Annotated in this window: 55 protein-coding genes and 5 tRNA genes (2 of these 60 only partly in view); 23 read left to right on the top strand and 37 right to left on the bottom strand. The window is 35.8% G+C overall.

The genetic code is table 11. The features are described from left to right. Nucleotides 1-205 carry the 5' end (the start) of a UPF0149 family protein gene (locus CUN60_RS05580; protein WP_102951082.1) on the bottom strand. Its footprint begins 551 nt before the window's first position, so only the first 205 of its 756 coding nucleotides appear in the window; it begins with the start codon at nt 203-205; its stop codon lies beyond the left edge, outside the window. A 285-nt stretch (nt 206-490) separates the two neighbouring features. Between CUN60_RS05580 and CUN60_RS05575 the strand changes: the two genes are divergently transcribed. From CUN60_RS05575 to CUN60_RS13435, 4 genes are all read left to right on the top strand, one after another. Continuing rightward, entirely contained in the window at nt 491-1,174 is a 684-nt protein-coding gene (locus CUN60_RS05575) for a hypothetical protein (protein ID WP_102951081.1), read from the top strand. Nucleotides 1,175-1,250: 76 nt separating this feature from the next. After that, a complete protein-coding gene (locus tag CUN60_RS05570) occupies nt 1,251-1,994 on the top strand; it encodes a hypothetical protein (protein ID WP_102951080.1) in 744 nt (247 codons plus the stop codon). A 298-nt stretch (nt 1,995-2,292) separates the two neighbouring features. Then, nucleotides 2,293-3,975 (top strand): DUF5018 domain-containing protein, encoded by a 1,683-nt coding sequence (locus CUN60_RS05565; protein WP_102951079.1) that lies wholly within the window; start codon nt 2,293-2,295, stop codon nt 3,973-3,975. A gap of 486 nt (nt 3,976-4,461) precedes the next feature. Further along, complete coding sequence (locus tag CUN60_RS13435; RefSeq protein WP_102951078.1) at nt 4,462-4,587, top strand: transposase; 126 nt, start codon at nt 4,462-4,464, stop codon at nt 4,585-4,587. A 130-nt stretch (nt 4,588-4,717) separates the two neighbouring features. On the opposite strand, the gene CUN60_RS05555 is transcribed toward CUN60_RS13435, so the two are convergent. Beyond that, nucleotides 4,718-5,950: a hypothetical protein gene (locus tag CUN60_RS05555; protein ID WP_102951077.1), complete on the bottom strand. Its 1,233-nt coding sequence runs from the start codon at nt 5,948-5,950 to the stop codon at nt 4,718-4,720. Between the two features lie 224 nt (nt 5,951-6,174). Between CUN60_RS05555 and CUN60_RS05550 the strand changes: the two genes are divergently transcribed. Beyond that, nucleotides 6,175-6,516, top strand: coding sequence for a helix-turn-helix domain-containing protein (locus CUN60_RS05550; RefSeq protein ID WP_102950727.1), 342 nt, complete (start codon nt 6,175-6,177; stop codon nt 6,514-6,516). A 47-nt stretch (nt 6,517-6,563) separates the two neighbouring features. After that, nucleotides 6,564-7,391: an IS3 family transposase gene (locus CUN60_RS05545; RefSeq protein ID WP_245866341.1), complete on the top strand. Its 828-nt coding sequence runs from the start codon at nt 6,564-6,566 to the stop codon at nt 7,389-7,391. 204 nt (nt 7,392-7,595) lie between these two features. Here CUN60_RS05545 and CUN60_RS05540 read toward each other — a convergent pair. After that, a tRNA-Leu gene (locus CUN60_RS05540) sits at nt 7,596-7,680 on the bottom strand. Between the two features lie 150 nt (nt 7,681-7,830). After that, the gene (locus CUN60_RS05535; RefSeq protein ID WP_102951076.1) at nt 7,831-8,691 is read right to left on the bottom strand and encodes a sulfite exporter TauE/SafE family protein; all 861 of its coding nucleotides are present in this window, start codon (nt 8,689-8,691) and stop codon (nt 7,831-7,833) included. Nucleotides 8,692-8,983: 292 nt separating this feature from the next. On the opposite strand from CUN60_RS05535, the gene CUN60_RS05530 reads away from it, so the two are divergent. Both CUN60_RS05530 and CUN60_RS05525 read left to right on the top strand, forming a co-directional pair. Next, a complete protein-coding gene (locus CUN60_RS05530; RefSeq protein WP_102951075.1) occupies nt 8,984-9,415 on the top strand; it encodes a hypothetical protein in 432 nt (143 codons plus the stop codon). Nucleotides 9,416-9,423: 8 nt separating this feature from the next. After that, nucleotides 9,424-9,831, top strand: coding sequence for an MAPEG family protein (locus CUN60_RS05525; RefSeq protein ID WP_102951074.1), 408 nt, complete (start codon nt 9,424-9,426; stop codon nt 9,829-9,831). Here CUN60_RS05525 and CUN60_RS05520 read toward each other — a convergent pair whose 3' ends face one another. Both CUN60_RS05520 and CUN60_RS05515 read right to left on the bottom strand, forming a co-directional pair. Then, nucleotides 9,832-11,046, bottom strand: a complete 1,215-nt coding sequence (locus tag CUN60_RS05520) for an MFS transporter (protein WP_102951073.1) — start codon at nt 11,044-11,046, stop codon at nt 9,832-9,834. A 37-nt stretch (nt 11,047-11,083) separates the two neighbouring features. Then, the gene (locus CUN60_RS05515; RefSeq protein WP_102951072.1) at nt 11,084-12,340 is read right to left on the bottom strand and encodes an MFS transporter; all 1,257 of its coding nucleotides are present in this window, start codon (nt 12,338-12,340) and stop codon (nt 11,084-11,086) included. A 158-nt stretch (nt 12,341-12,498) separates the two neighbouring features. Between CUN60_RS05515 and grpE the strand changes: the two genes are divergently transcribed. The 9 genes from grpE (at nt 12,499) to lnt (CUN60_RS05470) (ending at nt 23,152) form a co-directional block, all read left to right on the top strand. After that, the gene (gene grpE, locus CUN60_RS05510) at nt 12,499-13,065 is read left to right on the top strand and encodes a nucleotide exchange factor GrpE (RefSeq protein WP_102951071.1); all 567 of its coding nucleotides are present in this window, start codon (nt 12,499-12,501) and stop codon (nt 13,063-13,065) included. Between the two features lie 108 nt (nt 13,066-13,173). After that, complete coding sequence (gene dnaK / locus CUN60_RS05505) at nt 13,174-15,102, top strand: molecular chaperone DnaK (RefSeq protein WP_102951070.1); 1,929 nt, start codon at nt 13,174-13,176, stop codon at nt 15,100-15,102. A 270-nt stretch (nt 15,103-15,372) separates the two neighbouring features. Continuing rightward, nucleotides 15,373-16,557: a galactokinase gene (locus tag CUN60_RS05500; protein ID WP_102951069.1), complete on the top strand. Its 1,185-nt coding sequence runs from the start codon at nt 15,373-15,375 to the stop codon at nt 16,555-16,557. Between the two features lie 3 nt (nt 16,558-16,560). After that, nucleotides 16,561-17,538, top strand: a complete 978-nt coding sequence (locus CUN60_RS05495; protein WP_102951068.1) for an aldose epimerase family protein — start codon at nt 16,561-16,563, stop codon at nt 17,536-17,538. Nucleotides 17,539-17,551: 13 nt separating this feature from the next. Next, entirely contained in the window at nt 17,552-19,084 is a 1,533-nt protein-coding gene (locus CUN60_RS05490) for a UDP-glucose--hexose-1-phosphate uridylyltransferase (protein WP_158649303.1), read from the top strand. Between the two features lie 80 nt (nt 19,085-19,164). Next, on the top strand, nt 19,165-19,419 hold the full coding sequence (locus CUN60_RS05485; RefSeq protein WP_102951066.1) for an HP1242/YdcH family protein: 255 nt from the start codon (nt 19,165-19,167) through the stop codon (nt 19,417-19,419). Nucleotides 19,420-19,488: 69 nt separating this feature from the next. Beyond that, nucleotides 19,489-20,115: a TetR/AcrR family transcriptional regulator C-terminal domain-containing protein gene (locus tag CUN60_RS05480; protein ID WP_102951065.1), complete on the top strand. Its 627-nt coding sequence runs from the start codon at nt 19,489-19,491 to the stop codon at nt 20,113-20,115. A gap of 50 nt (nt 20,116-20,165) precedes the next feature. Continuing rightward, entirely contained in the window at nt 20,166-21,620 is a 1,455-nt protein-coding gene (locus CUN60_RS05475; protein WP_102951064.1) for a carotenoid oxygenase family protein, read from the top strand. A 68-nt stretch (nt 21,621-21,688) separates the two neighbouring features. Continuing rightward, nucleotides 21,689-23,152, top strand: a complete 1,464-nt coding sequence (lnt, locus tag CUN60_RS05470) for an apolipoprotein N-acyltransferase (protein ID WP_158649302.1) — start codon at nt 21,689-21,691, stop codon at nt 23,150-23,152. A gap of 5 nt (nt 23,153-23,157) precedes the next feature. On the opposite strand, the gene CUN60_RS05465 is transcribed toward lnt (CUN60_RS05470), so the two are convergent. From CUN60_RS05465 to tsaE, 20 genes are all read right to left on the bottom strand, one after another. Continuing rightward, entirely contained in the window at nt 23,158-23,352 is a 195-nt protein-coding gene (locus CUN60_RS05465; RefSeq protein WP_102951062.1) for a hypothetical protein, read from the bottom strand. Continuing rightward, a complete protein-coding gene (gene lnt / locus CUN60_RS05460) occupies nt 23,330-24,922 on the bottom strand; it encodes an apolipoprotein N-acyltransferase (protein WP_102951061.1) in 1,593 nt (530 codons plus the stop codon). The genes CUN60_RS05465 and lnt (CUN60_RS05460) overlap by 23 nt, the downstream gene beginning before the upstream one ends. Nucleotides 24,923-24,925: 3 nt before the next feature. Continuing rightward, the gene (locus CUN60_RS05455; protein WP_102951060.1) at nt 24,926-25,735 is read right to left on the bottom strand and encodes a CBS domain-containing protein; all 810 of its coding nucleotides are present in this window, start codon (nt 25,733-25,735) and stop codon (nt 24,926-24,928) included. 2 nt (nt 25,736-25,737) lie between these two features. Continuing rightward, a complete protein-coding gene (gene ybeY / locus CUN60_RS05450; protein WP_102951059.1) occupies nt 25,738-26,190 on the bottom strand; it encodes an rRNA maturation RNase YbeY in 453 nt (150 codons plus the stop codon). Between the two features lie 101 nt (nt 26,191-26,291). Then, nucleotides 26,292-26,382, bottom strand: a tRNA-Leu gene (locus tag CUN60_RS05445). A 21-nt stretch (nt 26,383-26,403) separates the two neighbouring features. Beyond that, nucleotides 26,404-26,477 (bottom strand) — tRNA-Cys (locus CUN60_RS05440). A 24-nt stretch (nt 26,478-26,501) separates the two neighbouring features. Then, nucleotides 26,502-26,577: transfer RNA gene (locus CUN60_RS05435), tRNA-Gly, on the bottom strand. Between the two features lie 27 nt (nt 26,578-26,604). Beyond that, nucleotides 26,605-26,680 (bottom strand) — tRNA-Gly (locus tag CUN60_RS05430). A 138-nt stretch (nt 26,681-26,818) separates the two neighbouring features. Next, nucleotides 26,819-29,602: a magnesium-translocating P-type ATPase gene (mgtA, locus tag CUN60_RS05425; protein WP_102951058.1), complete on the bottom strand. Its 2,784-nt coding sequence runs from the start codon at nt 29,600-29,602 to the stop codon at nt 26,819-26,821. Between the two features lie 70 nt (nt 29,603-29,672). Continuing rightward, nucleotides 29,673-29,975: a (2Fe-2S) ferredoxin domain-containing protein gene (locus CUN60_RS05420; RefSeq protein WP_102951057.1), complete on the bottom strand. Its 303-nt coding sequence runs from the start codon at nt 29,973-29,975 to the stop codon at nt 29,673-29,675. Between the two features lie 51 nt (nt 29,976-30,026). Continuing rightward, nucleotides 30,027-30,824: a tRNA pseudouridine(38-40) synthase TruA gene (gene truA, locus CUN60_RS05415; RefSeq protein ID WP_102951056.1), complete on the bottom strand. Its 798-nt coding sequence runs from the start codon at nt 30,822-30,824 to the stop codon at nt 30,027-30,029. Further along, nucleotides 30,817-33,030: a type IV pilus assembly protein FimV gene (locus CUN60_RS05410; RefSeq protein ID WP_102951055.1), complete on the bottom strand. Its 2,214-nt coding sequence runs from the start codon at nt 33,028-33,030 to the stop codon at nt 30,817-30,819. Before CUN60_RS05410 ends, truA begins: the two co-directional genes overlap by 8 nt. After that, on the bottom strand, nt 33,023-34,141 hold the full coding sequence (gene asd, locus CUN60_RS05405) for an aspartate-semialdehyde dehydrogenase (RefSeq protein ID WP_222593318.1): 1,119 nt from the start codon (nt 34,139-34,141) through the stop codon (nt 33,023-33,025). Before asd ends, CUN60_RS05410 begins: the two co-directional genes overlap by 8 nt. Before the next feature lie 2 nt (nt 34,142-34,143). Continuing rightward, nucleotides 34,144-34,845 carry a 5'-methylthioadenosine/adenosylhomocysteine nucleosidase gene (locus CUN60_RS05400; RefSeq protein ID WP_102951053.1) on the bottom strand — a complete coding sequence of 234 codons (702 nt, stop codon included), beginning with the start codon at nt 34,843-34,845 and terminating at the stop codon, nt 34,144-34,146. Next, nucleotides 34,846-35,709: an acetyl-CoA carboxylase, carboxyltransferase subunit beta gene (gene accD / locus CUN60_RS05395; RefSeq protein ID WP_102951052.1), complete on the bottom strand. Its 864-nt coding sequence runs from the start codon at nt 35,707-35,709 to the stop codon at nt 34,846-34,848. Between the two features lie 36 nt (nt 35,710-35,745). Further along, complete coding sequence (locus CUN60_RS05390; protein ID WP_102951051.1) at nt 35,746-37,254, bottom strand: fumarate hydratase; 1,509 nt, start codon at nt 37,252-37,254, stop codon at nt 35,746-35,748. 177 nt (nt 37,255-37,431) lie between these two features. Then, nucleotides 37,432-38,346, bottom strand: coding sequence for an SRPBCC family protein (locus CUN60_RS05385; protein ID WP_102951050.1), 915 nt, complete (start codon nt 38,344-38,346; stop codon nt 37,432-37,434). A 66-nt stretch (nt 38,347-38,412) separates the two neighbouring features. Continuing rightward, nucleotides 38,413-38,982, bottom strand: a complete 570-nt coding sequence (locus tag CUN60_RS05380) for a pseudouridine synthase (RefSeq protein WP_102951049.1) — start codon at nt 38,980-38,982, stop codon at nt 38,413-38,415. A gap of 2 nt (nt 38,983-38,984) precedes the next feature. Then, nucleotides 38,985-40,346 carry an N-acetylmuramoyl-L-alanine amidase gene (locus CUN60_RS05375; RefSeq protein WP_102951048.1) on the bottom strand — a complete coding sequence of 454 codons (1,362 nt, stop codon included), beginning with the start codon at nt 40,344-40,346 and terminating at the stop codon, nt 38,985-38,987. Then, the gene (gene tsaE, locus CUN60_RS05370) at nt 40,310-40,783 is read right to left on the bottom strand and encodes a tRNA (adenosine(37)-N6)-threonylcarbamoyltransferase complex ATPase subunit type 1 TsaE (RefSeq protein ID WP_102951047.1); all 474 of its coding nucleotides are present in this window, start codon (nt 40,781-40,783) and stop codon (nt 40,310-40,312) included. The genes CUN60_RS05375 and tsaE overlap by 37 nt, the downstream gene beginning before the upstream one ends. 153 nt (nt 40,784-40,936) lie before the next feature. Between tsaE and CUN60_RS05365 the strand changes: the two genes are divergently transcribed. From CUN60_RS05365 to queG, 3 genes are read left to right on the top strand one after another with little or no spacing between them, the layout of a single operon-like run. Next, nucleotides 40,937-42,115, top strand: a complete 1,179-nt coding sequence (locus CUN60_RS05365) for an acyl-CoA dehydrogenase family protein (protein WP_102951046.1) — start codon at nt 40,937-40,939, stop codon at nt 42,113-42,115. Between the two features lie 9 nt (nt 42,116-42,124). Beyond that, nucleotides 42,125-43,207, top strand: coding sequence for a CaiB/BaiF CoA transferase family protein (locus CUN60_RS05360; RefSeq protein WP_102951045.1), 1,083 nt, complete (start codon nt 42,125-42,127; stop codon nt 43,205-43,207). Continuing rightward, on the top strand, nt 43,207-44,292 hold the full coding sequence (queG, locus tag CUN60_RS05355) for a tRNA epoxyqueuosine(34) reductase QueG (RefSeq protein WP_245866373.1): 1,086 nt from the start codon (nt 43,207-43,209) through the stop codon (nt 44,290-44,292). Before CUN60_RS05360 ends, queG begins: the two co-directional genes overlap by 1 nt. Here the strand turns inward: queG and CUN60_RS05350 are convergent. Next, on the bottom strand, nt 44,266-44,916 hold the full coding sequence (locus CUN60_RS05350; protein WP_102951043.1) for an IS1595 family transposase ISPlba4: 651 nt from the start codon (nt 44,914-44,916) through the stop codon (nt 44,266-44,268). The genes queG and CUN60_RS05350 overlap by 27 nt on opposite strands. 160 nt (nt 44,917-45,076) lie before the next feature. Here CUN60_RS05350 and CUN60_RS05345 point away from each other — a divergent pair, with 160 nt between their 5' ends. From CUN60_RS05345 to fba, 3 genes are read left to right on the top strand one after another with little or no spacing between them, the layout of a single operon-like run. Further along, a complete protein-coding gene (locus CUN60_RS05345; protein WP_102951042.1) occupies nt 45,077-46,333 on the top strand; it encodes a nitronate monooxygenase in 1,257 nt (418 codons plus the stop codon). A 54-nt stretch (nt 46,334-46,387) separates the two neighbouring features. Next, a complete protein-coding gene (locus CUN60_RS05340) occupies nt 46,388-47,632 on the top strand; it encodes an MFS transporter (RefSeq protein ID WP_102951041.1) in 1,245 nt (414 codons plus the stop codon). 24 nt (nt 47,633-47,656) lie between these two features. Beyond that, nucleotides 47,657-48,694, top strand: coding sequence for a class II fructose-bisphosphate aldolase (gene fba / locus CUN60_RS05335; RefSeq protein ID WP_102951040.1), 1,038 nt, complete (start codon nt 47,657-47,659; stop codon nt 48,692-48,694). A gap of 62 nt (nt 48,695-48,756) precedes the next feature. Here fba and CUN60_RS05330 read toward each other — a convergent pair whose 3' ends face one another. The 10 genes from CUN60_RS05330 to hisS form a co-directional block, all read right to left on the bottom strand. Next, entirely contained in the window at nt 48,757-49,569 is an 813-nt protein-coding gene (locus CUN60_RS05330; RefSeq protein ID WP_102951039.1) for a hypothetical protein, read from the bottom strand. 76 nt (nt 49,570-49,645) lie between these two features. Further along, entirely contained in the window at nt 49,646-51,280 is a 1,635-nt protein-coding gene (gene pgi, locus CUN60_RS05325) for a glucose-6-phosphate isomerase (RefSeq protein ID WP_102951038.1), read from the bottom strand. A 26-nt stretch (nt 51,281-51,306) separates the two neighbouring features. Continuing rightward, nucleotides 51,307-52,026, bottom strand: coding sequence for an SPFH domain-containing protein (locus CUN60_RS05320; RefSeq protein ID WP_102951037.1), 720 nt, complete (start codon nt 52,024-52,026; stop codon nt 51,307-51,309). Continuing rightward, complete coding sequence (locus CUN60_RS05315) at nt 52,027-53,082, bottom strand: SPFH domain-containing protein (protein ID WP_102951036.1); 1,056 nt, start codon at nt 53,080-53,082, stop codon at nt 52,027-52,029. After that, on the bottom strand, nt 53,060-54,241 hold the full coding sequence (gene hflX, locus CUN60_RS05310) for a GTPase HflX (protein WP_102951035.1): 1,182 nt from the start codon (nt 54,239-54,241) through the stop codon (nt 53,060-53,062). Before hflX ends, CUN60_RS05315 begins: the two co-directional genes overlap by 23 nt. Continuing rightward, the gene (hfq, locus tag CUN60_RS05305; RefSeq protein WP_102951034.1) at nt 54,222-54,473 is read right to left on the bottom strand and encodes an RNA chaperone Hfq; all 252 of its coding nucleotides are present in this window, start codon (nt 54,471-54,473) and stop codon (nt 54,222-54,224) included. The genes hflX and hfq overlap by 20 nt, the downstream gene beginning before the upstream one ends. A gap of 18 nt (nt 54,474-54,491) precedes the next feature. Continuing rightward, nucleotides 54,492-55,820, bottom strand: coding sequence for a ribosome biogenesis GTPase Der (der, locus tag CUN60_RS05300; protein ID WP_102951033.1), 1,329 nt, complete (start codon nt 55,818-55,820; stop codon nt 54,492-54,494). 8 nt (nt 55,821-55,828) lie between these two features. Beyond that, a complete protein-coding gene (gene bamB, locus CUN60_RS05295; protein WP_158649301.1) occupies nt 55,829-56,968 on the bottom strand; it encodes an outer membrane protein assembly factor BamB in 1,140 nt (379 codons plus the stop codon). A gap of 3 nt (nt 56,969-56,971) precedes the next feature. Further along, complete coding sequence (locus CUN60_RS05290; protein WP_102951031.1) at nt 56,972-57,604, bottom strand: YfgM family protein; 633 nt, start codon at nt 57,602-57,604, stop codon at nt 56,972-56,974. A 10-nt stretch (nt 57,605-57,614) separates the two neighbouring features. After that, nucleotides 57,615-57,671, bottom strand: partial view of a histidine--tRNA ligase gene (gene hisS / locus CUN60_RS05285; protein ID WP_102951030.1) — the 3' portion only. It continues 1,212 nt past the right edge of the window; 57 of the gene's 1,269 nt are visible here — the last part of the coding sequence; its start codon lies beyond the right edge, outside the window; the stop codon is at nt 57,615-57,617.

The following is a 57,671-nucleotide window of genomic DNA, read 5'->3' as shown; positions in this document are numbered from 1 at the left end:
TCTTACTAAATACCACCTCATCCTTAATCTTATCTTCGTCAACAATCAAATAATCAGGAATAAGTAAGTCCTCCTCGCTGTCACTTGGTGCAGAAAGATAAGCACAAAACCACCCGTGCAGAAAATGAATATCATAACCAGCATAACAATAGGTTTTTAATTCGGTATCTAATTTTGCGTAATCAACATTTTTTGTTGGTTTCATATTATCCTTTACTTACTATTATTTTAAAAGTATATCCCGTATCATAACATATTATAAAAGCAGCTTTATCATTCCGATTAGGAATTACTCTTATTCCAAAGCATAGAAATTTGATGAAACTCATTACCGTATAATTCTCGCTGGGTAAATTTACTGAATTCATTTGAATTAAATGATCAGGTAAATAAAATTTACTAATAGCTATGACTTATCTTAGTAGATGTAATAACGGGAAAGCTTCTATAAATCTCTCAAGTCATGAAAATAACATTGAAAAGGAAAAAAATGAAAAAATTAACTTTAAATTTATTGTTAATAAGTGGATTTAGTTTATTAATATCTGCTTGTAATAATGGAGGAATTGGTGAAACCCTTGGTAGTACATCCACTACAAATCAATTCAAGGCAGAAAGCGTTGTCAATGAAAATCCAGACCCATATTATGATTCTATTCTTTCTACAGATAGTCCTTCATTAACCAGCAAGGCCTTGACAAAGAATGTAAATATAAAAATTATTTTCGCCAATATTAATAATGCTGGGCAAAGCCCTACAGTTATAGCACCAAATATCGTATGTCCTAGTAATAGTAACTTTTCATTAACTAAAGTAACACCTGCTAATAATGGGAAAGAATTAAACCTTCAAATTAGCGGACCATTTGCAGCCTTAGATAGAAAAAATTGTAATTTATTAAAAGATGATTATACATTTTTTGCCATCAAAAATCTGCAAATTGGTTTTATAGATGAAGGGCAATATCATATATGTACCATTAAACAGTATATTGGTACCAGTTATGATACCGCATATTTCCAATATAATAAATTACAAGGAGATACAAAAAATACTTTTTTACCATGTGAAGAAGGTTCTACCGGTTATGAATATTTACTTACTCCAGGTCAACATCAGGCAGCTTTCTCATATACTCCCGGCAATATAACTATTTATAAAGTATCTCAATAACCTTGAATAATAAACATTATATTAGACCCCACCAATGACTATAGTCTTTTTAACTATTTAATAAAAAAGGAATTAAATGAAAAAACAAGCAAACCCATCTAAAAAAAATATTCCTGTAACGATTTCAGGATATAAAAAATTAATGATATTAGCTTTTGCGAGCATAGCGTCTACCACTAGCTGGGCAACAACAATGCATGATAATCATGTATATTTTAAAACACCATTAGATATTAAAATTTCTATAGAATACAACAATAGTGAGGTAACTGCTGGACAACCTAAAGAAGATGGATTGACTGTGAGTTTAGGTAGGGAAAAATATGGCGATAAATTTATCTATAATAATAATTTTGATATAGTATTCAAATCTGGTAGAAAAGCAAGTACGCAAGTTGCTAAGTCATTTAAAGATAAACTCAATAATACCTCATCTAACTGGGGGTATTCTGCTGGTTTAACAGGTACAGAATTTTCTGAGTTAAATTTCTACATTGAAACTACTCTATCCATTAATAATTTTCCAATTATAGGAAAAGACCAAGAAGGAAATCAAGTAACTAAGTCGTTCTATCTCGCTCAAAATCATTATTCATTCTATAACACTTGGTGGATTGGCACTACCGCGTCCATAGTTAATGAAAAATGTAACTATGGATTACTGGTTGAAACAAGTGAAAATGATAACAAAGCACCTAGCGGTAAAAAAACATATTATATTGGCTCTGTTAATGGTAACTCTAATGAATTTCAGGTGATGGATTTCTATGGCAATAAGCTTGATGGAAAATGTCCAACTAATACTGATCCTTTATGGTAAGAATTTGAAAATATAGTATTTGCACTTATGATTAAAGAGTTCTGTCGTTAAATTGAATTCTTTGTATCTAAATAAATAATCTATCAAAAGAGGGCTTACTTGGGGTTATAGATATATTTAGAGCCATGAGTGCAAAAAACATAGACTTTATCAACTAATAAAATTGAATATCTCACATGAAGGCAGAAACCAACTGAGCATTTTCTAAATTTACACCTACAAATACAAACTATTTGATGTTTAACTCAAAACTTAGTAGGTGTAAATAGAAAATACATAAAAACACAAGGGGAAGCAAATGTATAATATTTTTAAATCAGTATATAATGGTTTAAAGTACTTATTAATTTTTAATATAGTTCTACTAATAACAGCCTGTTCAAACAATGGCGGTTATGGAAATACGGAACCTTCAAACTTAAATGCAATAACGTCATACTCAATATCTAGTCCACGTGGTCCTGTCAGTGGGGTAATATCGGGTACTCATATAACAGTGACAATGCCTTACGGAACTAATGTAACTGCATTAACAGCAACATTTGCTACTAACGGAAAATTTGTAACAATAAATGGAAGCCTTCAAACAAGCGGTCAGACGGCAAATAATTTTACAAATCCGGTAAGATACACAGTAACAGCTGCAAATGGTACAATCCAGAATTATACAGTAACTGTAGTAATAGCCCCAAATACATCAAAAGATATTGTAGCATATTCCCTAAATGGTAATACTGGGGTAATAACTGGAACTAATATAGCCGTAACAGTTCCATTTGGAACCGATGTAACAGCATTAATTGCAACATTCAGCACAAGCGGAGAAAGTATATCAATTGGTAGTACGATTCAAACCAGCACACTGACTCCCAATGATTTTACAAACCCAGTAACTTATACCGTTCATGCAGCTGACGGTAGTACCAAAGATTACATAGTAACCGTAACAGTAGCATCAAATTCGGCCAAAAACATTGAAACATTTTCATTAAATGGTTATGCAGGTGTAATAACTGGAACTAATATAGCCGTAACAGTTCCGTTTGGAACCGATGTAACAGCATTAATTGCAACATTTAGTACAAGCGGGGAAAGTGTATCAATTGGTAGTACGATTCAAACCAGCACAGTGACTCCCAATGATTTTACAAACCCAGTAACTTATACCGTTCATGCAGCTGATCGTAGTACCAAAAATTATATAGTAACCGTAACAACTCAGCCTCCTCAATGGTTTAGTGTGGGTAGCGCAGGATTTTCTGCTGGTAGTACTAATTACTCAAGTATAGCGTTTAATCTATCTAATAATCAGCCATATGTAGCATACCGAGACAATAGTCAAAATTCTAAGGTAACAGTAATGGCATTTAATGGCATAAGTTGGGAAAATGTAGGTAATGCAGGATTTTCCGCCGGTCAATCCGACTGGGTTGATTTGGCATTCAACCCATCAACTAATCAACCGTATGTTGTTTATAGTGATGCTGCAAACTCTAATAAAGCAACAGTAATGAAGTTTGATAGTGCTGGCAACTGGATAACAGTTGGTAGTTCAAGATTTTCTACAGGAGTTGTTAGCGATATTAGTATAACTTTTAACCATTCAAATTATCAACCATACGTTGTTTATGTAGATAGAGAAAACTCTAATAAGGCAACAGTAATGACCTTTAACGGTACAGACTGGGTAAATGTCGGCAATGCAGGGTTTTCTGCTGGTTCCATATCAACGCCAAGTATAGTTTTTAATCCTTCAAATAATCAACCATATGTCGCTTATAGGGATGATATAAACTCTAATAAGGCAACAGTAATGACCTTTAACGGTACAAACTGGGTAAATGTTGGTAACGCAGGATTTTCTGCTGGCCAAAGTGAATATCAATGTATAGCATTTGATCCATCCACTAACCTTCCATATGTTGCATATAAAGATGGTGCAAACTCTAATAAAGTTACAGTTATGAAATTTCCACTTTAGTCTTGATGGTTTTCTCAATTTAAATAATATAGCTTAACAAACAGGCTCTTAATTAATCTTGAACAGACTATTATAATTCCAATCAGGAATTACTCTTATAGAAGTTACGCATTGACAGGGTAATGTGGCTATGCATTTATCTTCATAAAATAGTTGCCACTGGATTTGACACAAATTTGTAATCACCTGTTTAGCTTTCAGTATTTATAGTTTGCACAAGGTACGCAGCGCACGGTAAATATGATTCCGTATTGCATGACTTTTGCGAACTTGAAACTTTTCAATATTACAAACCTGTTTTAATGCTCTAGGTTGCTGTATAATTTGTCCAGTACATTATCATCATCAATACGCGATGCAGTTGCACCAGCGCTTGCAATGTCAACCTTTTATGATACGTTAGCCAGAATGAAAAATCACATATAAAAAAAGAGCCAAAGTACAAAGAACGCAAAGAGGCTGACCTCAAAGAATTCATAGAGTTATTTGGCTCCATATTCACCTGATTTAAATCCAATTGAGAAGCTCTGGGCAAATCTCAAGCAAAACATCACAAAGTTGATAAAAAAGTGTAGCCATCTAAAAAAAGCTATTACTCTAGCGTTTATATAACCATTTCGGGTTAGCTATGTTTCTATTATTTCAATAAAAGAAGCTGCCATGTGGCAGCTTTTCTAATTTACTGAATCTCTATGTACCATAAGGGTTGGCATTATATATTCCTTATTACTACCAACAGTTTTTAAAGGAGTTGTCTTACCGATAGGGGGTTTTTTATAACTATGTCACATTCTTTATTCTCATTGGATAATGTACATGTATTAGTCGATAATTCCATTAGATGTTCTGGGTCCAGATTAACTGTAACCTGGTCATAAGGACTATTTGGTTCCAATTTAAGTCTAACATGATTAAATCGGTCTCCACCACTTAACCACTCAAAGGGTGTTGCATTATTATTAAACATAACAACTCCTGGAGGATGTACATGTACATTAGCCGGTGCAATAGTTAATCCATCTGAAAATGCTTTTAATTGTGTATCGCCTGATTGTTTAGCTTCAAATTGAACTGTGCAGGTACTATGATCATTATTTAATTCGCAATCTGACTGATTTATAATTGTAACATTATTTGGTGCAAGAAAATCTACATTATATGATTTATCCGCCGATGCATAATTTACCAGCTTCAATGTTGCTTCTGTAGTTTCGCCATTAACCATATTTATACTTGAATTGCTAAACTCAATTTGTGGTTTAAACCCAGGTGTTGGCGTTGGGGCATCATTATTACTAACACTTACTTTAATTGGAGCTGCAGAATAACCGGAAATGCTTTTGTTTGTGGCTGTGTTAACAGTCTGGTAACTAATAATATAATTACCTTCCTGATTTAGGCTGGTTACAGCCAATTTACAGTGAGGTTGGCTTCCTGAAATTATGCATTCAGATTTGTCTAGCACCAATTCTTGTGGAGCTTTAAATACTAATTTATGACTGGGGTAATTGCCATCAATATTCTTTAGCGAAATATCTACCGTATTGGTACTTTTGGGTTTTAAAATCAAAGAATTGGAGTCAGCCTCAATTGCACCCATTTTATAAATGTTTACATTAAGCGGTTTTGATGTTTCCCCATTTGATGTTTTAGCCGTAACCGTATAGTTACCTTCATTTTCACCTGAGACAATAGTAATCTCACATTTATGATTAGCAGGAGAAAATATGCAGATATTCGAATTCAGATGAATATTAGAGTTACTTGTCTGTAAATCTACTGTTACATTTGAATCAATATTTTTAGCCTGTAATTCTACAGTCCTAACTTTACCGCCTGTGAGCATTTGCATACTATTGGTACTGAATGACAGAGCATTATTATTTGCAGGAGATGCTCCTGTAGAGGTACCACCACCATTACATGCAGCAAGTAATGCAGATAGAAGTACAATATTTAACTTAGTATTTTTCATGTTCAGCCCTTGGAAATATATTTCTTATAATATCTAGAATAATACCAATTTATTACTAATTATCGATATAGCTATTTACGCAAGCAAGGTATACGTTTTTGACAGAAGCTATCAGCAAAAAATGACATTAGTAATAAAAAAGCACCATTACTGATCTGCTCCCTATAAAGTAGACAAGTATAAAGAAAGCCCTTTATACTTAACTACTCGTAGGGAGTTTTTTTATGTACACACAAAATAAACATCGCAAAACATATACCCGAGAATTTAAATTGCTTATTGTTAATAAGTATCTAAATGAGGGTAAAACAGGTCCCCAACTTTCTGTAGAATATGAATTAGAGATAAGCATAATAAAAGATTGGATAAGGAAGTTTCGACTTTATGGTGCTTCAGGTTTAGAAGATGGTCGTGGCAAGCATAACAACCATAGCTCTCACGGCCGACCAAAGAAAGAAAGATTTAATTCAGAAGTTGAGGCGTTGCGTCATGAAAATATGAGGCTAAAAGGAGAGCTATTTCTACTAAAAAAGTTGAAGGAGCTAAGAGACAAACAGGAAAAATAAAATCTCTGTCTTTTAGTGTTATTGAGAGCTATATTTCTACATCTGGTTTGTCTATTATATCTGCTTGCAAATTTTTTGGTGTATCCCGGAGCGGATATTACAAATATTTATTAGCCAACCGTAATAAAGCTGTGTTAACAGAAACTATGGTAATGGATAGTATCAAAGCTATCTACATTAAAAGTAAAGGTCGCTATGGTTACCGTAGAATACGTGATACTTTAACATCAAAGCAAGGTATGGTAATAAGTTATAAGAAGGTTTTACGCTTAATGCGCAAACTTGGCCTAAAGTCTAGGATTAGAAAGAAGCGTAATTTTTTTGGAAATGAAAATTTACTGGCAGCTAATATTCTAAACCGGAAGTTTCAAAGCAATTTACCTAATAGAAAATTAGTTACTGATATTACTTATTTAAAGGTTAGAGGAGTAAATTATTATCTCTCCGTAATTTATGATTTATTTAACAATGAAGTAAAATCATATGAGCTAAGTAAATACAATGATAATCCGCTAGTAATAGAGACTATCAAACGAGCATTCCCAAGTATGAGTAATGATCAGCTTATTCTACATAGTGATCAAGGTTCACAGTACACATCTATTGCCTACACATCTTTATTAAAATCACTAGGTATAACAAAGAGCATGTCCAGGAGAGGTAATTGTTTGGATAATGCATGTATTGAGAGTTTCTTTGGACATTTGAAAAGTGAGAGTATTTATTTAGAGCAAATAAGTACTTACGAAGAATTAAAATTATTAATTGATGAGTATATCTATTTTTATAATAATGATAGAATACAGCGCAAATTAAGAAAAATGGCTCCGATTGAATATCGAAACCATTTTGAATCTACCAGAGGCTTTTTATAATCTGTCCACTATTTGGGGAGCAGATCAGAGTGGTGCTTTAAGTTTTATTAATACATTGATTTTAAACTTACAATATACATTTATGCAATGATATATTAATAATAAGGATCATGCCTAGATTAAAGAATTAAGTATAGCTGTGGTACAAGTTACAGCTGGGATAGTAATTTGTTTAAATGTAATATTATTTGATATGATATTTAATGGTGCGGAAGAAGAGACTCGAACTCTTACGCCTCGCGGCGCTGGAACCTAAATCCAGTGCGTCTACCAATTTCGCCACTTCCGCTTTAGGTGAGATACGTATTATATGTCATAAGCCTTGATTTTGCAACAAAAATTTACAAAATTTTGCAGCGCAATTTACATAGGGTAAGTAGATCAATCAATTAAATCTAATTTTTTTTAAAAAACATTATATATAAATTTTAATAATTTATCATTCTGGCTGTTTTGATGCCTTTGCCAATGTTACAACATTGTAAACTACAATACCAAGTAAAATCCATTTTAAGGTATATGGATCAACTTTGCTAATTAGTGGTGCAGCAATAAAAACGCCTAATACTCCGGAAAAAATCATGATTATAGTGCTTTTTGAATAAAATTTCTTTTTAGCGATAAAAGTAAATGAAGTAACTGGCATTTGATATGCACTAGCACTTGCCATGATCGGAAAGGCTATAATTGGATTTACACCAAAAAGAAAAATACTGGTTTTAACTAAAGAATAGTAGCCAACGCCAAAAGCCGGCAAACATCCTGCCGCTAGCATAAATACTGCAAAAATTACTAGCTTAACACCACGAATTGCATCGTCACCACCACTTATCTCTAGGATGTGGAGTTGAGATAAAAGGAGTAAAACACCTGTAAATGCAAAAGCTGATAGCATAACCAGATGAACAATCTTTTTATCAACGCTCACAACCAACAATCCAGATAAAAAACCACCAAGTGCTATCATAATTACCGCAACTAGTAATGTTATGATATCTAGTTTTATGTAATGAAGAAAGATCAACATTTGAACCAAAGCCGTGATCATTGCCTGAATATTCATGCTACCAATTAATTTAACATCATCAGGCATCACACCTAAAAGCCTACGCATAGCGACAATAACTGCAAAGCTGCCTATTCCTACGGTGTCAAGCAGATTAGAAACAAAGCCTATAATGAATATTTTAATTTGCTCTATTTTAGTTAGGGTTTCTTTAGTGTAGAATTTGATAAACCAGATTATAATTGCGATAGAAAGCAAAATAGCGATAGCTTTTAATATGTCAAAAGAATTCATGTTGATATCCAATGTTTGTAATTAACGAAATAAAATAATGCCTAAAGTGAGATTATTTATTATCTACAACATCGAAAATCAGAAAGTTTAAATTGAAGAGCCTGGAGCTTATGAAAGGGTAACTCAAACATATTGATGGCTTGAAAACTATCAAATGCCAATTTCATTTGGGCTTCCTTTATACTTGTGAATGGTAAGTTCTTATTCTATCATATTGAGAAAAAGATTGGCTTAGAATATTCTACTTTATGCTATTATAATTGATTATAAATCATGTAAAAAGGAATCGAAAATGTCGCGAAATTTATTAAATGCTGAGCTTGGTTTTAGTGATATGATAAAAATTGTAAAAAATGGAAAAAGTTATTTACCGATTTGTCGTTCATTAAGTCAACATTTACTTGACGTTGTCGAAGTTGCGCTATGTAAATTACAGCTATTGGTAAAAGATAATAAGGCAATTGAGAAAATCCTTGACAGTGAGAATATCGATGAAAATCTGGCTGAATTGCATCAATTATGTAATCGTAGTGTTGAGCTACATTCAGAAATTATAAATTTACCAATAATGAAGGAAGATCCAGATAACCTTATTGAGCTACTTAATCTAAGCCGAATTGGTAGCAGATATTCAGAGCTTTTATCAATTATACATACCGATAAAAAATATATCAAGGGTACTGAATATCCTCTTGAAAACTTTAATCAGATCCACGTGAAATAGGGTTAATAATGACTAGTTTATTTTATGCTGGTATTTTAGGATTAATGTTTGTTGTCTTATCAATAAATATTGTAGTCAGTCGTAGAAAATTGAAAATCGCACTAGGTGATGATGATTTAATTATCAAACGAAAAATTCGTGCACAAGGTAATTTTGCTGAATATACGCCATTTTTCTTGATTTTGCTTTACATGATTGAGAAAAATGGTACTTCATTTTTGACTATCAATATATTGGGGGTGCTTTTTGTTATTGCGCGCATCTTTCATGCCTATAGTTTGTTAAAAGCTGAAAAATATGTTGATGGAAAAATTACCGCTAATCCAATCTGGCGAGTGCTCGGGATGGTAACTACATTTGGCTGTATAATTAGTGTTTCAATGATTGCCATTTTCACTTCATTTAGCCAAAATTAATCATGATACTTTCCCTTTGTGAATTTTAGTTGATGCAAGCTTCATGGTAATAGCAAAAACAAATGCACAAAAGTACAAAAATGCAGCGAAAGGCAGGAGTAATTTATAGTATCCTGCATCTATCATATAACCAAAAAAAATAGAAAAGAAAAATTGAGGCAAAGCGATACAGAAATTCAATAAACCGATATATTCCCCAAGTTTATTTTCTGGAGCGATCATCGATAAAACTGTGTATATACAAACCTTACCCGCAATAAAGAATAAGCCATAAATAAAAATACCACCATATAGAATAAACGAATTGCTGCTACTTGATAAGAACACAGCTAGTAAAATAAAAGTAGCCGCTAAACCAAAAGTAGAAAATAGCAGTATATGCTTACGATTAAAAGCATCAATTAGTTTAAATGCGGTAAAGCCAAAACAAAGGCTGGCAAAAGCTTGAAACATCCCAAGTTTTCCAACCGTATGCTCACTAAACTGATAACTTTTGGCAAATAGCGAGGTTGCCATTTGTACCACCAAAGTATTGGAACCAAAAAATAGAAATGTAATTATGAATAACTTAAGTATTTCTTTATTTCGTAAGAAGTCTAACGTAAATCTGTAGGGTTCACTTTGCGTATAGTTTTCAGGGCGTTCTTTGATAAGTACTGGAACTATCAAAATTGTTGAGAGAAGAATTATTGCTGCCATTGTAAAAAAAGTATATGATGGGTGTCTGGCATCCCATAAAAAGCCAGCAAGCCACCCCATCAAGAACATACCTAGTGTAGCGCTGGTTCTTGATAGAGTATTGGCATAACCAATCTGATCTTTGTCAACAACTTCCATCACCATAGTATAGTAAGCACATTGAGCAACATTAACTAGCATACAGCTAATACCAGATAACACTAAAAACATATTAAAACTAGTAGCAAGTGGCCAAAGAGATATGCTTATAGCCGCAAGTATCATGCCATATACTAGCCAAGGAGTTCGCCTGCCCCATCTGTGCTTAGTTTTATCACTTAAAATGCCGACAATAACTTGTGTGACAGCACCAATAATTGCAGCAACTGAATATATTTTCGCTAGTTCTTCGGCTGAGTTGGTATATAAATAACCATAAAAGGCTACCACATTACTTAGTGAGCCCCACATTAAACCAATCCCGATATCTGGAATAGCGATCAGGATTGGATTCCAGCGGCGTATATTGTATTTCATACTTTAATATATAATTTGATTAAATTAGGTTAGAAATTTAACTCATCATGTTTTCTACAGCAACCTTTTTAGTTGCTATAGTAAAGAAAATGCTTAACCCCACAAATATCAATATATAAGCAACTGGGACTAAATAAATGAGGCTAGTTTCTTTTAATAAAGTCGTGATAATTATCGGTGCTGTACCACCAAATGTGGCTACTGATACGTTATAGCATAAGGCAACTCCGCTTAAGCGAATATTAGTCGGGAATAGTAAAGTGATGTATAACGGAATCATCAAACCAATTAAACCGTGCAATGCCATTAAGATAATATAACCACTTACTATATGTAGTTTTGAACTGATGAGGAAAAAAACTACCGGGACGATAAGTAGATTCAAGATTAGACTAGTTAGCATTAATTTATAGACATTTTGTAGCTTATTAAAATAAATTCCAACAGCCGCAATTATAATTACAGTTGCAATCAGCGCACAGGGTAAAAGATTACTAATGTAGGCAGTATCTAGCTTTAAGATAGCATTCATATAGCTTGGCATATAGATAATCCCTACTATTGAAAATACTTGCTGGGTCGCTGAGAAAAAAATTCCAGCAATTATCTGTGGTTTGAAATTTTTTATAAGATAAACTACCGGAAGCTTGGGTTTATTCATTACTTCTTGGAAGGCTTTGGTTTCACGTAAGGTTTTACGAATATGATAACTAACAAAACAAACTATACCACCAATAGCAAATGGTAGTCGCCATGCATAATCATTAAGCGCCTCTTTACTAAATGTTTTGGTCATTATAAAGTTAATAATCGCAGCAAATAAATAACCACTAAATACTCCAGCCATAGTTATGCCAAAAGCAAGCAGTCTTTTGGATGACATTGATTCACTAATATAAACAAATGTTGTTGGTAGCTCACCACCAACTGCTAATCCTTGCAATAATCGCATCAAAAGTAAAAGTAATGGTGCACCCATGCCGATTTGCTCATATGTTGGCAATAACGCGATACCTAATGAGGAAATACCCATAATCAAAATGGTATAAACCAGTACTTTTTTGCGTCCGTGTTCATCACCAATATGGCTAAATATAATACCACCAATTGGGCGTAGGATAAAGCCAAGTAAAAAAACCATATAAGTTTCAAGTAAGGTTGTATATTGATTACCACTTGGGAAAAATTTATGAGAAAAGTAAATGGCAAATGTGCCGTAAATTGCAAAATCATATAGCTCGAGCATTCCGCCAAGGGCAGATAAGCCAACTATACGCCGTTCTTCTTGATTCATCGATTGATGTCCTAAAATATTTAATTGGCGGTATTTTAGCAATAATTGCAGTCGGTTTTAAAATTATTCAGTAATATTTTACGGCAAATAACTTGAAAAAATTAATGATAATCCTATATATCCATTCAGGTAACAAATTTATATAGGGAACTATAGTTATGGAAAATAATAATCAGCAAAACCACAATCAGACTAATGAAGAAGATATTGATTCATCAGTAAAATCTGAAACTACTGAGAATATAACCGAAAATTTAGAAGAGATCGTAAAAGAAGAAATTGATCAAGTGGCTAAGCTTGAGGCAGAAATTTCTGAATTAAAGGATAATAATTTACGTTTAGTAGCGGAGATGCAAAATACGCAACGCCGTAGTCAGGATGAAATTAAAAAAGCTCGGGATTATGCGATTAGCAATTTTGCCAAAGAGATTATAACGGTAAAAGATTATCTTGAAATGGCGCTTAAAGATCAGTCAGGTAATTTTGAAATGCTAAAAATGGGTGTTGATCTAACTTTGCAACAATTAGTGAAAGTATTTGAATCGCATCAAGTTAAAGAAATCAATCCACAGCCAAAAGAGAAGCTAGATGCAAATTTACATCAGGCAATGAATGTGGTGGAAGAGCATGATCAAGAACCAAATACGATTGTTGCTGTTATGCAAAAAGGCTATATGCTAAATGGGCGGGTTTTGCGTGCGGCTATGGTTAGCGTTGCAAAATAATTTGAAAAAAAGTAAAAATACTACTTGAAATATTGTTAATTAACCTTATTTTGATAATTAAGACAAAGCCAGTGATGGCAAAATAAATTCTAGAAAAGAGGAACTAAAATGGGTAAAATTATTGGGATTGATTTGGGAACAACCAATTCTTGTGTGGCGATTGTAGAAAATGGACAACCTAAAGTTATTGAAAATTCTGAAGGTGCGCGAACCACTCCATCAATTATTGCTTATACTGATGGCGAAACTTTGGTCGGTGCGCCAGCTAAACGTCAAGCAGTGACTAATCCAAAAAATACTATTTATGCATCTAAACGTTTGATTGGTCGTCGCTTTGAAGAAAAAGAAGTACAAAAAGACATCGATTTAATGCCATATAGCATTGTAAAAGCTGCCAATGGTGATGCTTGGGTTAAAGTTAATGATAAAGAACTTGCTCCACCACAAATTTCAGCTGAAGTTTTGAAAAAAATGAAAAAAACTGCCGAAGATTATCTTGGTGAGGCAGTTACTGAAGCGGTAATTACTGTACCAGCTTATTTTAACGATAGTCAGCGTCAAGCAACTAAAGATGCAGGCCGTATTGCGGGTCTTGATGTAAAACGTATTATCAATGAGCCAACAGCAGCTGCGTTAGCATTTGGTCTAGCTAAAAAAGAGGGTAAAGATCGTAAAATCGCAGTTTATGATTTGGGTGGTGGTACTTTTGATGTATCAATCATTGAGATCGCTGATGTTGACGGTGAGAGCCAGTTTGAAGTATTATCAACTAATGGTGATACCTTCCTTGGTGGTGAAGATTTTGACCAACGTTTGATTGATCATATCATTACTGAATTCCAAAAAGAACAAGGTATTGACCTTAAAAAAGATGTAATGGCTTTACAGCGTCTGAAAGAAGCTGCTGAGAAGGCAAAAATTGAGCTTTCTTCTAGTACACAAACAGAAATTAATCTGCCATACATTACTATGGATGCTGCTGGTCCTAAGCATTTGGTGATGAAAATTACTCGTGCTAAATTTGAATCATTGGTAGAAGAATTAGTTGAGCGTACGATTGAGCCTTGCCGTGTTGCACTTAAAGATGCTGGTTTGTCAGCTAGCCAGATTGATGATGTGATTTTGGTTGGTGGTCAGACTCGTATGCCACGCGTACAAGATAAAGTTAAGGAATTCTTCGGTAAAGAGCCACGTAAAGATGTGAATCCGGATGAAGCGGTTGCTGTTGGTGCTGCTATTCAGGGTGCTGTATTGGCTGGTGATCGTAAAGATGTATTATTGTTAGATGTTACGCCATTATCTCTAGGTATCGAAACTATGGGTGGTGTGATGACTAAACTAATCAATAAAAATACTACTATCCCAACTAAAGCATCACAAGTGTTTTCAACTGCTGCGGATAATCAACCAGAAGTTACAATTCATGTATTGCAAGGTGAGCGCCAGGTAGTTGCAGGTAATAAATCATTAGGTCAATTTAACCTAGGTGGAATTGCTCCAGCACCACGTGGAACACCACAAATCGAGGTAACTTTTGATATCGATGCAAATGGTATCTTGCATGTATCAGCTAAAGATAAAGCTACTGGTAAAGAAAATAAAATCACTATTCAGGCTAGCTCTGGTTTATCTGAAGAAGAGATCCAAAAAATGGTTCAGGATGCTGAAGCTCACGCAGAAGAAGATAAAAAAGCTGCTGAATTGGTTACTGCGCGTAATCATGCAGATGCTATGGTTCATTCGGTTAAGAAGTCATTGGCTGATTATGGTGATAAAGTATCAGCAGATGAGAAAGCTAAGATTGAAGCTGCAGTAGCTGCGGTTGAAGAAGCAGTTAAGACTGATGACAAAGAAAATATCGAAGCTAAAACTCAGGAATTGATGACTGCATCACAAAAAATCGGTGAAATGATGTATGCTGATATGCAAAATCAACAAGGTGGCGGAGCTGGGGCTGAACAACAAGCAGCTGAAGGCGCAAAACCTAAAGATGATGTTATCGATGCTGAGTATACTGAAGTTAATGATAAAAAATAATTATTAACTGATATTTTTGTAGCTATGATATTCACTAAAAATAGCCTACTTATTTAAAGCCTAGAGTGCCAGCTCTAGGCTTTTTAATACAACCTCATTTCTTTAATAACTAGATACCGTTTACTAATCTCAGTTTACTTCATCATATTTACCTGATAAATCAATTATCTGCTAGTACTTAAAATGTATAATAATGTATTAAACTAATAATCCACCGATTTTCATTTAAAAGAATTTAATCTAGCAAAATATAATATAAATAGGGTCAAAATGAATCATAATCTGATAACAAGCTTAATTATAAAATTTAGTTCTCTCTATGATAATCAGCATAAGCCACAATTATTCTTTGCTCCTGGGCGAGTAAACCTGATTGGCGAACACACCGATTACAATGGCGGTTATGTATTCCCCTGCGCATTGGATATTGGTACCTATGCTATAGTCGCACCACGTAGTGATAAAATATGCCGCTTTTATTCGGATAATTTTCCGGATCTGGGAATAATAAAAATTAACCTAGCTAATCTGGCATTTAACAAAGAACATGACTGGGTAAACTATCCTAAAGGCGTAATCCGCCAGTTTAAAGCAGAGAAAATCAAGCTTGAGCATGGTTTTGATATACTATATTTTGGTAATATCCCCAATGGCGCAGGATTATCCTCGTCTGCCTCGATAGAAATAGTAACTGGTACAATGTTAAATCAGTTATATACTGCCAATTTTGACCCAATTAAAATAGCCAAACTTGGGCAAAAAGCTGAGAACAAGTATATTGGGGTAAGTTGCGGAATAATGGATCAGTTTGCATCAGCCATGGGCAAAAAGAACCAAGCGATATTACTAGACTGCAATACGCTAAACTACCAATACGCACCACTTAATATTGACGGCTATCGTTTGATTATTGCCAATACCAATAAACGGCGGGGATTAGCCGATTCCAAATATAATGAACGCCTTCAGGAATGCCAAACCGCCCTGAAATTATTACAAACTAAACTAAAAATAAAAAGCCTTGGTGAAATTGATTTGGCAATACTAGAAGCCAATAAACAATTAATCAAAAACAAGACAATCTACAAACGTGCTCGCCATGCCGTTAGTGAAAACGAGCGTACCTTAAATGCAGTAGCCGCACTGGGTAAAAATACGCTTATTGATTTTGGCAGATTAATGTGCGAATCACATATGTCATTACGTGATGATTATGAAGTAACCGGCAAAGAGTTAGATAGCCTTGTAATTGCAGCGTGGCAACATCCGGGATGCATAGGCGCACGCATGACTGGTGCTGGTTTTGGTGGTTGCACGGTAAATCTAGTTATCGAAAATCAGGTGGATAGCTTCATTAAGGAAGTAAGCACCAAATATCAGGCAGCAACAGGTATAACTCCTGACTTTTACCTGGTAAATCCAGATGCTGGTGCCAGAGAAATAGCCTTGGAATAAACGATGCAAATAAGACAAAATATAATCGCCAGACACAATAACACTGATGTAATAGAATATCAACTTATAGCCGAGAATGGATTTCAGGTAAATATTCTTAATTATGGCGGAATCATTAATGGAATATTTATACCCAACAAATCGGGAAAAATAGAAAATATAGTCCTGAAACATCCAGAGTTTAATCCGGAAAACCCTGGGCATTTTGGTGCAATTACCGGGCATTTTGCGGGTAGAATTGCCAATGCAGAGTTTAATCTTGCAGGTAAAACCTATCGTCTAGCAGCGAATAATGGCAAACATAATTTACATGGTGGACCCAATGGACTCGATAAACAATTCTGGAATGTAGCCATACTCGAAAAAGGCTTACGCCTGACATATCATAGTAAGGATGGTGAATCAGGTTTCCCGGGAAATATTAATTTCGTAGTAGAGTATTTAATTGAAGAAACCTACCAGCTAACTATCAAATATAGTGCAATAACTGACTCCCCTACTATTATTAACCTTACCAACCATAGCTACTTTGATTTAACTTCGGGAAGTAATCCACTACGTCAAGAGTTAATGCTAGATGCAGATTATTTTGCTGAAGTTGATGCCAGTGGAATAGTATCCAAAGTTATCACCTCAGTTAAAAATACTCCGTTTGATTTACAATCTGGTACGACAATTGCCAATATTATCAATCAGGAGCATCCACAGTTAGAGATAGCTAACGGACTTGACCATCCGTTTATTTTAAAGAATAACAAAATAACCCTCACAGATCCAGTAAGTAGGCGTATTCTCAGAATTGAAACAGATCAAGCAGTTTGCGTAGTTTATACAGCAAATCATCTAAAGCATAGCGGAATATGCCTTGAAACTCAAGCAATGCCAGATGCCATTAACTGGGAAAAATACCGCGAAAGTGTCATCTATACACCAGAGAAGACTTATTCCAGTTATAATACATGGCAATTTGGTCTATTTTAAATCAGGAATTATCATGGAAAACGAATTATTAAATTTGGTAGAAAGGTTACTTGATTGCGGCGAACAAATGGCATTATTTGAGCCAAGAGATAGAATCTACCTACGTAATCAATACTGTGATTTGTTTGATCTTACCCCACTAAATTCGTATAGCATAAGCTCCAGAAATGATGAAATTACTCCAGCTGAATGTGCCAGCTTGATTCTGGCTAAACTTGAGGAGCGTATTAAAAACAGGATTGGTGAAACTGAAGAACAACAAATCTGCAAGATAATTAATATAATGCTTCCACCACCAAGTAGCGTCGAAAACAAATTTAACCAGATAAAATCTACGGATGGCATTATAAATGCATTAGAGTGGTACTACAACTTTAGCTGTAATAGCGATTATATAAAAGTAGCAGCAGTTAAGCGTAATAAAAGCTGGACAAGCGAAAGCAAGTATGGAAATCTTGAGATAACCATTAACCTATCAAAACCAGAAAAAGACCCCAAAGAAATTGCCAAACTTAAATCACAGCCAAAATCAGATAGTGCCTATCCACAATGCTTACTCTGCATAGAAAACGAAGGTTTTGCTGGTACTAGCAGTAAGCCAGCTCGCCACAATCATAGAATACTGGAGCTGGATTTAAATCAGCAAAAATGGTATTTTCAATTTTCACCATATGCCTATTATCCAGAACATTCAATTATAATCAATAAAAATCATAAGCCTATGCTTATCGATCAAAATACTATTAACTCATTATTTGACTTTGTTGATCAGGTTCCACATTATCTGATTGGTTCAAATAGCGATATTCCGATTGTTGGTGGTTCGATTCTTAACCATGATCATTTCCAAGCAGGAAATTATGTATTTCCGATTGAAAAATCCGGTGTAAGATTTAGCCGCAAGATTGATAATGTTGAGATTGAATACCTTAACTGGCCTGTTAGTACCCTGCGCCTAAATGGAAAACGTAGCAACCTTCAAATACTTACTGCAAAAATAATCAAACACTGGTATCATTTTTCAATGCCTGAACTAGGTATAATTGCCTTTTCAGAAACAGGGGTAAGACATAACGCAATCACACCAGTACTTAGAAAAATAGATAACGATAACTACCAGCTATACTTAATGCTCCGTAATAATAGAACAAACTCCTCTCATCCTGATGGGATTTTTCATCCACACGAAAATCTACATCACATTAAGAAAGAAAACATTGGGCTAATTGAAGCCATGGGGCTAGCAATCTTACCAGGAAGGCTCGACTATGAACTGGAGGAAATGTCGCGTTTTCTTGAAATGAATGACAAAAACCTTGCTTCAATTGAACTCTTATACGACGACAAAATGTTAAAACATGAAAACTGGTTGACTGAACTATATGCCAAATATAACAATTTTGCCAATCAAAATCTTTCGCAAATCCTAAAAAATGAGGTTGGTGACAAATTCTGTCTGGTACTTGAAGATGCAGGAGTTTTCAAACAAACGATAGCAGGAGATCAAGGTATTAATGATTTTTTAGATGAATTATTAGCACTATAAAAATTTATATGGCAAACTTATAATACCCTTATTAAATATGTTATAATTAAGATCTGTTTAACTTTAATAGGACGCATTGGATGAGAACACCAAATCAGAATTTAACAGAAAGCTTTCCTGAACTAAAAGAATCATTTCATGAATTAAAAATGAATGATCATCATTTTCAGCATATTTTAAAAAAATATGAAGAACTAGATACTCTAGTTCACAAAGTTGATCATGAACAGGAAGTAATGAGCGACTTCGAGCTAGAGAAAGTAAAAAAAGAACGTGTGTTACTTAAAGATGAACTATATAACATGATGAATAATCATAAAAATACTCGTAACTAATAACTCTGTTATAGCCGATGTAAATAACATACATCGGCTTTTTATTTGCCAAATCATGAGGGGTAACTGGTGGCATCAAAAAATATTACCAAAGAATTAATTTGTAAAGAATCACTAAAAATAATCAAGGAAGACGGGCTTAGTAAATTAAGCATGCGCAATCTGGCAACCAGACTTGGCATCAAAGCCCCATCCCTTTATGTCCATATGAAAAATAAAGCTGATCTAATTATCATGCTACAAGCTTATGCATTTAATGCCAATCATTTAATGGGAACGCTAAACCCTGATGATGATAGTTGGCAAGAGTATTTATTACATTTAATGCGAAATATGCGGCAGTTCTTCCTTAATAATCCATTTCTTTTTGAGCTTTTTGCTTCTTATGAGTCAAATTCCGATGAATCCAGAGAAACCTTTGAGAAGTATCTGATTAAAATGCAAGGTTATGGCTTTAGTCTCAAAGATTCCGCATATATCGGCAGAATCATGCGCATGTTTATACTTGGACATGTTGAATTTGAATATAAATCAGCACAGATTAATCGTGAGCATCCAAGCCTGCCACAAAATATTAATCCATCCTTTAAAAATATAAAAAGATTTTTTGATCTCTATAAAGGCTATAATCATGAAGAGTCCTTTTCATTTGGAGCAAAACTGATTATAAATGGCTGCGAGCAGTTGTTAAAATAATAGTTAAATTTGATTTATTGTTTTACACTAAAGCTTGATAAAAGAATGAAATGAAAAATAGCTATAATTTTGCCAGAGGATTTACCAGTCTTGATAAAGAATATACAAAATTCAAAATTGGTAATCCTAATAGCCTGCCAGATTGGCTAAGAGGAACATTATTAAAAATTGGTCCGGCACACTTCAGCATTGGTAAAACAAATGTCAAACACTGGTTTGATGGTTTGGCAATGCTATATAAGTTTGAAATCACTGATACAGAAATACTATTTTCCAATTCATTTATTAAATCTTCCCAGTATAATGCTCATCAAAGAGGCAAAATGATCCATGATGAATTTGCCACCAGAGCACCATTAGGTATCTTCGATAAAATCAAAAATCTCATTAGTATGATGTCAGGAAAAGATATATTAAACCCAAGCTGCAATGTTAATATAGTAAAAATTAAAGACGATTTCATTGCAATGACTGAAGTTAATAATAATCTTTCTGTTAATCCAATATCACTTACAACTACTGGTAAAACAAAATATAAGGACTCCCTCAAAGGACAAATGACCACAGCACATCCAGTCTATGATGCAAAAAATGGTGAATTATTTAACCTCCTGATTGAGATTGCACCACGCCAGATAAAATACAAGATATATAAAATAACTACTCTGGATAGGAATGATTCAAGTATCTTGCGCGAGCAGCTTGCAGAATTTAGTAAGCCTTATTTATTCTATAACCATAGTTTCTTCGTGACAGAAAATTATGTAATTCTTTATGCAGGACCAATACAAACATCTGCGGCAAGATTATTAACCAACCCCTTTAATGACTCTCTTGAATATAATAAAAACTGTACCAGCGAATTTATAGTAATAGAACGAAAATCTGGAAATATTAAATACATCCCAACAACAGCATTTATTTTCCTTCATGGAATAAATAGCTATGAAACCGAAGAACAGCAGCTAATCATTGACTTAATTACATATGAAAACCTTGAAGATAACCCATATAATAAATTTTATCTGCAAAACCTTGCCAAAAATAGCATGGATATTTCAACCGCGATCAAACGCTATACCCTAAATTTAGATAAAATGGCAGTAAGCCACAAGGTAATAACAACAACTAATATAGAATTTCCATATATTAACAGGAAATACCATAATCGGATATACAATTATGTTTGGGGAGTATATAGAGATGAGTCCCGCCCTAACGACTTTTTTAATGGACTAATAAAACAAAATATTAATTTTACAAAAGATATAAAAGTATGGCATCAAGCAGAGTGTTACCCATCAGAGCCAATTTTTATTAAAAATCCAACATCGAATGATGAAGATGATGGCATAATCATGGTTAATGTCTACGATGCAAATAGACATCTTAGTTTTCTGCTATTTTTAAATGCTCATGATATGACCGAAATAGTCAGATTTGACTTGCCATGCCATATTCCATTCACACTACATGGAAATTTTTATAATACGAATAAATTTTAAGCCATATGCCACATTTTATAAATCGGATAAAATCAATTCTTAATTCAAATAAACTCATAAGAACTTTATTGTATTATTTATTGATACTACTACTCGGGATGACTGCAAATCTAGCATTTCCACCACATGCAATTAGCTTCCTGATTTTTATTACTATGACTATTTTCTGTTATTTTCTAGAAAAGCGAGGAAATCGATCAAGCTTCTGGTATGGTTATACTTTTTATCTAGGGGCTGTGATTGCATTTATTGGCTATTGGTTTAGTTATTATTTTAGATTACAACTTGGTTGTGGCTATCTTCTTTCATATCTTTTAACGTCAATAATCTGTTTATACACATCTTTATATATAGGAATAATTGCTTTAATCTATAGTCGCTATAAGACTCGCTGGCAATGGTTTAATTTACTCTTACTGCTGCCTTCATTATGGGTGATAACCGAACTAATGCGTGGCTGGTTTTTCCCCCGTTCATGGTATGCTCTTGGCTACACACAAGTTAATAATTCCTTATTGCGAGGATGGTTTCCTTTCCTTGGTGTATATAGTGTTTCTTGGATTATTCTTTCGCTATCAGGAGCTATTGCATATTTGCTATTTCGGATTAACCAAAAAAACGTAATCCGGCTATTAATTGGTATTTTTATCTTTCTTGGAGGCTCTACGATACTCGGGCAAATTAATTATACTAAACCCTCAGGTACGCCATTAACAATTGCCCTACTTCAACCCAGTATCTTTTCCAGTAAAAACTACTCGCTTCAAACACTATATGAAATAGAAACTGTTTCAAGCGAATTATTAACAAGTAATCATGCGGACATTTATGTCTTGCCAGAAACCGTATTTGGTACCAACTACCATTCCCTAACCCCTGGATATCTAGAACAATTAAAAACTATTGCCGCCATTAATAATGCTGAGATTCTATTTGGTAGCTCAATTCATATTAACCAAAACACTAAATATACCGGAACATTAAAATTGAGTGACCTTGAAAATCCAGTGTATATTAAACATAATCTAGTTCCTTTCGGTGAATATAACCCACTTAAAGATACATTTATGGAACCATTGGTTAGTGCTGTTACCGACCAATTAAGTAATTATAGTGCGGGAACAAATAAACAAGCACCGGCTGAAATCAAGGGGCAAAAATTTGCTTTTAATATCTGTTATGAAAATACCATAAATGATTTTGTCGCTAATAGTACAAAAGATGCGACCATTATACTTAATCAGTCTGATTTATCTTGGTATGGTGAAACTGGAATGAAGGATGATTTTCTTCAATTCTCGCAAGGACGAGCACTAGAAACACAACGTTACTTCCTGCAAGATGGGAATACTGGCGATACTGCGATAATAAATCCAAAAGGTGAAATAGAAAGTAGTATTACACCATTCGTTGCAGGCACATTAACTGGCACTATTCAGGGATATATTGGCATAACACCATTCCAAGTAGTTGGGAATTACCCAATTTGGATAATTTCCCTATTAATCATCGGTGTTATTTTCTTTATCTAATTTCTTTATTGACCAGTAGTTTCTTTATTTTTAGCATCCGTTGCAGCCTTCTTGGCTGCTTTATTTGCTAGATTACATTCTGCCTGAGTTTTTGTTTTTAGACAATCCTGCATAGCTTGCTGATCAGCAGCTTGGCTCACTTCACTAGCAAAACTAAATGAAAACATAACACATAGACTAGTTATTAATACTTTCTTCATTTTTAATATCCTTTGTTACAATAATTCGAGAAAAATAAAATTTATTAATGATAAATCCCAATAATATAATTAAACCGCATAGCATTATTACCGGATAATTACCATATTTTTGATATGGAGTAGTACCGATCATGCCATTAACAGAATCAGTCATAATCATCCGCTTAAATTCAGGTAATCTAGCTATCACCTTGCCAAACGGATCAATAATTGCAGTCAAGCCAGTATTCGTCTCCTGAATAAAATAGCGCTGATTCTCCATTGCCCTTGCTTGAGATAATTGCAAATGTAGGTCTTTGGCTATCGTTGTTCCATACCAAACCATATCGCTGATATTAATCATTAAGGTAGAGCGTTTTGCTGCCTCAATTAACTCACTGCCAAAACCATTTTCATAACAGATATTAAATGCGACCTTTTGGTTTGCTATCACCAATGGCGGCTGATTTTCACCACCACTGCTAAATCCAACCATCGGCAACTGAATCAATGAATAAAACCAGCTAAAGGCTCCAGCAAAAGGTGTGTATTCACCATAAGGAACCAGATGTGACTTGGCATAATATTTTTCTTTAGGATCGGTTACAACTACAGCTGCATTTACATAATTGCCTTTTTTATCTATAACTTTAGGCATCCCAATTACCAATTCAGCACCATTTGATTCAGCAAAATGGACAATATCAGCTAGATAATGTTGTGGCAAAAAATTGCTATATACCACAAAAGCTGTTTCTGGCAAAAGAACAATGTCTGCCTTAGCTTTAGCAATAAGACTGGAGTAGATACCCAAGGTATTTAAAATTTCCTTACTACTCCATTTTTGACTTTGAGCAATATTTCCCTGTATCATCGCAATTTTAACTGGCTTACCATATTTCTCGGTATATTGTTTGCCATGTAAAAAATAACCAGCAATTGCAATTAAAGCAAAATATATAATCGCAGCTCTTTGGGCTAAATTAATCTTCTGCCTATTACCAGCAAGCAAATTATGTCGGTTTTGAATAATCATGAAGATAAAACCAACGATACTCATGGTAAGCCAAGAAATACCATAACTCCCAATTACCGGAAAATATCCCTGCATTAGTGAATTATCCACTTGCGCATAAGCAATATCACACCAAGAGAAGCCAGTGAAAATCCAGCCACGAAGCCACTCACCCAATACCCATACCGAAGGGAATAATATAATGTAATTAAATTCGCTAAATGGCGTGCGTAAACGCTTATATAGCCAAACAGAAAGAAGCACATATAATGCCAGATAACCATTACAGATAAAAATAGCTAGAATCGCTACAATTAAGGGTGCACCAATTACATAATAAATGGATGAAAAAAACCAGTAGAGCTGTGCGACAAAGAGACCAAAACCAAAGCAATAAGCCCCCAAAAGCAGATTTGAATGTAGTTCATGAGTGGCTATTGAGTATTCTATATATGCCAATAGTCCAAGTAAGGCAATAATCAGGCATAAACCATGATTAGCTGGTGCAAAAGCTAGCACTGTGAAAGCACCTGTTATGATAAGTGCCAAATAAATTAAAGATTGTTTAACCTTCATGAATCAACTGACCACGTGAATTACTAAAGTATTTATTTTACGACTATCAGCATTGACAATCTCAACCTGACACCCTTCTAGTAACAATTTTTCATTAGTCTGTGGAATCCGCCCAAGTTTCTTAGCAACAAACCCCCCCACACTTTCAACTTTATTATCAGACCAAAATAAGCCCGACATATTATTAAACTGCTCCAGACCACAGTGACCTTTAATCCGAAAAACCCCATTTGAGAGTTCAACTATAGAGTGTTCGCCATCAATTGAGTCATGCTCATCATCAATTTCACCTACAATCTGTTCTACTATCATTTCAAGTGTAACAATCCCAGAAATATTAGTAAATTCATCGACCACAATTGCCATATGACTATGCTTAACTCGCATTTCATACAGAAGGCTGTCTAGTGGCTTCATGTCTGGAATAAACATTGGCTGACGAAGCAAAGAACGCAGATCAAACTCTTCAGGATTAGCAATATAACCAACAATGTCCTTACTATGGAAAATCCCCACGATATCATTCACATCCCCATCAATCACCGGAAATCGGGAATGCCCGGTATCAATTATCAAACGAATAATATCCTCGATTGGATTATTTAAATCAATTATATCAACTTCATGACGTGGAAGCAAAATATCCTTAGCTCGCATATCACCAAATTGTAAAACAGCCTCTATTAAAGGAAGGCTATCTTTATCAAAAACATTTGAGTTTGCCGCTTTTTTTATCACCTCAAACAAGTCTTTACGATTATTTATCGGTGCAGCAAAAAATTCCTGCCATACTTTTTTATCAAATAACTTCATATTTATCTTTCAAGGTAGGGGTTTCTGATACCAAATTGGTCTAATATCTTTATTTCTAGTGACTCCATCACTTCTGCATCTGTATCCAAGATATGGTCATATCCCTGAAGATGCAAGAGTCCATGAATTATCATATGGTAATAGTGGTCAAGAATTTCTTTATCTTGTTCTTGTGCCTCATTTATGATAATTTCATCACACAAAAAAAGCTCTCCGGTTAACATATTAAACTGCTCGCGATTTTCCGGATACTCAAGTGAAATCACGTTAGTTGGTTTATCTTTATTACGATATGAGAGATTAAGTTGCTGTGAATCGGCTAACCCAACTATACTAATAGATAGCTGAACAATTGAAAAATCATGCTGGAGAGAAGTTCGAACAAGTTTGCCCAAACAGGATCGGGATGGCTGATAATCTCTATGCTTGCCACGTAAATAACTAAATTTAATCATAAATCTTCATGCTAATATTAGAGAATAATTATAAACGATTCTATAAAATATTGACTACTTAAATTAAATACTTGACTGGATTTATTTTTGATCACTGGAAATGGTGCCGCGGGCCGGAATCGAACCGGCACGGGAGTTGTATATCCCGAGGGATTTTAAGTCCCTTGCGTCTACCTGTTTCGCCACCGCGGCATTAACACCATTATTCTGAATTGGAGGCGGGAGTCGGAATCGAACCGGCGTCCACGGCTTTGCAGGCCGCTGCATAACCACTCTGCTATCCCGCCACAGTATATATAGGCTCTAATTTATGGAGCGGGAAACGAGACTCGAACTCGCGACCCCAACCTTGGCAAGGTTGTGCTCTACCAACTGAGCTATTCCCGCACATACTATATTTACTTAACAAAATCTTGGAGCGGGAAACGAGACTCGAACTCGCGACCCCAACCTTGGCAAGGTTGTGCTCTACCAACTGAGCTATTCCCGCATTTTTAATTTATTGCTGATCTTGTCGAGGTACACATTATGCCACAAGGTTTCAGCTTATGTCAAACTATTTATACTAAAAACAGGGCATCAACCAACTAAACAATTATTTTAAATCCACTTTTATTTTTGGTTCATTTTATTGCCAGCCGTATTTACGAACATAAACTCCTTTAAGCGATTGGGTAAGAATCATATATCCAGCAATCGCAAGCACCAAAAAGACAAAATAAGAACCAGGTAATGCTTGCATGCCAACCATATGAGCAATTGATGACATCGGAATTATAATTCCAAGCGCGACCGCACAAGTTGTCATTAACAATATTGGCCAAGCAGCAGTGCTTTGCAAGAATGGAATTTTCCTTGTCCGAATCATGTGTACAATCAAGGTTTGAGTGAGTAACCCTTCAAGGAACCAGCCACTTTGAAATAAACTCTGATGATCTGGACTATTAGCACCAAAGAAATGCCAAAGGACAAAAAATGTCAAAACGTCAAAAAGAGAACTTATTGGACCAAAAAAAATCATAAATCGGCGCAAATCTACTGGATCCCAACGCTGTGGCTGCATAACAAATTCACGATCAACATTATCAAATGGTATCACAGTTTGCGAAATATCATAGATAAGATTCTGCAATAATAGCTGAACTGGTAGCATAGGCAAAAATGGAATAAATGCTGAGGCGATCAAAACTGAAAAGGCATTACCAAAATTGGAGCTAGCAGTCATTTTAATATATTTCAGCATATTGGCAAAAGTTTTTCGCCCCTCTTCTACACCTTGCTCAAGCACCATTAAACTTTTTTCAAGAAGAATAATATCTGCGGCTTCCTTGGCGATATCAACTGCTGTATCTACTGATATTCCAATATCTGCAGCCCGTAAAGCAGGCGCATCATTAATTCCATCACCCATAAAACCAACCACATGACCACTGGCTCGTAAAATATCAACAATACGCTCTTTGTGGCTTGGTGTAAGTTTTGCAAATACGGTAGTATTTTTAGCAATAACAGTTAATTCTCCATCAGAAAGATTATCAATGTCAGAACCAAGCAATAAACCTTCAACATCAAGACCAACTTCACGGCATACCTTAGCAGTAACAAGCTCATTATCACCAGTCAGAATTTTAACCGCAATTCCTAGGCGGTTAAGGGCTTCAATTGCCGGTTGAGTAGTCTCTTTTGGTGGATCAAGAAATGCAACATAACCAACAAGAATCATTTCTTTTTCATCATTAACTGAATAATTCCCTTTTGCTTCAGGATAGTTTTTTTTGGCAACAGCAACAACACGCAATCCATCTGCATTAAGTTCAGCGGTAACAGAGCGCAATTTATTCAATAATTCATTGGTTAATGGCATGACCTGACCATCATGTTCGGCATGGGTACAACAAGTAAGCATTTCCTCAACAGCACCCTTACAGATTAACAAATTTCCACCAGTTGTATCTGCAACCACAACCGACATCCGACGGCGCTGAAAATCAAATGGAACTTCATCAACCTTGGAATACTTCTTTACCAGTAATGGTATATCACCAAAATTAGCTCGTTCCAAAACTGCAACATCAAGCAGATTTTTTAACCCAGTTTGATAATAGCTATTTAAATAAGCGTATTCAAGAACATCATCATAATCATCACCAAAAATATCAGTATGCTTTTCAAGACAAATCTTATCTTGGGTTAGTGTGCCAGTTTTATCGGTGCACAAAATATCCATTGCGCCAAAATTCTGAATAGCATCAAGCCGCTTGACAATTACCTTCCGCCGCGACATGAATACTGCCCCCTTGGCAAGGGTAGAAGTAACAATCATCGGCAACATTTCCGGAGTTAGCCCAACGGCAATGGATAAGGAAAATAATGCTGCATCACGCCAGGCATGAGTACTTATACCATTTATCAGAAATACAATCGGAGACATAATAAGCATAAAATAAATCAGAAGCCAGCTTACCCGGTTTACTCCTTTCTGGAATGAAGTTTCAGCAGCATCTTCAGCAATAACCTTATCTGCAAGCGAACCAAAGAAAGTATTTTTACCAGTAGTCAAAACAACAGCTAGTGCTGAACCACTAACTACATTGGTACCCATGTAAGCAATATTTTCAAGCTCCAAAACATCCTTGATATTCTCCTTGGATTGAGCTGCAAATTTCTCAACTGGTAAAGATTCACCTGTTAAAGCCGCTTGAGAAATAAACAAATCTTTGGCAGTCAGAATTCTGACATCTGCGGGGATCATGTCTCCTGCAGATAGTGTAATTACATCACCCGGAACCAGATTTTTTATTGGAACTTCAACCCGGTTTTCCATCTGTGCCGGATTACTTGCCATAATTTGTTTTTCAAGTTCTGCAATGTGTTCATCGTCTTCTTCATCGTCATCTTCTTGGCGAATAACAGTGGCAGTAGTACTTACCATTTCTTTTAATTTATCAGCAGCGTTATTTGAACGACGTTCCTGCACGAAACGAAGAATAGTTGAGATCACCACCATTGAACTAATTACGGTTGCCCCCTTCATATCATCGGTAAAAAAAGAAACAATGGCAAGAAGGGTTAAAAGGAGATTAAAAGGGTTTTTATAACTTAGCCACAGATGTTTATACCAAGATAATTCTTCCTGTTTGTCAATCTCATTATGCCCGAATTGTGAAAGCTTATATTCAACCTCATACGGGGTAAGCCCACCAAGGTCAGAACCCAAGGTAAGTAATGCTTCCGCATTGGAAAGATAGGAAAATGTAATTAAATTTTGGGTAATTGTAGCTGGTGCCTGATTTAAATCAACTGGATATTCTTCATCCAGATGGTTGGCATCCCCATGAAACTGCCGACGATTGGTAAACCGATTATCAAAAAATGATAAAACTTTTTTTTTCAGTACGCTTACAAACTTCATCCCTATTATCCAACCATGCTTAAAAATATAATTATCTGATTTTAGTCGTTCTTAATTTTAGGTTAAGTATCTATAATTTGAGACGTTCAACAACATTCCCCTGCAATAAATGACTATCGATTATTTCTCTTACATCATCCTCATCAACATAGGAATACCAAATACCATCCGGGTACACAACACACAAAGGACCTTGTTTACAACGCCCAAGGCAGCCTGATTTTGAAGCCCGGTACTTTCCTTCACCCCATAAATCAAGGGACTGCAAGTATAATTTGGCAAAGGCAAATCCACTATCACTAGCCAAATTTCCACAACCACTACCATTTTCTTTCTGATTTGTACAAAAAAACACATGTTTTTGATAAAACATTATTATATCCCAATATATTAATTTGTTATTTGATCAAGCATAAGTTAGAAATTAATCTGAAGAATTCCCACCAAATAGCCACATTCCAGACTCGTTTTCATTAAAGATGTTATTAGCATAATCAACATGCGCCAAATATAAGCCATCCGGCATAAATGTTGGTGGTGCTTTAGCCCGATTTTTAGCAGCAATTAAATCGGTAAATTCATCCTGACTAAGACGTCCGTTACCAACATAAACTAGCGCACCAACTATGTTTCTAACCATATGGTACAAAAATGCATTTGCTCTAAACGTAAATCTCAAAATATTACCAGATTTCTCAATTTCAGCTGCAATCATATCTCTAACTGGAGATGAAGCCTGACAGTTTGCTGCCCGAAATGAGGAAAAGTCCTGTTTTCCGATTAGCTGTTGTATAGCTTTTTGCATAGCATCTAAATCAAGTTCTCGATGATACCAGCCAATAAGTTTCTCAAAAATAGACGAAGCTAGCGGTTGGTTAAGTAGATAGTAGTGATAAGTCCGACTCAATGCACTAAATCTGGCATCAAAATCATCTTCAACCATAGCTACTTGCTTTACACAAATTGAGGCAGGCAAGTTTGCATTAACGCCATTTATCCAGCCACACAGATTACGCTTAGCATTACTTGTAAAATGTACTACTTGGTTAAGAGCATGGACTCCAGTATCAGTTCGTCCGGCTGTTATGGTTTTTACTGGTTCATTAGCAAATTTACTTAAAGCATACTCAAGACAACCCTGTATAGTTCGGGTATTAGCCTGAATCTGCCAGCCATGAAAATCTGAGCCATTATATTCAAGTAATAAGGCATATTTAGCCATTGAGCCCCATCTCTAGCCTTAATTTATTTACCTCTTCCCTTAAATTATCAGATAACGCCGGACTATCCAAAATTTGACGGATAATATCTTTGGCTTTATCAGATTCTTCTATATGAAAATACATTCTTGCTAGATTCAATTTTTCATCTAAGGTATTATCTTCTGAAATAATTATCGATTCAGCCTCTTCCGGAATTAAACTACTAATTGGATTTTCAGCAGAAATTGAAATACTGTGATTCTCATCTATTGAATCCATTTCAACAACTGGTTCTGTTAACGGTTTAAAATCAACTACAGAAAAATCAAGCATCCGCTCCTGAGAAAAGCTAACTACTTCATCAGGATCTGGTGTATTCTGTATCGGAGCAAAAGAAATAAAGTCAACAACCCGGTTGGTTTCCTCAGCTGATTGATTTAGATCATGATCTGTATGTGCCACTTCCTGAATATAATTATCTACATCCGTCAATGGTGAAGACTCTGATGAAATAAGATTTTCTGCTTTGCTCTCAGGAGGCACAAGATTCTCAGCATTATCCGTAAGCTCCGATTCAGGAATAGGCATAAAATCATATTTCTGACATATAATCTCAATATGCTGCCTTAGTACATCATCAATCTCAAGATTATGATCAAGCGCATAAAATATCTTACTGGCTTTATCGACTTTTCCATCCATAAGATATAACTCAAATAGCTTATATCTTATATCATCACGACTAGGATCCATCAATAAAATCTTTTCAAGAGTCTCCAATAACTCATGATCTACCTTAAACTCCGATTTAGGGGTAGCTGGTAGCTTTGCGTTTTCATCTGAAGAAGCTTGTTTAGTAATCACTTCTTTTTCTGTCGCTATCTGTTGATTAACATCTGGCAACGGCGAAGCTTGAGGTTCTACTCCTTCATTTTGTTGATCAAATGCCTCAAATTGATGTCGCGATAATGTTCGATGATGAGAAAATTTATTCAAATCACCATAAATATTGTCATCACTATTTGGATCTTCCTCTGCATCTAATTTCTTACGTATCCGTTTACGTTTAAGTCTATTTAATAGATCTTTAAGTGAAATATCCGGATAACGTTTTCTAAGCACAACAAGAATAAGAACAATAACTAGCCCACCGAATAAGTAGAGTGAGTTAGCAAGAATAAATGACAATAGACCGTCATCAGCAGGTTTTGTCGCAGGTTTAATATCCTTATGTTGAGAATGAAGCCTAATATTCTGTGAAGAATTTAGATTATTGATAACAGTTTTTTTATCAAGCTGTCTCACAACAAACAATTCTGCAGACTCAATATTTACGGCTCTATTGTATTTGCTGGCTATTGCTTTTAAAATCCCAAATTTTTGATCATTAGAAAGACTAACATCCAATAAATAAGCATCAGCAAGATTTGCAGGAATTAAGCTGATATTCTTCGCTAAAGGTATCTTAATTAAAACATTTGACTCATACAAGTATTCAGCATTATGCATTAAATGATAATTTTCCATTCCTAAAGCAATTAGTATCTGATTTATAGTTAACTGCGCTTTAGGATAGATAGCCTGATTAAATTTTGCAATATTATATAAACTATCATTTGTAACCGTAGTATATAGCATTGACTCCTGATTGAATCTGGCTAAGCTTGCCTGTAAGGATGGATTGCTCAAATCCATTTGGAAAGACGGCTTCTGTATATTTGTTGTAGCTACTTTAGAATAGATTGGAATCGGCTTCTCGTTTGAACCTACTCGATGACTAGTTTGATTATCCCTGACAACTATCAATTTATTATCTTGTTTTGCTTGGGTTGTAGAAGTATAATCTACAGGATCTAGCAAAACCGTATATTGACGATAGAAGTCATCATTATTTATGCGATAGTGTAACAGGAAACTTAAAACTGGAGAATTAATTAACTTACTAGAAGTAATTTTTACGTATGGCGCTTTGGAATTAGTTATTATCTGAAATACAAAACTTCCTAATTCAGGATTAAAATTAATCCCGTACTCTTTAAATTTTTTACTGTTTGCCAAGCCCAGATGCAAATTATTATAATCAGTATCTTTTGGCATATTTGTAAGTGGAACAACAGCATCAAAGCGTTGGCTGAGATAGGAATTTACCTTAATATCACCTAAATCAGCATAGCTTGATGAAATATACATCAAGCTAGCTAATACAAGTAATATAAATCTACGCATAGCGACTTACTAAAATATTTACCATCCGGCGTAAAGGCTCAGCAGCACCCCACAATAGCTGATCACCAACAGTAAATAATGCAATATAATCATCACCAAATTTTAGCTTCTTAATGCGTCCAACAGCGATATCAAGTGTCCCACTAATTGCAGCCGGAGTGAGTCCAGCTAAGGTATCTGGTTTATTGTTTGCAATGACTTTAACCCATGGATTTGCCGAAGCAATCATCTCGCTAATTTGCTCAACCGAAAGATCTTTACGTTTTAGTTTAATCGTAAGCGCCTGTGAATGGCTACGTAAAACCCCGACGCGAACGCATAAACCTTCGACTTTAACTGTATCTGGTGTAAGTCCAAGAATTTTATTGGTTTCAACGGCACCTTTCCATTCTTCCTTGGTCTGTCCGTTTTCCATCGCTGAATCTATCCATGGAATAACACTTCCAGCTAATGGAGCGCCAAAATACTCTTTAGGAAAACCAGCTGAATTTATAATCTGATTGACTCGCGAAGCTATATCTAAAATCGTTGCAGATTTATCATTGATAATATCACTAACCGAATCATAAAGCTTGCCGCTTTGGAGTAATAACTCACGAATATTATTAGCCCCTGCTCCAGACGCTGCCTGATAGGTCATTGATGAAATCCATTCAATCAAATCTGCTTTAAATAAACCATCAAGGGCAAGAAGCATCAAACTAACGGTACAATTTCCGCCAATATAGTTTTTTATCCCATTATCAAGAGCATTATTGATATTATCACCATTAATTGGATCAAGAATAATCAAGGCATCTTTATTCATCCGTAATGCAGAAGCCGCATCAATCCAGTAACCATTCCAGCCAGCCGCTCTTAATTTTGGCAAAACGTCATGAGTATAGTCGCTTCCTTGCGTAGTAACAATACAGTCAAGTCTTGTTAATTCATCTATTGCATAAGCATCTTTTAAAGTTTTCTGGGTCTGTTTATAATCAGGAGCTAAGCCACCAGCAGCAGAGGTAGAAAAAAATGTTGCATCAATCTTAGCAAAATCATTTTCTTTCTGCATTCTATCCATTAATACCGAACCAACCATCCCACGCCAGCCGACAAAACCAACTTTCATCATTATATATGCTCCAATAAATTAACCACCACTTTGGCAGCCCTAGCTGCTGCCATAAATTTTAAATCATTAAAAGAATGAATAGCTTCACCATCTTGTCCTGCCATATCCGAGAGTGAACGAATAACACAAACTGGCAACTTATTCAGATAACAAACGTGTGCAATTGCTGCACCTTCCATTTCACAAGCTACAGCGTCAAATTCTTTTGCCAAAAATTCAGCTTTACTTTTATCATCAATAAACTGATCACCACTAACAATACGTCCAAGTACAATCTTATTTTCAGGTAATGCCAAATTATCTAATATAAGTTTATTTACACTACTATCGGTTGGAAATGAAAAAGTATCCATCCGCGCAATTTGTCCAAGACGAACACCAAACGGAGTTATATCAAAATCATGTTGAACGAGATCTTCAGCAATTACCACATCACCAAATACCAAATTCTGGCTTAAACTACCTGCAACACCAACATTAATAATCTTATCAGGAGTGAACTTATCAATCATCAACTGTGTAGTAACAGCCGCATTCACCTTGCCAATTCCACAAACCCCAGAAACAATGGTATGACTACCAGACGTATAAACAGAATAACTATTACTGCAAAGATCAATCCGATTAACTGGAGTAAGTGCCAATTCTTTAGTTATCTCATCCAGCTCTTCCTGCATCGCACAAATAATTCCAAGTATCATTTATGCACTAATCCCTTTATTCAAAAAAAGCTGAATAATTTTTGCGATCTGCGATTTTAATTGCTTTCTCGGGACAACCATATCAATTGCTCCCTTTTCAAGAAGAAATTCAGCACTTTGGAAACCTTCTGGTAGTTTTTCTCTAACCGTCTGTTCAATCACGCGTGGACCAGCAAAACCAATCAAGGCACCAGGCTCTGCAATTACCACATCACCAAGAAAAGCGAAACTAGCGGAAACACCACCCATTGTAGGATCAGTTAAGATGGAAATAAAAGGTAACTGTTTTTGAGTTAACAGATGTAGGGCAGCTGATGTCTTTGCCATCTGCATCAGAGAGTTAACACCTTCTTGCATCCTAGCACCACCAGATGCCGCCACACAGATAAAGGCACAATTATTATCCGCAGCAGCTTTTACCCCACGAACAAAACGTTCCCCGACAACTGACCCCATTGAGCCCCCAATAAAGCGAAACTCAAATGCAGCAACAACAGCAGGTTCATTATTAATAGTTCCCTGCATTACAACTAGTGCATCATCTTCACCTATTTTTGCTTGTGCTGCTGTCAGTCGTTCTTCGTATGCTTTTGAATCTTTGAATTTCAAACTATCAACAGGCAAGACTTCACGAGCAATCTCAATGCGTCCATCACTATCAAGTAGCATAGCTATTCTATTTCTAGCATTTAATGGATGATGATGCTCACATTTTGGACAAACGTCAAGATTTTGCTCTAAATCGGTATAATACAAAATCTCATTACAACTATCACATTTATGCCACAGTCCCTCTGGAACATTTGCCTTTTCGGTAGAATCAACCTGAACCTTTGGAGGTAACAGTTTACTAAGCCAACTCATATTTTTTTACCTAAAAAATTATTATCAATAAATAACTTATGCGCGTAAAGCGATTTTTTGTGCCCATATTTTTGGAGCACTTTGATGAACAGAGTCTCCAGTACTATCAACGGCAACAGTAACAGGCATATCTTCAACTTCAAACTCATAGACAGCCTCCATACCCAAATCAGGAAAAGCAACCACTTTTGCCGATTTAATCGCTTTAGATACTAGATACGCAGCACCACCAACAGCGATGAGATATACTGCTTTGTTATCTTTGATTGCATCAATCGCCACCTGACCGCGCTCCGATTTACCTATCATCCCAATTAAACCTGTTGCCTCGAGCATCTGACGAGTAAATTTATCCATCCGAGTAGATGTTGTCGGACCAGCTGGACCAACTACCTCATCACGTACAGGATCAACAGGCCCGACATAATATATAAACCGTCCATTAAAATCAACTGGCAATTGCTCACCTTTATCAAGCATCTCAGTAATCCGCTTGTGGGCAGCATCACGGCCAGTTAATATTTTACCGGATAATAAAATGGTATCTCCGGTTTTCCAACTTGCTAATTCCTCTTTGGATATATTATCTATATTAATCCTTTTTGAACTATTATTACTTAAAGTAACCGATGGATAATCTTCAAGTTTTGGCGGAGTTAGTATTGCAGGCCCACTACCATCAAGAGTAAAATGAATATGTCGTGTAGCTGCACAATTTGGAATCATGGCAATTGGTTTACTTGCAGCATGCGTAGGATAATCTAAAATTTTAACATCCAAAACCGTTGTTAATCCGCCTAGACCCTGAGCCCCAATCCCTAATGCATTAACCTTTTCATAAAGTTCAATCCGTAATTCCTCAACTTTATTTTGTGGACCACGGGCAATCAAATCAGCCATATCAATTGAATCCATCAAAGATTTCTTGGCTAACAACATAGCTTTTTCAGCAGTGCCACCAATCCCAATTCCAAGCATACCCGGAGGACACCAGCCTGCGCCCATTTGCGGCACAGTTTTTATTACCCAATCAACGATTGAATCTGAGGGATTTAACATTGCAAATTTTGATTTATTCTCTGAACCACCACCTTTTGCCGCAATTTCAACCTCGATCGTATTACCCGGAACAATATCAAAATGTACTACAGCCGGGCCATTATTTTGAGTATTCTTCCGTCCAAAAGCTGGATCAGCAAGAACTGAAGCACGTAATTTATTATCTGGATAAAGATAAGCTAATTTAACTCCTTCATCAACCATCTGTTGAATCGACATTGTGGCATCAGTAAACTGGACATCCATTCCGACTTTAATAAAGGCACAAACAATCCCGGTATCTTGACAAATCGGGCGTTTACCCTCGGCACTCATGCGTGAATTTACCAATATCTGCGCAATCGCATCTTTAGCAGCAGGAGACTCTTCATGTTCATATGCTTTTGCCATCGCCTGAATAAAATCCAATGGGTGGTAATAGGAAATATACTGTAAACTATCTGCTACTGATTGTATGAAGTCATTTTGCTTGATTAAAGTGGGCATTAAGTAATCCTTATCTAGACAATCCAACCTTTTATTTTAGCATGTCTATAGCTAATTATTTTATATTTCAGCCAAAATATTTAAGCTGACTAGACCAATTGTAAAACTTCAGCACGACTACAAACATTGATTATTTTAGAATAACATTACTAAGGCTTAAAATAAAACCATCCAAATTTATTTGACTGGCATATAAATTTCAGTTACATATTCTTCGGGGTTGTTGGCATTATGTGGCCCCTTAATGTACACCTCATATGGAGCTACTCGCTTATCTACTTTTAGTTTTAATCCACGTAGATGTGCATATATACCAGCCCAAGCATCACCCAAAAACTCATAACTACCATACAAGGTTACCTTTATTGCTTTATGCTCTGGGATATTTCTACGGCTTAGTCCATTAGAAGAAACCTTGCTCCCATCATAAATAGCAGCAGCTGTATAATACATTACTTCCTGACTAATCTTGAATTTATCACAAAAACAAACCATTCCAGTTGGCAAAATACTAGCCTCATTTACTAACTCATGTAGTCTTGCAAAAGTAGTCCGCATACTATTAGCAATTCCAGACATATGAGAAAAACTACTGATTCCTGCCACCTTAAACCCAGCAATTGTATCAGGTGTATCAAAATATTCAAGCCGCGATGGAATTTTACCAAATTTAACCATATATTCAAGTCTAGTTAACCCGCGCTCAAAATCACGTCCGATCATAACCTGAAATATTTTTTTGAAGAAACATAAAAATAATGGTAATTTACTTTCCATTTGCCAAGCGACTTTTGTCTCATTCGAGGACATTTCATCAAGTCTAAACGTTACCTGAGCCTGTGATTTGAAAGGTTTGAGAAAGTTTAATTCAATATTTACTTGATTCTGAGTATGACTAATTAGCTTCATATTCCCAACACCAGTAAATTTGCTTTCCCACTCAAGATAATTATTTTGACAATTTACAACAGTAGCAGGATCAAGACATGCCCACGGTGACCAGCTACTCCAGTTATTAAAATCAGTAAGATAATTTAATATTTGCTGACTAGATGCAGGAATCAATCGCTCTTTAATTACAGTATATTTCATAATTCCCCCTTAATTTATATAATGATAGTTTAACAGCAATAAATACCAATTTCCCCAGAAACTTATCTAGCCATTAAATTTTTTTATAAAATCTGGATACGCCAGCTCATAATAATTGCCGGGCAGTAAACCATCCAATCTGATACCGCCAATAGCTGAACGAATTAATCTTAATGTTGGCAAACCAACTTTGGCTGTCATTCGTCGAACTTGGCGATTTTTACCTTCAGTGATTGACAATTCTAGCCAACTAGTAGGAATGGTTTTTCGCTCGCGAATTGGTGGATTTCGCGACCATAAATCAGCTGATTCTTCTATTACTTTAACTAATGCTTTGGCTGTTATAAAGTCACCCAAATCAACACCCGATTCAAGAGCTAACAATTGCTTATCAGTAGGAACCCCTTCGACCTGAACCCAATAGGTCTTTGTTTTACCATGTTTTGGTTCGGCTATCTTTGCCTGTAATTGTCCGTTATCGGTTAACATCATCAAACCTTCACTATCAGTATCAAGCCTGCCTGCCGGATATACCCCGGGGATAGGAATATAGTCTTTGAGCGTCTGGTGTGGTGGATTGGGAGAAAACTGGCTGATTACTCCATAAGGTTTATTAAAGATGATAATTCTAGTCATTATCAGGCTAATTTATAGTTTTGTTTTGCATAGGCTTGTAAACCATCAAATACCTGTTTAGCTACTTTCTGACGGAACTCTTCGGTTCTTAATAGGTTTTCTTCAGTTGGATTAGAAACAAAAGCTGACTCAACAAGTATGGATGGAATATCCGGTGCTTTTAGAACCGCAAAACCTGCACGCTCAATACTTTGACTATGAAGTTTATTTATGTCTTTCAGTTCTGATAAAATAATCTGACCAAGCTTACTACTTTTACGCATAGTATAACTTTGTGTCATATCTAGTAAAATCCGATTAACAACACTGTCTTTAGTTTTAAATGACATCCCACCGATCAAATCAGCATTATTCTGGCTAACCGCCATATATTTGGCAAAAGCACTACTAGCACCATGTTCGGATAACACAAATACCGAAGAACCTCTGGCTTGCGGAGAAGTAAAAGCATCAGCATGGATTGAAACAAATATGTCGGCTTTGGCTTTTCTGGCAATCGCAACCCTAGTACCAAGCGGTATAAAAATATCTTGCGTTCTGGTTAGCTGAGCACGCATATTATCACTGGAATTAATCAAATCTCTTAGTTTTTTACCAATATCAAGAACAATATGTTTTTCCTTAGTCCCTTGTGGTCCAATTGCTCCCGGATCTTCACCACCATGCCCTGGATCTATCATTACCAGAATTTTCCCTTTGCTAATGGTTTGTTTGCCTTCTGGAACTGGCGCGATCTCGGGATAATCTTTGGTTCGAGGCTCGACGGCTGACTCTTCCGACTCCGGCTGCTTAGTCTGATCCGCATTTATCTGCAAGAAAGCCAATAATTGATCATTAAGCTCATCATTATTTGATGATTTTGCATAATTTAACGGATACATATCAAACATATAGCGATATTTATAATTAACGCTACCAAGGCTGACCGGATCAATCGTCTGAGTCTGTGCTGAAACAGGTTGTCTCACATAAACAACTATCCGAACGGTAGTTGGTGTATTTTGTCCAACTTTGATTCCACTAATAATCGGGTCATTATCAAAATGATTACTAGTGAGATTTTTTAGAACTGCATTAAGATGTGAATTATGGATATCTATTACAAAGCGGTTTGGATTTTCTAGGCTAAAATACTTTGCCTTAATTGACTCTTCAGCTTCAATGGTTAAACGGGTATAAACATCAGATGGCCAGATCCTTACAGAAATAATCTGATTAACGCTATCTTGAAGGATCTTATTTGCATTTGGTGTAACCACACTACTTTCATCAGCACTAGCCAGCTTACTAACTAATAAGGTAATCCCACCAAAAAGACCAAATTTTATTAATCCACGTCGTTTGCTATCAATTGTTTCAGACATTCTATTCCTGCTTCTGTTTGTGCATTTATTATCAATTTACGCTCATTATCACCAGTAACAGTGAGCGAAATATCCCAGTCAATATCTGGAATTAACCCCTTGGCCTTTTCTGCCCATTCGATAAAAGAAACCGACTGATTAGTAAAATAATCATCAAATCCAGCATAAAACCACTCTTCCGGATCATTGAAACGATATAAATCAAAATGATAAACCTGAAAATTTTTGAGTATATACGGTTCAACCAATGTAAAAGTAGGACTTTTAACTGTACCAGAAATACCCAGTGATAGCAAAATCTCACGGGTAAGCGTTGTTTTACCACTACCAAGATTACCAGTTAATGTAATAACCATCCCTGGAAAAATAAGTTTGGCAATTTTTTGTGCTAGTCTGGAAGTATCAGACAGGCTTGTAATTGCAAATAAATGCTGCATAATTTCTGCCTGTAAAATAAGCAAGATTATAGCATATGCCAAGGCTAGACAGGAAAGGAAGCACACAACTACTTCTGATATAAAACGTAGTTCAAACTATTTGATAAATATGGGATAATATAGGTCGATAAAATCTCCTATAATGGACAAACCATGAAATTTAATGCTTCTTTTGATAGTATGGATCCGTTAAAACTACAAGCTAGCTTACGGACTGATGAAGTAAACATCCAACAGCAAGTCCGCGACTTTGCCAATAAGGAATTAAAGCCACTTATCCAAGACGGGTTTTTCAATGAAAATCAAGGGGTAAATCTTTTACACAGATTAGGCGAATTAAAAATATTTGGTGGCGAATTAGCCGCTAATTATGGAGGACCAGTAATTTCACCAGTTGCTTATGGGCTTATCGCTTATGAACTAGAAAAAATTGATTCCGGACTTAGAACTGTCATGAGTGTGATGGGAAGTCTGGCAATGAAAAGCATTGCTCTTTTTGGCTCTGCCGAACAAAAGACTAAATATCTAGAGCTATTGAATGCTGGTAAGCTAGTAGCAAGCTTTGCCCTAACGGAACCAGAGCATGGTTCTGATATTGCCGGACTTGAGACTACTGCCAAAAAGACGACTAATGGCTATCTAATAAACGGTAGCAAACGCTGGATTGGCTTAGCGCCATATGCAGATATAATAATTACTTGGGCACGTTGTGATGATAATATTGTCCGTGCCTTTATTGTTGAAAAAAGTCTGCCCGGATTATCCATCACTCCGATAAGCAATAAAATCTCACTACGAGTTGCCGTACAAGGTGAGATACATTACAACAATGTTGGAGTAGATGAATCAAGCCTTCTACCATTAAGTAATGGACTTAGCTCAGCATTTAGCTGCCTTAACTACGCGCGTTATGGGATAGCATGGGGTGCTTTGGGAGCGGCTCAGGCTTGTTTTGAAGAAGCACTTAACTATGTAAAAACCCGCAAGGCTTTTGGAGTGCCATTGGCAGCCAAACAGTTGATTCAGGAAAAATTAGCAAAAATGCAGATTGAGATTGCGATTGGATTAAATGCATGCTTACAAGTTGGGCGACTACTTGAAACAAATCAGGCGAGTTTTTATATGATTAATTTGCTAAAGTATAATTCAACAGTTAAGGCACTTGAAATTGCAAGAAGTGCGCGCGATATGCTTGGTGGTAATGGCATTTTGGAAGATAATAATATCATGCGCCACATGGTAAATCTTGAAAGTGTCGTTACCTACGAAGGTACTAGAGACATTCATCTCCTGACACTTGGTCGCGAGTTGACTAGCTTTTCAGCATTCTAAAAATACATAATGTCAAAATCTAATCCAGTCAAAGAACTAATCGTTATTGAAGTAGCAGGTGTACTTGCCGGACCAGCTGTTGGCACCTTTTTTGCCGAACTGGGTGCTAGCGTTATCAAACTGGAAAACCCGGATAATCCTGATGTTACCAGAAATTGGAAACTACCATCCGAAGACCCTAAATCAAATATTTCTGGTTATTTTTGCGCGGTAAATTATAATAAGCAGTACCTAGAGTGTAATCTTAATTCTGATGAGGGTTATAACAAATTTATTGAGTTAATCAAATCTGCAGATATTTTAATCAGTAATTTCAGGAATGCTAAAAAATTAAATCTTGATTATCAACAATTACAACAGATTAATCCCCGCCTGATACAGGCGAATATTACTGGTTATGGAGAGGAAAACCCACGAGGTGCATATGATGCCGTACTACAGGCTGAAAGCGGATTAATGTCAATAAATGGTACAGATGAGTCTGGTCCGATAAAACTACCATTAGCATTTATTGATATTCTTGCTGCCCATCAATTAAAAGAAGCTATTTTACTGGCACTTTTAAAACGCAGTAATACCGGAACTGGAAGCTATGTCGCAGTATCGCTTTATGAAGCAGCAGTTGCTTCATTAGCCAATCAAGCAACTAATTGGCTAATGGGAGGAAAAATACCCAAACCAACTGGGTCATTAAACCCAAATATCGCACCATATGGTGAAACTCTTATCTGTGCAGATAATAACTACATTGTTCTAGCTATAGGCAATGATCAACAGTTTAAAAAACTTTGTCAGGTTTTACAGCTCAGTGAAATTGCAGCTGAAGCTAAGTATTCTACGAACCTTCATCGCTTAAAAAATCGAACTGAACTATTTGTGATATTATCTAGCAAATTTCGAGAAAAATCAGCTAGCGAATGGTCTAAGCTTTTGCTAAAAGAAGATATACCAGCCGGACAAGTTATGAATATGCAGCAACTATTTACCGAAAAAATAGCACAAGCAATGATACTTGAAGAAAATATTGATGGAGTATATACCCGTAGAGTAAAAACAGTAGCCTTTAAGACAGATTTTCTGGAACAGGAATAGTGGATAGCGTCAGCCTTCAAAACTTAAAAGAAGAAATTCGGAAGAAAGCCAAACGCCTCGGCTGTTTGGATATAACCATTGCAGCAACGATAATTAGCAATGAAGCCAAAGAAAAGTATCAACAATGGCTTAATGAAAAACTACATGGTAGCATGGATTACTTGGCAAGAAATACTGAATTACGCTTTAACCCTACCCTTATTCATGAAAATACAGTAACTATCATCTGTGTGAAGATCCCCTATCTAATAAATCCAATAAATTTGCATAAAGAACGTCTAAATAGTGAGGAAATGGCTTATGTTTCAAGCTATGCACTTGGGCGAGACTATCATAAAGTTGTAAAACAAATCCTTAATAATCTTGCCACATTTATTAACGAACAACTTGAAAGCTCTGATATTGAACATAATTACCGCGCATTTACCGACTCTGCACCAGTAATGGAAGTTCAACTATCCAGTCAATCCGGTTTAGGCTGGCGGGGCAAAAACACCTTACTTATAACTAAAAATCAAGGTAGCATGTTTTTTCTAGGTGAATTATTTACTAATTTACCCTTACCTGAGGATAAAGAAATTAACAATCACTGTGGCAGTTGTAATAAATGTATCGACATTTGCCCAACTAAAGCATTTATAGCACCGTATAAGCTCGATGCTAGACGTTGCATATCCTATCTAACCATTGAAAATAAAGGCGCAATTCCACCAGAACTAAGAAAATTAATCGGTAACCGGATTTATGGCTGCGATGACTGCCAACTATTTTGCCCGTGGAATAAATTTAGCCAGCAATCACCAATAAAGGACTTCAATACCAGAAACCATCTTGATTCAAGTAGTCTATTAGAGTTATTTAATTGGGATGAGGAGGAGTTTTTTAAAAAAACCGAAGGAAGTGCAATTAGGCGCATTGGTTATAATTCGTGGATCAGAAATCTGGCAGTAGCGATTGGTAATTCAGAACCATCTCTAGAAAAAATTAAGGTTTTGCAGAGTAAACTGCCATACCCAGATGAAATGGTTACTGAACATATCACCTGGGCTATTAATGAATTAACTAATCGGCTTACTACTGATTAATTTTAGCATCACCGCATAAAGATTATCATTGCGAAAGTTAAACCTAAATTCACATTCTTTTAGATGTAGATAAAATTTATGCTTAGCTAATCCCTGAAATTTACCTAATCTTTCACGAGTAAAGCTCCAAAACGTATCAAGATTTTCAACATAACTTGGCTTATCGATATAAAGTGGGAGATCATCATATCCAATCGCAATCACGCCATCTTCTTCATTCACATCAATTGAATGTACTTTCAAATCCTTACTATCCGGTTTTGTTGCCATATTTAAAAGTGTTCTAACTTTCTCACTGGTATAGTTTGCAACCAGAGTAGCATAAACCTTTCCACGCCGTTTCAGTAAACCGAGATTATTAGAAACCTTTTCAGATAGCGTTTGTAATTTAGTCTCAGTAGTATCTTTTTCTTGCTCGGGAATTGGCGAGTACTGCTCGCAAAATTCAACAATTCTTTCACGTATCTCATTTAGGTATCTGTTTACTGTATTGCGGTTTATCTGAGTTAGCATTGAAATCTGAGTAGCCGATAAATCTTCGGCAAAGTATTTGACAAGTTTACGAAATTTATATTCCGAAATTTTTGCACGCCTTACATAGCGATTTTTGCTTATAGCTTCCATTGGTGGTTTATTCCCAAATTTTAGGTTCTATTCTAGTCTAGCTAAACTAGCTGGTGATAGCAATTTTTTTTTACATATGTTATCATAACAAGTAGTATGCAAAACTATTGTTAATAAAATAATAGTTTATTATTATATCACAAATAAGGTTTCCCGTTAAATGAGTAAAGTTGATAATTTCAGATTAAAATTTGCCAATGACAATAAAGAATATGTGCCAATCATGATTGGTGGCATGGGAGTTGATATTTCAACTTCGGAATTGGCTCTTACCGCTGCCAGACTTGGTGGGATTGGGCACATCTCGGATTCGCTTATTACTGATGTATCGGATCGTAAATTTGATACAACTTTTGTTTCAGATAAGCGTAAGCAGTTTCGTGGTAGCCTAAATAGTCCAGATAAAAGCCTGATTCAATTTAACATGATAGATATTCGTGAAGCAACCAAGCTACATATAGGCAAGACTATGGAAGCTAAAAAAGGTGATGGCTTAGTCTTTGTCAACTGCATGGAAAAATTAACCATGAATAATACCCGTGATACTCTGAAAGAAAGACTAAATTCAGCCTTGGATTATGGTATTGATGGAATTACATTAAGTGCTGGACTTCATCTAAATAGTTTTGCCATGATGCAAGAAAACAAACGCTTTCATGACGCCAAACTTGGAATTATCGTATCCTCAGTCCGTGCTCTACGTCCATTTTTGCAACGAGCAAAACGCTCTAACCGCATGCCTGATTATATAGTTGTTGAAGGACCTTTAGCCGGCGGACATTTAGGATTTGGTTTAGATGACTGGAATCAGTATAGATTACAGGATATTTTTATTGAAGTATTAAACTACCTCAAAGAACAGCATTTAGAAATTCCGGTTATACCAGCTGGTGGCATATTTACCGGGACTGACGCAGCAAATTATCTTACTGATGGAGCGGGAGCGGTTCAAGTTGCGACAAGGTTTACTGTAACAGAAGAATGTGGTTTGCCAGATAAAGTAAAACAGGAATACTTTCGCGCAGAAGAAGATGATGTAGAAGTAAACACCACATCACCTACTGGTTATCCGATGCGTATGCTAAGTTATTCTCCTTCAATTGGTGGCAAAATGAAACCAAACTGTGAGTCCTTAGGTTACTTACTAGAAAATGGTACCTGTTCATACGTCGAAGCTTATGAAAAAGCAAAAAATGCAAGTCCAGATGGGAAAACCTTTGAAGTATTTGAGAAAACCTGTTTATGTACCCATATGCAGCTTTATCAATGCTATACCTGTGGACATTATGTGTATCGTCTGAAAGATACAACAAACCGTCTTCCCGATGGTACATATCAGATTCTTACTGCCGAACACGTATTTAAGGATTATCAATTTAGTACCGATAATCAGATACTAAAACCACAATTATCATAATTATCAAAGAATCCGCTAGTATACTAGCGGATTTAAATTTTATCCAAACACGTCATGAAAAAATCTTTCGCATTAATTACTCTTGGTGCAATTCTAGAATACTATGATTTTGCAATATTCATTTATTTTGCCAAGGCAATTGGTGAAAGCCTGATACCACTACATAATGAAACAGCCAATTTAATTGCAAGCTTTGGAATATTTGCAATCGGCGCAATCCTGCGACCTTTAGGTGGTATTATTTTCGCCCATTTCGGTGATACTCGTGGACGAAAAAATATCTTTATCTATACAGTATTAATGATGGCTTTACCGACTCTTCTAATCGGATTTATCCCAAATTATACACAAATAGGAATTGCGGCAACTATTATGCTAATTTTACTTCGCTGCATCCAAGGACTGGCAATCGGTGGTGAAATTCCTGGTTCAGTTGTTTTTGCATATGAACTATCCAATAAAGCCAATAAGGCTTTAAATACTAATATCGTCATCGCGGGAACAAACATTGGTTTTTTTATTGCGTCAATGCTTGGTGCAATACTCCTCAAGCAAAGCAATCTACCATATAGTGCATGGCGAATTGCCTTCATAATTGGTGGCATATTTGGGATTATCAGCTATTACCTTAGAAAGAACCTGACTGAAACACCTGAATTTAGCAAATATCAGGAATTTGTTGATAAACAGCCACATCCACCAATTAGGGAACTGCTGCTAAACCATAAAAAACCACTTATACAAATGTTAGCATTTGGCTCTTTGCTAGCAAGTTCCCTTGCTGTATTCACGTTTTTTATGCCAACATATCTTTCTACTTATTATAAATTTCCGATGGATAAACTATTAGAATATAACTCCTATTCAATAATAATTTTTGTAATTAGTGCATTTATCGCCGGAAAATTTCATTATTTATTTGCAAAAAAATTTCTGGCAACCGGAACAATAATTTTTACTATCAGCAGCTATTACCTATTTAGCCACTACCAATCACTGACATTAAATCAAATTGTAATTTACCACTATCTGATTCTAGTATTCATTGGCATAATTTGTGGCAGGCTGCCAGTACTATCTGCTAGCTTTTTTCCTGTACAAGTACGCTATTCAGGTGTTGGTTTAAGTTATAATATATGTTTTGGGATAGTTGCAGGACTTACTCAAGTGATACTTTTTTCCTTAATCAAGTTTACTGGAATAATGCTGATTCCTGCAATTTACATAACCATATTTGCATCATTTGCAATGCTATTCATTTTAACAGTTGAAAATAAACAACTTACTGAATATCAATAATACTTCTTTTTGAGGAATAATCGTATGGCTTTAGTTTCTTTGCGCCAAATTTTGGATCATGCCGCAGAAAACAATTATGGAATACCAGCTTTTAATGTAAACAATCTGGAGCAGGTTCAGGCAATTATGGAAGCAGCAGCAGAAACTGATTCTCCAGTTATTCTGCAAGCATCAGCTGGTGCCAGAAAATATGCAGGTGAAGAATTTTTGCGCCATTTAATCGAAGGTGCTATTGCTGAATATCCAGATATACCTGTTGTCATGCATCAGGATCACGGTGCCTCACCAAATGTTTGTTTTCAAGCAATTCAACTGGGATTTTCATCGGTTATGATGGATGGATCATTACTGGCTGATGGAAAAACTCCAAGCTCATATGAATATAACATTGAGGTAACCCGCAAGGTTTGTGAATTAGCTCACTCAGTTGGGGTGTCTGTAGAAGGCGAACTTGGATGCCTCGGATCGCTAGAAACAGGTGAAGGTGATAAAGAAGATGGGCATGGATTTGATGGTAAACTTGAAAAAGATCAATTATTAACTGATCCACTACAGGCTAAAGAGTTTGTTGAAGCAACCAAGGTTGATGCATTAGCAATTGCAATTGGGACTTCACATGGCGCGTATAAATTTACACGCAAACCAACTGGTGATATCCTTGCCATTGAACAGGTAAGAAAAATTCATCAGGCTATTCCAAATACACATCTAGTAATGCATGGTTCTAGTTCAGTCCCACAAGAGTGGTTGGCAGTAATTCGTGAATTTGGTGGAGACTTGAAGGAAACCTATGGTGTTCCTGTTGAAGAAATCCAAACAGCAATCAAATATGGAGTTCGCAAGATTAATATTGATACCGATATCCGACTTGCCATGACAGGCGCAATTCGTCGCTATTTTGGTACCCATCGCGATCACTTTGACCCAAGACAATACCTGAAAGTGGCTAAAGAAGCTGCTAAACAAATCTGTATTGACCGCTATAAGCAATTTGCCACTGCTGGTAATGCATCAAAAATCAAACCGCAAAAACTTATATTTATGGCGAAAAAATATAATTAGCCAATAAAAAGGAGGGTAAATACTTTACCCTCCTTTTTTAATAAAAAATAAATCTAATTTGATTAATAAGTCAATCCAACACTGGCTAACCCACCAAGCTGATTTTGCTGATACAACTGATATTGCTGAGCCGAAGTAACTGCACCACTCAACTGATTATATGAATAAAACCCTTGTAAGCCAAGCTGTAAATTTTCCCAGACATTAAATTTAGCACCAATCGTTGAAACCAACTGGTAATTATTGGCTGGCGTATAGCTTGAGCTTGGCTGAGACTGGTCTGAATTATATAAAAATCCTTGATCAGCATATAATTCAAAAATTTTGTTGATCCGGTATTCAACACGTCCACCAAACCCCATTGTCCAGAAATAATCCTGCGTTACATTGGAATTTAATTGTGAAGTGCCACCACCAGCAGGAGAAGTATTATTATTAAGTGAATTTGAAGTTAGATTAGTATTACGCCCCAATAATATATAAGGCGTAACCAATAAATGCTCCTGAATTGGTAAGAATGCATAACCCAATTTAAAATTGAGCCCGGCAACGCCAGGATCTTGCCCTAAAGGTCCAGTTGTCGCATTTGCATTTGTTGAATTATAGTTACTGTAACCAGTCATTAAACTAGCATCAATACGACCCCAGATACCAATATCAAATAACCTCTCCACAGAAAGACCGATGAAGGTAGTACCATAATTAGAGCTTTGTCCATACGCATTAGCCAAACTTCCATAAGTGCCACCAAATCCAATTGAAAATTGATTATCAAACTCTTGAAAGTAATGGTTACTCGCTAAAGGGGCACTTTCAGCTGCCATAGCAAAAACTGGCATTATGCTTAACCCGAGAATTCTTACAAATTTGCGCATGGAGTATTCCCAAATATTTTTTAAGATTATACGCTAAAAATGTGCTTCAATACAAATTTTCAGCGTGCTTTTCCCATTATTTGCTAATAAAATTCAGGTAATGTTGAATAATTGCGACAGTAGATTCATCATGATTTGAAACTACTGCTGTTTCGATGTCTTTCAACACTGCTTTAGCCAACTGTTTACCTAATTCTACCCCCATCTGGTCAAAAGAATTTATATTCCAGATAACGCCTTGAACAAATGTTTTGTGTTCATACAAAGCTATCAACATTCCAAGATAATATGGACTTATTTCAGGTAACACAATCATATTACTTGGACGATTACCATCAAAAATTTTATGTTTAGCTATTTCGTCAGCATCCGTGCTTGACATGCCCTGACTTAACAGCTCCGCTTTTGCAGTTTCGTAAGTCTTACCACACATAAACGCTTCTGCCTGAGCAACAGCATTTGACCATAAAATATCATTGTGTTCTTTATTACTAAATCTATCAGAAAGAGCAATTATTATATCCATCGGGATAATCTGGCTACCCTGATGCAGAAGCTGATAATAGGCGTGCTGTCCATTTATACCACTATCCCCCCAAACAACTGGGCAAGTATTATAGCTAATTCGCTGACCATTTTTATCAACTGATTTTCCGTTACTTTCCATTTCAAGCTGCTGAACATATGCCGGGAATCTGGTTAATCTGGTATTATATGGTGATAAAATTAGGCTGTTATAATCAAAAAAATTCACATACCAGATACCCAATAATGCAAGTATAACTGGAATATTTTGACTAAAATCGCTGGTTTCTCTGAAATGTTTATCCATACTATTAGCACCAGCCAATAATTGCTCAAAATTATCATAACCAATATATAAGGCGATACTCAAACCAATTGCGGACCATAAACTATAGCGTCCACCAACAAAATCCCAGAAAGCAAACATGTTTTCCTTGGCTATCCCAAACTCAGTTACTGCTTTTTCATTCGTTGACAAAGCAATAAAATGTTGGGCAATTGCTGCAGTATTATTGGCTGTTTTAGATAAAAACCACTTACGTGCGCTCATCGCATTAGTCATTGTTTCCTGAGTCGTAAAAGTTTTAGAGGCAATCACAAATAATGTTGTTTCAGGATCGATATCGGCTAGAATATCATTTAGCATATAACCATCAACACTGGAAATAAAATCAATTTTCATGCCAGCTTGGCGATATGGTTTTAATGCTTGACATACCAAAACTGGACCTAGATCAGATCCGCCAATACCAATATTTATAATATGAGTAATTTTTTTACCGGAAAAGCCAGCATGTTCCCCTGAATGAAGTTTCTGACAAAATGATTTCATCTGCTTTTTAACAGAGGAAATATCATTAATAACATTTCTACCATCAACAAGCACACTTGTCTCTTCACTTCTAAGTGCAGTATGTAACACTGCCCTATTTTCAGTATTATTGATTTTCTGTCCACTAAACATTGCTTCTATATGTTCGGAAAGCTTTACCTGTTTAGTTAAATCTAAAAGCTTGGCTAGAGTAGATTGATTAATCTTATTTTTGGAAAAATCGAAATGCAATCCATTATAAGCCAAAGAATATAACTGATTGCGCCCTTTTTCTTCAGCAAATAGCTCAAGTAACGTTTTATTTTTAAGTTCCTGAAAATGGTTGGTTAAATCTGCGAGATTTAGATGTTTCATATTACCCTCCTGAAATGGATAAAATATTATCTAGAATATAATTTATCAAATGGCGGAACTTCATTTTTATTTTTCGCCGTCATCTGGTATTGCCGGATCAAACTATAATAGCTATAAAACTCCGGGTTTTCTGCCTTTAATTTATCCAGTGTCTGCTGTTTTTGTTTATTGGTCTCTTGCATAATGGAAATAGCTTTAGCATATGCACTTTCGGCAGATAAATCTGAATTTGATTGATTTTTTACTGTTTGCCTAATTACATCAATCTCAGAAACATCAAGACTAATTATTTTTATTCCAAGCTCGGGATTTTGAATGTTAACTTGTTTACTATTCAGTAGCTTTATTAAATCTACATCAGATGAAATTTGAGCTACGACATTGGTAAGAATCTTCGATTCAATAAAATTTGCCATATTTTCTTCAAGTTTTTTACGATTATTCAGATTTAAGAAATTAACATAAACTACTGGATCTTGAACTGCCCAAGTAACATTAAACTTAACCAACTCTTTTTGATTGGTACTTTCATTACTTAACTCTATCAAGACATGAGAATTTCTCTGATTTACATAAACATAATTGAACTGCCCATAAAATGGCAAATTCCAGTGTATCCCAGTCGTATATACTTTAGAGTCTTTAGGTGAATGGGTAATAACCACAACCTCACGCTCATCAACAATAAAAAGACCACTAAATAAAACTAGTACACCCAAAAGAAAAATAATCAGTACATTCTTCATCTAGCGTCCCTTAAACTCACGCTCACGGTCAACTGTTCTATTAAGTTTACGAATATCAGACTCTTCAAAGCTATTGCTTTGAAGAGTGCTAATGCTACCATTACTAATTCTACTTTTAAACTCATCTAGACTACTACGCAATAAAGAGAAATCAGGCACTGCCGACTCAGAGACAGGAATTGAACTTAACATTTTATAATACATTAACTGAGCAACTACATCAGGATTTGAGCGGTATTCCGGCAATAATTTATGAAACTCTTTAACTTGAGACTCAAGATCATTATTTATATAATTTTGATACTGTTTTGCCTGATTAAGAATTTCCCCTACCGAAGAATTTATTGTTGATGAAGAACTTATTGATGATTCCTTATCTTGTTGTAACTGAGTATCAAGGTTACTTAATTTAACAATTGTCATTTTCTCAACTTTAATACCAAAATTCGCTAACTGAAATTCACTTTGACGTCGAATATCATTGGCAATAACGATACTACTCCCACTTAGTAATTCACTACTTTGCTTATTTATTACATAAGACTGGATTAAAGATTGAACCTGCCACTTCATTATCTGCTTAAAATCAGTATTTTCCTGATAATGCGCAATAAAGTATTGCCGGGGATTAGTAACTCGGTAAACAACCTCAACAACCATCTGTAGTGGTTTATCATTCGCACTAACAACCACAAATTTTTCATTATCAACTTTACCAATTGACAGACTATTACTAATATTATCAATAACTGCTATATCAGAAAATGGATATGGATAATCAATCCCAATTGCAATACCAGACTTAACAGAACTGACCTTTCCATTATGCATTATAATTCCATAGGTATTTTGTGGTACATAGTATATACCTGTTAGTAACCATAAAAAAACTACCATTGCAATAACTATAAAACCAAACTTCCCATCACTGGTAGGTGTTTGATTATTCCCATCAGAAGATTTTTTTTCTCTTTTGCCAAGCATTCGTGCTAATGCATTATTCCATTTGTCTAGAGCAGTCTGAGGCTTTTGTTTATCTATTTTTCCATGGTTCATAACTTAAATCCTGTTTATGCTCATTTACCAACTTCTGATAATCCATTTTTTCTACAATTGCTTGACGCAGTAAATCAAAGCCCAAATTTTTACTCGCAGAGATATATACCGCGGCTGGTTCACCCGTTTCCGCATAGATGATTTGAGGAGAGAACCCATCGATAAGATCTATTTTATTATAAACCATTAATTGTGGAATATGATTTGCCTCTATCTCGGTTAAAACTATATTTACATCCTCTATCTGCCGCTCTTTTGCCTGATTAGAAGCATCTACAACATGTAACAAAATATTGGCATAAATCGTTTCTTCAAGTGTTGCCCTGAAAGCAGCAACTAGTTTGTGTGGTAAATCACGAATAAAACCAACCGTATCAGAAAGAATAACTTCATGCTCTTCATCAATAAATAAACGTCTGGTAGTCGTATCCAGTGTTGCAAATAATCTATTTTCTGCATACACATTAGCTTTCGTCAAACTATTGAATAGAGTTGACTTGCCCGCATTAGTATATCCAACAATAGAAACTGAACCAATCCCACTTTTTAGTCTTGACTTTCTTTGGGTATTACGTTGTTTAACGATGGTTGCTAGTCTTTTTTTTAACGATTCAACCTTAGTTGCAATCATCCGCTTATCTAGCTCCATTTGTGTTTCACCAGGACCACCGCGCAAACCAATTCCGCCACGTTGACGCTCCAGATGACTCCAACGTCTTACTAGCCGAGTTAAAAGATAAGACTGTTGCGCCAGCTCAACCTGTAGGATACCCTCATTGGTTGTAGCTCTAGCCGCAAATATATCTAAAATTAACTGTGTCCGGTCAATAACCCTACGATTTAGAATACGATCAAGATTGCGTTCCTGAACTGGAGATATATTATGATTAATCATCACTACGTCAGGATTCAAACTATCACATATAGATTTGATTTCTTCTGCTTTACCACTACCGACAAATAAAGCCACATCAGGTCTGTCTCGATTGGCAGTTATCACCTGACCAATTTTATATCCTGCCGATTCAGCCAAAGCCAAAGCCTCAGACACATCATCATCAAAATCAGGATTACGGTTAAAGTTTATTGCAACGATAAGAGCCAGCGGCTGAGCATTAATAAATTGCTGTTCTATCAATTTATTTAGCTGCTTCCACATCAAAACTATTATTATGGAATGGTCTGGATGGTACTATTGTAGAAATCGCATGTTTATAAATCAGTTGGTTTACTGTACTTTCATTATCTCTAAGTACGACCACATACTGATCAAACGAAGATACAATGCCTGTTAACTTTATCCCATTTATCAGATAAATTGAAACCTTTATCTGCTCCTTGCGCAAACTATTTAAGTATGGATCCTGCAAATTAATTGACTGTTTAGACATATCTATTCCTCCACAAATTTATTTTTTATTTTCAAATGGATTATCACTATTTTTATATTCAATTCGAAGCGGCGTACCAGTCAAATCAAAGACCTTTCGAAATGAACGCTCCAGATATTTAGTATATGCCTTTTGAATTGTATGTAAACTATTACCATGTATAATTATCAATGGCGGATTTGATCCTCCCTGATGTGCGTAACGTAGTTTCGGACGAAAATTACCTTTATATGCTGGAGGTTGGCGATTAACAGCTTCCGAGAGTATCCGACTTAATTTTGGCGTACTTAATTTAAGAAACGCCGCATGATATGCGCCACGAATAGAATCAATTAATTCATTTATACCTTTTTTATATAATGCTGAAATATAATTATATTTGGCAAAATCAAGAAAATGAAGCTTAGTTTTTACATCATCCTTAATTCTCTGCCGCTCATCTTCCTTTAAATGATCCCATTTATTAATTGCTACTACTACAGATTTACCTGCTTCAAGAGCATAACCAACTATTGTAGCATCTTGCTCGGCAATATCTAGATGTGCATCTAGCACCATCACCACGACATGAGCTTCACTGATTGCCTTAATCGCCTTTAAAACCGAGAACTTTTCCAATTTCTCGGTAACTTTTCCCTTGCGCCTGATACCTGCTGTATCAATAATCGTAAATTTTTCATCATTGCGTTCAAAATCAATATAGATACTATCTCTGGTAGTTCCAGCTTCATCAAAAGCAATTACTCGCTCTTCACCAAGAATAGTATTTACTAGAGTTGATTTACCAACATTCGGTCGACCAATAACCGCAAAGGTTATTCTATCGGCATTAGCATTTTCTTCCTCAGCAGCATTTTTGAACCCACGCAAAACATCATCAATAAGCTTATGAATTCCATCACCATGCGATGCAGAAATTGGATACATCTTATCCAACCCAAGTTCATAAAAATCACTAACTGCGATTATTTTATCAACGCCTTCAACTTTATTGATTGCTACATAAACTGGTTTATCAACCATTCGTAGCTTATTGGCAATAAGCCTATCTTGTGGAGTTACCCCATTACGCCCATCAACCATAAATATAACCGCATCGGCTTCATAAATAGCTTGTTCAGATTGACGAGCCATTTGGTACATCACACCACTATCAATCAATGGTTCAAAACCACCAGTATCAACGAGAATGTATGGTTTATGCCCAATCCTACCATCACCATAGTGTCGATCACGAGTAAGCCCTGCATAATCAGCAACTAAAGCATCCTTACTTCTGGTTAGACGATTAAATAAAGTTGATTTGCCAACATTTGGTCTTCCAACCAAAGCTATAATTGGCTTCATAAAATTCCTTAATAATTTTTTATAAGTTCTAAAATCCCATTAGCCGATTGAAATACTACACCATTATCGCGCACTAATGGTAAAGAAACTCCATCATATAAGTTAGTTGAAATCCTAGCTGTTTCTTGTCCATCATTACGATTAAACAAATGCACATATCCATCATTATCTACAATCAGTACGCCTACACCAAGAATAGCTGGCGCACTCAAACTACGATACTGCATAGTCGCATTTTTCCAAACCTGTGAGCCAGTATTTTTATCAAAAGCATAAACAACACCATCTTGTGATACAGCATACACATTTTGTTGATCGTAAGTAAGTCCAATAGAAGTATTAAATTTTTTTTCCCAGATGATATTACTTGAAATCGCATCCAAACAGGCGATTTTCCCATTATATGCAGCTACATATAATCGCTTGTCATCAAGAACTGGACGCATACCGATATCGGTAATTTTATCTAGATCAGTTGCTCCTTCAGGTATTGCAACATAGTTTTCCCAGATAGGAACACCTGTTTTGAGGTTAACTAAAGCTAGTTTTCCACCAGGTAAACCAATAACTACAACCTCATTGCCAATCACCTGAAACGTATTGGTTACTCTAAGAGTAAGTGCAGGAGCTGGTTTTTGATATACCCAGACTGGTGAACCATCACTGGTATTATACGCCAATACCTCGGAATCATTTGTTTTAACTATTACCAGATCTGCTCCAACTTGTGGCGCTTCAAGTGAAACCGTTGGTAACCTGATTTTCCATTTTATTTTACCACTACCCTTATCAACAGCGATTAAATGCGCATCTATAGTTGTTGCATATACAGAACCGCCAGCAACCCCCACCCCGCTAGATAACTTTTCCCGAGTGTAAAAACTATTAATAATGCTGCCATCACTAGGATCAATTTTATAGATAGTACCACTGCTATCTGCAGTAAAAATTGCATTATCAAAATTAACCGGAACAAAACTACCAGCAGAACTATTATCAAGATTACGCTGTACCCACCCCTGCTTTATAGTATCATAATTTTTGATCTTTGGCATAGGCTGAGGTTGTGGTGTGTTATCTGAAGCACAAGAAATTAAACCAGTAGCAATCAAGCTACTGGTCATAATCAACAATATTTTCTTTAACAAAACCTAGCTCCCGAGGATATCTAGTTTCATCTGAATTACCTGCTGAGTTGATGGATCATTCGCTGCTTTCTGCAATCCTTCTTTATATGCATCACGAGCTTTATTGGTATCACCCATCGCAATATACATATCTCCACGAGCCTCATAAAATAGCCCATCAAAGGCTAAATCGTGTTTGGTTCTCAATAACTCACGAGCTTTATCAAATTTTCCTTGATCAACATAAATCGCAGCCAACCTTAAAGTAGCAATACTCTGCATTGACTTATCCTTGGCACTATCTTTAGTCCAATTAAGAAACTTAATAGCTGTAGAATAATCCTTCTGATCCACCGCAAGCTTTGCTGCCTGTAAGGCTGCCATCGGAGTGTATTCGGTATTAGGAAGGGCTTCTATCAGCTTATTAGCAGAAGCTATAGCCTTCTGATTATTCTTTTCATTTAATGCAGTAGTAAAATCAGCATAAAGCACAGCTGCTTTCTCAGCATGATCCTTACCATACCACTGATAAAAAGAGCTACCAATATACGCAACTACTAAGACCGCCACCAAAGTAAGGATATATTTACCCCAAATTCGCCAATAATAGCGAAGACTATCAATACGTTCCTGTTCATTTAAATCAAAATGTGCCATTTGATATCCATTATTTAATTAAATAATTAACGATTATGTCTGACAAATTATCTGTCGAAATAACTTC

Source organism: Aquella oligotrophica (assembly GCF_002892535.1).
Taxonomy (GTDB): Bacteria; Pseudomonadota; Gammaproteobacteria; order Burkholderiales; family UBA11063; genus Aquella; species Aquella oligotrophica.
Note: the sequence above shows the minus strand (reverse complement) of the source record. Positions and strands in the feature narration are given on the sequence as shown.

Excerpts from the sequence above, each read along its gene's own strand:
- grpE (WP_102951071.1), top strand. The coding sequence starts at position 12,499 with ATGGAAAATAATAATCAGCAAAACCACAATCAGACTAATGAAGAAGAT.
- CUN60_RS05380 (WP_102951049.1), bottom strand. The coding sequence starts at position 38,982 with ATGACTAGAATTATCATCTTTAATAAACCTTATGGAGTAATCAGCCAG.
- fba (WP_102951040.1), top strand. The coding sequence starts at position 47,657 with ATGGCTTTAGTTTCTTTGCGCCAAATTTTGGATCATGCCGCAGAAAAC.
- CUN60_RS05330 (WP_102951039.1), bottom strand. The coding sequence starts at position 49,569 with ATGCGCAAATTTGTAAGAATTCTCGGGTTAAGCATAATGCCAGTTTTT.
- asd (WP_222593318.1), bottom strand. The coding sequence starts at position 34,141 with ATGAAAGTTGGTTTTGTCGGCTGGCGTGGGATGGTTGGTTCGGTATTA.
- CUN60_RS05525 (WP_102951074.1), top strand. The coding sequence starts at position 9,424 with ATGACTAGTTTATTTTATGCTGGTATTTTAGGATTAATGTTTGTTGTC.
- CUN60_RS05350 (WP_102951043.1), bottom strand. The coding sequence starts at position 44,916 with ATGGAAGCTATAAGCAAAAATCGCTATGTAAGGCGTGCAAAAATTTCG.
- CUN60_RS05495 (WP_102951068.1), top strand. The coding sequence starts at position 16,561 with ATGCAAATAAGACAAAATATAATCGCCAGACACAATAACACTGATGTA.
- CUN60_RS05565 (WP_102951079.1), top strand. The coding sequence starts at position 2,293 with ATGTATAATATTTTTAAATCAGTATATAATGGTTTAAAGTACTTATTA.
- CUN60_RS05340 (WP_102951041.1), top strand. The coding sequence starts at position 46,388 with ATGAAAAAATCTTTCGCATTAATTACTCTTGGTGCAATTCTAGAATAC.
- CUN60_RS05520 (WP_102951073.1), bottom strand. The coding sequence starts at position 11,046 with ATGAAATACAATATACGCCGCTGGAATCCAATCCTGATCGCTATTCCA.
- CUN60_RS05290 (WP_102951031.1), bottom strand. The coding sequence starts at position 57,604 with ATGGCACATTTTGATTTAAATGAACAGGAACGTATTGATAGTCTTCGC.
- ybeY (WP_102951059.1), bottom strand. The coding sequence starts at position 26,190 with ATGATTAAATTTAGTTATTTACGTGGCAAGCATAGAGATTATCAGCCA.
- CUN60_RS05475 (WP_102951064.1), top strand. The coding sequence starts at position 20,166 with ATGAAAAATAGCTATAATTTTGCCAGAGGATTTACCAGTCTTGATAAA.
- CUN60_RS05410 (WP_102951055.1), bottom strand. The coding sequence starts at position 33,030 with ATGCGTAGATTTATATTACTTGTATTAGCTAGCTTGATGTATATTTCA.
- hfq (WP_102951034.1), bottom strand. The coding sequence starts at position 54,473 with ATGTCTAAACAGTCAATTAATTTGCAGGATCCATACTTAAATAGTTTG.
- CUN60_RS05455 (WP_102951060.1), bottom strand. The coding sequence starts at position 25,735 with ATGAAGTTATTTGATAAAAAAGTATGGCAGGAATTTTTTGCTGCACCG.
- CUN60_RS05390 (WP_102951051.1), bottom strand. The coding sequence starts at position 37,254 with ATGCCCACTTTAATCAAGCAAAATGACTTCATACAATCAGTAGCAGAT.
- CUN60_RS05345 (WP_102951042.1), top strand. The coding sequence starts at position 45,077 with ATGAGTAAAGTTGATAATTTCAGATTAAAATTTGCCAATGACAATAAA.
- CUN60_RS05570 (WP_102951080.1), top strand. The coding sequence starts at position 1,251 with ATGAAAAAACAAGCAAACCCATCTAAAAAAAATATTCCTGTAACGATT.
- mgtA (WP_102951058.1), bottom strand. The coding sequence starts at position 29,602 with ATGAAGTTTGTAAGCGTACTGAAAAAAAAAGTTTTATCATTTTTTGAT.
- truA (WP_102951056.1), bottom strand. The coding sequence starts at position 30,824 with ATGGCTAAATATGCCTTATTACTTGAATATAATGGCTCAGATTTTCAT.
- CUN60_RS05500 (WP_102951069.1), top strand. The coding sequence starts at position 15,373 with ATGAATCATAATCTGATAACAAGCTTAATTATAAAATTTAGTTCTCTC.
- tsaE (WP_102951047.1), bottom strand. The coding sequence starts at position 40,783 with ATGCAGCATTTATTTGCAATTACAAGCCTGTCTGATACTTCCAGACTA.
- lnt (WP_102951061.1), bottom strand. The coding sequence starts at position 24,922 with ATGAAGGTTAAACAATCTTTAATTTATTTGGCACTTATCATAACAGGT.
- accD (WP_102951052.1), bottom strand. The coding sequence starts at position 35,709 with ATGAGTTGGCTTAGTAAACTGTTACCTCCAAAGGTTCAGGTTGATTCT.
- CUN60_RS05385 (WP_102951050.1), bottom strand. The coding sequence starts at position 38,346 with ATGAAATATACTGTAATTAAAGAGCGATTGATTCCTGCATCTAGTCAG.
- pgi (WP_102951038.1), bottom strand. The coding sequence starts at position 51,280 with ATGAAACATCTAAATCTCGCAGATTTAACCAACCATTTTCAGGAACTT.
- CUN60_RS05375 (WP_102951048.1), bottom strand. The coding sequence starts at position 40,346 with ATGTCTGAAACAATTGATAGCAAACGACGTGGATTAATAAAATTTGGT.
- CUN60_RS05465 (WP_102951062.1), bottom strand. The coding sequence starts at position 23,352 with ATGAAGAAAGTATTAATAACTAGTCTATGTGTTATGTTTTCATTTAGT.
- CUN60_RS05485 (WP_102951066.1), top strand. The coding sequence starts at position 19,165 with ATGAGAACACCAAATCAGAATTTAACAGAAAGCTTTCCTGAACTAAAA.
- dnaK (WP_102951070.1), top strand. The coding sequence starts at position 13,174 with ATGGGTAAAATTATTGGGATTGATTTGGGAACAACCAATTCTTGTGTG.
- CUN60_RS05320 (WP_102951037.1), bottom strand. The coding sequence starts at position 52,026 with ATGAAGAATGTACTGATTATTTTTCTTTTGGGTGTACTAGTTTTATTT.
- der (WP_102951033.1), bottom strand. The coding sequence starts at position 55,820 with ATGAAGCCAATTATAGCTTTGGTTGGAAGACCAAATGTTGGCAAATCA.
- CUN60_RS05515 (WP_102951072.1), bottom strand. The coding sequence starts at position 12,340 with ATGAATCAAGAAGAACGGCGTATAGTTGGCTTATCTGCCCTTGGCGGA.
- CUN60_RS05365 (WP_102951046.1), top strand. The coding sequence starts at position 40,937 with ATGAAATTTAATGCTTCTTTTGATAGTATGGATCCGTTAAAACTACAA.
- CUN60_RS05575 (WP_102951081.1), top strand. The coding sequence starts at position 491 with ATGAAAAAATTAACTTTAAATTTATTGTTAATAAGTGGATTTAGTTTA.
- CUN60_RS05315 (WP_102951036.1), bottom strand. The coding sequence starts at position 53,082 with ATGAACCATGGAAAAATAGATAAACAAAAGCCTCAGACTGCTCTAGAC.
- CUN60_RS05400 (WP_102951053.1), bottom strand. The coding sequence starts at position 34,845 with ATGATACTTGGAATTATTTGTGCGATGCAGGAAGAGCTGGATGAGATA.
- CUN60_RS05555 (WP_102951077.1), bottom strand. The coding sequence starts at position 5,950 with ATGAAAAATACTAAGTTAAATATTGTACTTCTATCTGCATTACTTGCT.
- CUN60_RS05550 (WP_102950727.1), top strand. The coding sequence starts at position 6,175 with ATGTACACACAAAATAAACATCGCAAAACATATACCCGAGAATTTAAA.
- CUN60_RS05490 (WP_158649303.1), top strand. The coding sequence starts at position 17,552 with ATGGAAAACGAATTATTAAATTTGGTAGAAAGGTTACTTGATTGCGGC.
- CUN60_RS05530 (WP_102951075.1), top strand. The coding sequence starts at position 8,984 with ATGTCGCGAAATTTATTAAATGCTGAGCTTGGTTTTAGTGATATGATA.
- hflX (WP_102951035.1), bottom strand. The coding sequence starts at position 54,241 with ATGTGGAAGCAGCTAAATAAATTGATAGAACAGCAATTTATTAATGCT.
- CUN60_RS05420 (WP_102951057.1), bottom strand. The coding sequence starts at position 29,975 with ATGTTTTATCAAAAACATGTGTTTTTTTGTACAAATCAGAAAGAAAAT.
- CUN60_RS05535 (WP_102951076.1), bottom strand. The coding sequence starts at position 8,691 with ATGAATTCTTTTGACATATTAAAAGCTATCGCTATTTTGCTTTCTATC.
- CUN60_RS05360 (WP_102951045.1), top strand. The coding sequence starts at position 42,125 with ATGTCAAAATCTAATCCAGTCAAAGAACTAATCGTTATTGAAGTAGCA.